The sequence below is a fragment of the Aporhodopirellula rubra genome (assembly GCF_014192335.1).
In the GTDB taxonomy this organism is placed as follows: domain Bacteria; phylum Planctomycetota; class Planctomycetia; order Pirellulales; family Pirellulaceae; genus Rhodopirellula; species Rhodopirellula rubra.
Genome location: NZ_JACHXU010000002.1, coordinates 115,343 through 173,013 on the forward strand (window position 1 = coordinate 115,343; position 57,671 = coordinate 173,013).

Annotated in this window: 43 protein-coding genes (1 of these 43 cut by a window edge); 16 read left to right on the forward strand and 27 right to left on the reverse strand. The window is 56.0% G+C overall.

Annotated features, from left to right (window positions below):
* The 3 genes from FHS27_RS02695 to wbaP form a co-directional block, all read right to left on the reverse strand.
* Nucleotides 1–244, reverse strand: the start of a protein-coding gene (locus FHS27_RS02695; RefSeq protein WP_221224843.1) for a hypothetical protein. 1,016 nt of this gene lie to the left of the window's left edge; only the first 244 of its 1,260 coding nucleotides appear in the window; its start codon is at nt 242–244; its stop codon lies off the left edge, out of view.
* 309 nt (nt 245–553) lie between these two features.
* Complete coding sequence (locus FHS27_RS02700; RefSeq protein ID WP_184301430.1) at nt 554–2,068, reverse strand: lipopolysaccharide biosynthesis protein; 1,515 nt, start codon at nt 2,066–2,068, stop codon at nt 554–556.
* A gap of 4 nt (nt 2,069–2,072) precedes the next feature.
* Nucleotides 2,073–3,593 carry an undecaprenyl-phosphate galactose phosphotransferase WbaP gene (gene wbaP / locus FHS27_RS02705; protein ID WP_221224844.1) on the reverse strand — a complete coding sequence of 507 codons (1,521 nt, stop codon included), beginning with the start codon at nt 3,591–3,593 and terminating at the stop codon, nt 2,073–2,075.
* Between the two features lie 622 nt (nt 3,594–4,215).
* Between wbaP and FHS27_RS02710 the strand changes: the two genes are divergently transcribed.
* Entirely contained in the window at nt 4,216–5,517 is a 1,302-nt protein-coding gene (locus tag FHS27_RS02710; protein WP_184301434.1) for an outer membrane protein assembly factor BamB family protein, read from the forward strand.
* A gap of 123 nt (nt 5,518–5,640) precedes the next feature.
* A complete protein-coding gene (gene msrA / locus FHS27_RS02715; protein WP_044257112.1) occupies nt 5,641–6,153 on the forward strand; it encodes a peptide-methionine (S)-S-oxide reductase MsrA in 513 nt (170 codons plus the stop codon).
* Nucleotides 6,154–6,278: 125 nt separating this feature from the next.
* Here the strand turns inward: msrA and FHS27_RS02720 are convergent, their stop codons facing one another.
* The 8 genes from FHS27_RS02720 to FHS27_RS02755 form a co-directional block, all read right to left on the reverse strand.
* Nucleotides 6,279–7,817, reverse strand: a complete 1,539-nt coding sequence (locus FHS27_RS02720; RefSeq protein WP_184301437.1) for a cytochrome P450 — start codon at nt 7,815–7,817, stop codon at nt 6,279–6,281.
* 289 nt (nt 7,818–8,106) lie between these two features.
* Complete coding sequence (glgX, locus tag FHS27_RS02725; protein ID WP_184301439.1) at nt 8,107–10,188, reverse strand: glycogen debranching protein GlgX; 2,082 nt, start codon at nt 10,186–10,188, stop codon at nt 8,107–8,109.
* Nucleotides 10,189–10,719: 531 nt separating this feature from the next.
* The gene (locus FHS27_RS02730; protein ID WP_184301442.1) at nt 10,720–11,694 is read right to left on the reverse strand and encodes an SPFH domain-containing protein; all 975 of its coding nucleotides are present in this window, start codon (nt 11,692–11,694) and stop codon (nt 10,720–10,722) included.
* Nucleotides 11,695–11,847: 153 nt separating this feature from the next.
* On the reverse strand, nt 11,848–13,494 hold the full coding sequence (locus tag FHS27_RS02735; protein ID WP_246419035.1) for a B12-binding domain-containing radical SAM protein: 1,647 nt from the start codon (nt 13,492–13,494) through the stop codon (nt 11,848–11,850).
* A 110-nt stretch (nt 13,495–13,604) separates the two neighbouring features.
* Nucleotides 13,605–15,056 (reverse strand): sulfatase-like hydrolase/transferase, encoded by a 1,452-nt coding sequence (locus FHS27_RS02740; protein ID WP_184302354.1) that lies wholly within the window; start codon nt 15,054–15,056, stop codon nt 13,605–13,607.
* 5 nt (nt 15,057–15,061) lie between these two features.
* Nucleotides 15,062–16,498 carry a sulfatase gene (locus FHS27_RS02745; protein ID WP_184301444.1) on the reverse strand — a complete coding sequence of 479 codons (1,437 nt, stop codon included), beginning with the start codon at nt 16,496–16,498 and terminating at the stop codon, nt 15,062–15,064.
* 3 nt (nt 16,499–16,501) lie between these two features.
* On the reverse strand, nt 16,502–16,699 hold the full coding sequence (locus FHS27_RS02750; protein ID WP_184302452.1) for a hypothetical protein: 198 nt from the start codon (nt 16,697–16,699) through the stop codon (nt 16,502–16,504).
* A 218-nt stretch (nt 16,700–16,917) separates the two neighbouring features.
* Entirely contained in the window at nt 16,918–18,147 is a 1,230-nt protein-coding gene (locus FHS27_RS02755; RefSeq protein WP_184301447.1) for a DUF1559 domain-containing protein, read from the reverse strand.
* A gap of 330 nt (nt 18,148–18,477) precedes the next feature.
* On the opposite strand from FHS27_RS02755, the gene FHS27_RS02760 reads away from it, so the two are divergent.
* A complete protein-coding gene (locus tag FHS27_RS02760) occupies nt 18,478–19,011 on the forward strand; it encodes a sigma-70 family RNA polymerase sigma factor (protein WP_184301450.1) in 534 nt (177 codons plus the stop codon).
* Nucleotides 19,008–20,657, forward strand: a complete 1,650-nt coding sequence (locus FHS27_RS02765; protein ID WP_246419036.1) for a FecR family protein — start codon at nt 19,008–19,010, stop codon at nt 20,655–20,657. The genes FHS27_RS02760 and FHS27_RS02765 overlap by 4 nt, the downstream gene beginning before the upstream one ends.
* Nucleotides 20,658–20,777: 120 nt before the next feature.
* On the opposite strand, the gene FHS27_RS02770 is transcribed toward FHS27_RS02765, so the two are convergent.
* Entirely contained in the window at nt 20,778–22,325 is a 1,548-nt protein-coding gene (locus tag FHS27_RS02770; protein ID WP_246419037.1) for a proprotein convertase P-domain-containing protein, read from the reverse strand.
* 30 nt (nt 22,326–22,355) lie between these two features.
* Nucleotides 22,356–25,205 (reverse strand): secretin N-terminal domain-containing protein, encoded by a 2,850-nt coding sequence (locus FHS27_RS02775; RefSeq protein ID WP_246419038.1) that lies wholly within the window; start codon nt 25,203–25,205, stop codon nt 22,356–22,358.
* Nucleotides 25,206–25,882: 677 nt separating this feature from the next.
* Between FHS27_RS02775 and FHS27_RS02780 the strand changes: the two genes are divergently transcribed.
* Complete coding sequence (locus tag FHS27_RS02780) at nt 25,883–27,625, forward strand: trypsin-like peptidase domain-containing protein (protein ID WP_184301460.1); 1,743 nt, start codon at nt 25,883–25,885, stop codon at nt 27,623–27,625.
* Nucleotides 27,626–27,805: 180 nt separating this feature from the next.
* Here the strand turns inward: FHS27_RS02780 and FHS27_RS02785 are convergent, their stop codons facing one another.
* The 4 genes from FHS27_RS02785 to FHS27_RS02800 form a co-directional block, all read right to left on the reverse strand.
* Nucleotides 27,806–29,263: a sulfatase-like hydrolase/transferase gene (locus FHS27_RS02785; RefSeq protein WP_184301462.1), complete on the reverse strand. Its 1,458-nt coding sequence runs from the start codon at nt 29,261–29,263 to the stop codon at nt 27,806–27,808.
* Nucleotides 29,260–30,774: a sulfatase gene (locus FHS27_RS02790; RefSeq protein ID WP_184301465.1), complete on the reverse strand. Its 1,515-nt coding sequence runs from the start codon at nt 30,772–30,774 to the stop codon at nt 29,260–29,262. Before FHS27_RS02790 ends, FHS27_RS02785 begins: the two co-directional genes overlap by 4 nt.
* Nucleotides 30,775–31,321: 547 nt before the next feature.
* The gene (locus tag FHS27_RS02795; protein WP_246419039.1) at nt 31,322–32,281 is read right to left on the reverse strand and encodes a phytanoyl-CoA dioxygenase family protein; all 960 of its coding nucleotides are present in this window, start codon (nt 32,279–32,281) and stop codon (nt 31,322–31,324) included.
* Nucleotides 32,282–32,703: 422 nt separating this feature from the next.
* The gene (locus FHS27_RS02800; RefSeq protein WP_009104647.1) at nt 32,704–34,020 is read right to left on the reverse strand and encodes a citrate synthase; all 1,317 of its coding nucleotides are present in this window, start codon (nt 34,018–34,020) and stop codon (nt 32,704–32,706) included.
* Nucleotides 34,021–34,324: 304 nt separating this feature from the next.
* On the opposite strand from FHS27_RS02800, the gene FHS27_RS02805 reads away from it, so the two are divergent.
* The 4 genes from FHS27_RS02805 (at nt 34,325) to sdhB (ending at nt 39,530) form a co-directional block, all read left to right on the forward strand.
* The gene (locus FHS27_RS02805) at nt 34,325–35,152 is read left to right on the forward strand and encodes a response regulator transcription factor (protein ID WP_184301468.1); all 828 of its coding nucleotides are present in this window, start codon (nt 34,325–34,327) and stop codon (nt 35,150–35,152) included.
* 363 nt (nt 35,153–35,515) lie between these two features.
* Nucleotides 35,516–36,454 (forward strand): succinate dehydrogenase cytochrome b558 subunit, encoded by a 939-nt coding sequence (locus tag FHS27_RS02810; protein WP_184301471.1) that lies wholly within the window; start codon nt 35,516–35,518, stop codon nt 36,452–36,454.
* A 109-nt stretch (nt 36,455–36,563) separates the two neighbouring features.
* On the forward strand, nt 36,564–38,561 hold the full coding sequence (gene sdhA, locus FHS27_RS02815) for a succinate dehydrogenase flavoprotein subunit (RefSeq protein ID WP_184301474.1): 1,998 nt from the start codon (nt 36,564–36,566) through the stop codon (nt 38,559–38,561).
* Nucleotides 38,562–38,675: 114 nt separating this feature from the next.
* Entirely contained in the window at nt 38,676–39,530 is an 855-nt protein-coding gene (gene sdhB, locus FHS27_RS02820; protein ID WP_184301477.1) for a succinate dehydrogenase iron-sulfur subunit, read from the forward strand.
* Between the two features lie 363 nt (nt 39,531–39,893).
* Here sdhB and FHS27_RS02825 read toward each other — a convergent pair whose 3' ends face one another.
* Nucleotides 39,894–40,502: a hypothetical protein gene (locus FHS27_RS02825; RefSeq protein ID WP_184301479.1), complete on the reverse strand. Its 609-nt coding sequence runs from the start codon at nt 40,500–40,502 to the stop codon at nt 39,894–39,896.
* A 374-nt stretch (nt 40,503–40,876) separates the two neighbouring features.
* Between FHS27_RS02825 and FHS27_RS02830 the strand changes: the two genes are divergently transcribed.
* Together FHS27_RS02830 and FHS27_RS02835 are read left to right on the forward strand one after the other, a co-directional pair.
* On the forward strand, nt 40,877–41,206 hold the full coding sequence (locus FHS27_RS02830; protein ID WP_184301482.1) for a hypothetical protein: 330 nt from the start codon (nt 40,877–40,879) through the stop codon (nt 41,204–41,206).
* 72 nt (nt 41,207–41,278) lie between these two features.
* Nucleotides 41,279–41,599: a hypothetical protein gene (locus tag FHS27_RS02835; RefSeq protein WP_184301484.1), complete on the forward strand. Its 321-nt coding sequence runs from the start codon at nt 41,279–41,281 to the stop codon at nt 41,597–41,599.
* Here the strand turns inward: FHS27_RS02835 and FHS27_RS02840 are convergent.
* A complete protein-coding gene (locus FHS27_RS02840) occupies nt 41,573–42,025 on the reverse strand; it encodes a PilZ domain-containing protein (RefSeq protein WP_246419040.1) in 453 nt (150 codons plus the stop codon). The two genes, FHS27_RS02835 and FHS27_RS02840, sit on opposite strands and share 27 nt — an antisense overlap.
* Nucleotides 41,986–42,939 (reverse strand): HD-GYP domain-containing protein, encoded by a 954-nt coding sequence (locus FHS27_RS02845; RefSeq protein ID WP_184301488.1) that lies wholly within the window; start codon nt 42,937–42,939, stop codon nt 41,986–41,988. The genes FHS27_RS02840 and FHS27_RS02845 overlap by 40 nt, the downstream gene beginning before the upstream one ends.
* Nucleotides 42,940–43,321: 382 nt before the next feature.
* Here FHS27_RS02845 and FHS27_RS02850 point away from each other — a divergent pair, with 382 nt between their 5' ends.
* Nucleotides 43,322–44,521, forward strand: a complete 1,200-nt coding sequence (locus tag FHS27_RS02850) for a glycosyl transferase (RefSeq protein WP_184301491.1) — start codon at nt 43,322–43,324, stop codon at nt 44,519–44,521.
* A gap of 143 nt (nt 44,522–44,664) precedes the next feature.
* On the opposite strand, the gene pgsW is transcribed toward FHS27_RS02850, so the two are convergent.
* The 5 genes from pgsW to FHS27_RS02875 all read right to left on the reverse strand — a co-directional run bounded on the left by pgsW (nt 44,665) and on the right by FHS27_RS02875 (nt 51,253).
* Nucleotides 44,665–45,951 carry a poly-gamma-glutamate system protein gene (gene pgsW / locus FHS27_RS02855; protein ID WP_184301493.1) on the reverse strand — a complete coding sequence of 429 codons (1,287 nt, stop codon included), beginning with the start codon at nt 45,949–45,951 and terminating at the stop codon, nt 44,665–44,667.
* An 83-nt stretch (nt 45,952–46,034) separates the two neighbouring features.
* Complete coding sequence (gene pgsC / locus FHS27_RS02860) at nt 46,035–46,541, reverse strand: poly-gamma-glutamate biosynthesis protein PgsC (protein ID WP_184301496.1); 507 nt, start codon at nt 46,539–46,541, stop codon at nt 46,035–46,037.
* A 1-nt stretch (nt 46,542) separates the two neighbouring features.
* Complete coding sequence (gene pgsB, locus FHS27_RS02865; protein WP_184301499.1) at nt 46,543–47,940, reverse strand: poly-gamma-glutamate synthase PgsB; 1,398 nt, start codon at nt 47,938–47,940, stop codon at nt 46,543–46,545.
* 726 nt (nt 47,941–48,666) lie between these two features.
* Nucleotides 48,667–49,497 (reverse strand): TIGR00282 family metallophosphoesterase, encoded by an 831-nt coding sequence (locus FHS27_RS02870; RefSeq protein WP_184301502.1) that lies wholly within the window; start codon nt 49,495–49,497, stop codon nt 48,667–48,669.
* Between the two features lie 67 nt (nt 49,498–49,564).
* Nucleotides 49,565–51,253, reverse strand: a complete 1,689-nt coding sequence (locus FHS27_RS02875) for a 30S ribosomal protein S1 (protein WP_184301505.1) — start codon at nt 51,251–51,253, stop codon at nt 49,565–49,567.
* Between the two features lie 278 nt (nt 51,254–51,531).
* Between FHS27_RS02875 and FHS27_RS02880 the strand changes: the two genes are divergently transcribed.
* Nucleotides 51,532–52,059 carry a hypothetical protein gene (locus FHS27_RS02880; protein WP_184301508.1) on the forward strand — a complete coding sequence of 176 codons (528 nt, stop codon included), beginning with the start codon at nt 51,532–51,534 and terminating at the stop codon, nt 52,057–52,059.
* A gap of 89 nt (nt 52,060–52,148) precedes the next feature.
* Complete coding sequence (locus FHS27_RS02885) at nt 52,149–53,192, forward strand: AEC family transporter (protein WP_184302364.1); 1,044 nt, start codon at nt 52,149–52,151, stop codon at nt 53,190–53,192.
* A 129-nt stretch (nt 53,193–53,321) separates the two neighbouring features.
* Here the strand turns inward: FHS27_RS02885 and FHS27_RS02890 are convergent, their stop codons facing one another.
* Nucleotides 53,322–54,608, reverse strand: a complete 1,287-nt coding sequence (locus FHS27_RS02890; RefSeq protein WP_184301511.1) for an Lpg1974 family pore-forming outer membrane protein — start codon at nt 54,606–54,608, stop codon at nt 53,322–53,324.
* Between the two features lie 62 nt (nt 54,609–54,670).
* Complete coding sequence (locus FHS27_RS02895) at nt 54,671–56,398, reverse strand: tryptophan halogenase family protein (protein WP_184301513.1); 1,728 nt, start codon at nt 56,396–56,398, stop codon at nt 54,671–54,673.
* 323 nt (nt 56,399–56,721) lie between these two features.
* Here FHS27_RS02895 and FHS27_RS02900 point away from each other — a divergent pair, with 323 nt between their 5' ends.
* A complete protein-coding gene (locus tag FHS27_RS02900; protein WP_184301516.1) occupies nt 56,722–57,096 on the forward strand; it encodes a response regulator in 375 nt (124 codons plus the stop codon).
* A gap of 27 nt (nt 57,097–57,123) precedes the next feature.
* The gene (locus FHS27_RS02905) at nt 57,124–57,642 is read left to right on the forward strand and encodes a chemotaxis protein CheX (RefSeq protein ID WP_184301518.1); all 519 of its coding nucleotides are present in this window, start codon (nt 57,124–57,126) and stop codon (nt 57,640–57,642) included.
* The last annotated feature ends 29 nt before the right edge of the window (nt 57,643–57,671 follow it).

The window sequence follows — 57,671 nt, forward strand, 5'->3', positions numbered from 1 at the left end:
TCCCAGTCGCCACGCGTTGTCCGACGACCGCACACACGCAGATACACGCATACCAACTCGTCAAAATCGCGAGATTCGAAAACGTGATTTGCTCCCGAATCAGATACCCCGACGCTCCTTCCATCGACGGGCATAACCACAACACCACACCGATCAACAAAAACGGAACGAACACCAAACTCGGCTGCCAAATGACAGTCGCGAATCTGGCAAACCCGTTGGGCCGCTCCGGTTCGTGGGGCATCGTTTGAGATGCCGCGGGTGTAGTCGCTGACGTGGAAATGGGACTTCTTCGTTCCGAGGTTTAAGATGCAAAATGTTTTGCGGTGTCCTCGTGACTGATCCGCTGGCAATCTCAGGCTACAAAACGCGAAGGCGATACCGCCGTTTCGTAGCACTGACTATCGATTCGCTCGCCGCGCCCGATCGGGCGACAGCCATGAGCGGCCGAAACAACACACTCGATTTTCGATGCTGTGGCACCGTCGATCGGGAGAGCTTGATTCGGTCCAGTCTAATTAGGGAGTGTTTTTATCAAGGCGTCATTTTCTCTCTATTTGGCCAGCTTCCCGACGGTATTGCGGAGAATATCCGGTAGAGACGTCAGAACCCGCAGATCGAGAATCGTCCATACTCCGACTGACCGACGGGCGTACAAACAGAACCCGATACACTGCAACGAAATGATCGAGGCGCACGCGATTGCCAGACCGACGATTCCCCACTCCGCGGTCAGCAGAACACCGGACAGCAACAATGCGATCGATGTCAGCACGTTGATCCACAACGCCTTCATGTGCTCTCCCGACATCATCAACGTCAACTCAGCCGCACCGGCGGATACGAAAACGAGTTGGCCTACGCACAAGATCCGCAATACCAGGGCACCGTCGGCGTAGTACTCGCCAAAAATGAAGGACGTGATCTGCGCGGGAAAGAGCAGCAACGGAATGCAGACGGCGAACGCGGCCAATGCCGCCAAGGTCGCGGCGAAACGCAAGATCCGCTGCAAATCGTCCAACCGACCTTGTGCCCGCAACTCAGCGATCGATGCGATCACCGTCAAATTCACTAACTGCATCGGCATCCCGATCAACAACATCAGTCGCCGGGCGGCACCATACAGAGCCAATTCATCGTGATTTACGATCGCACCGCCGATCCAAATGTCGGCCTGCCCGGTGATATAGGAAAGACTCTGCGCCAACATCAGTGGCAAACACGCGACCATCAACACCGACATGGGCAATGCCTCGGTCACCTGATCGTTCGAATCGATTTCCCTCAACCGGGCTTTCCCGACGCGATACAAAACGATGACCGCAATCGGCGTCAGCACGCAAAGCGAGATCGCGCAAAACAGCATCACCTGCTGCAAACTCATCACGACGAACAGACTCAATCCGATCGTCAATCCGATGAACAGCAAATTGCAGAGCGGGCCACCGAATTGCCCGGTCAATAAAATCGAAAACCGCGAGTCATGAAAGCTGCGCAGCAAACTCGCACATAACTGAATCGCCGCAGCACCAAACACGCTCAACGCTACCAACGGCGCGATCACTTCCAAATGTTGCAAACCGAACAGTGGCTCGCCGGCGACATACAGGAATCCGGCGCTCAATAAACTGCCGATCGTGATCGCAAAGATCGCGAGTTTCGTGCCTTGCTTCAGCGCCGCGGCGGCGCCCCGAGCATCTCCCACGCCGATCCGTTCAGAAACAAATCGAACCAATGCGGTATGCATTCCGAACATCGCCACAATGGCGGCGAACGTGATGATGCTGCCCAACACAAAGAACACACCGACGTCAGCGGGCGGCAAGACTCGGACCAAGACAACATTGAGACCGATCGCCGTTGCGATGCCCAACAATCGTCCGCCGACAACCCAAACACTCTCGCGGAAAAGTCGCTTTTGCGTCCCTTTCATTTCTGCGGGTTTCGGCGATTCCACCACCGCTTCGACGGCCTGCGTGCATGATTCGGTTTCCGCCGTAGAGGCCGAAGGGACCGACACGGCTACCGGCAGATCAATCGCCGATGTGTTGAGCTGTTTCACACTCATCCAGCTAAAACGCCCCTTCTCTGAGCAAGACAACGCGAATCGTTGACAGCAAAATACAGAGATCCAACCACGGCGACCAGTTCCGTACGTAGTAACCGTCTAATTGGACGCGTTCTTCATAAGTCGTGTTGTTGCGTCCGGAGACCTGCCAAAGCCCAGTGATTCCCGGACGGACTCGCAGGTACAGGTCATAGCAATCGCCGTAACGGTCGACTTCCGCCTGCACGATCGGGCGTGGCCCGACCAAACTCATTTCGCCGAGCAAGACGTTCCAAACTTGAGGCAACTCATCGAGACTGGTCTTTCGCAGGAAACGACCGACGAGAGTGACACGCGGATCTTTTTTCAACTTGTGATCACGCTCCCACTCCTGACGCAATTCTTCGTGGTTCTGCAGGTACTCTTCCAGAATCGCGTCCGCGTTGGGAACCATGGTGCGGAATTTCCACGCACGGAACGGTTTACCATGCAGGCCCAATCGCTGTTGTGCATAGAAGACCGGCCCCTTCGATGTCAGTTTAACGATGGCGGCCAGAATCACCATTAAAGGGACACACATCAAAACCACCAACAACGTCAGAAGGACATCCGTTCCACGTTTGATGACTTGGGGGACCGGCATCAATAGACGTTCTTTGAGTTGCAACCCGGGATAGCCACCGCAATCGGCCGCACCCGTCCACAAACTCGGAAGGCCCGCCAGATCAGGCACGACCAAAGTGTGAGGGATCATGCCGGCATAGTCGTCGACCAAACGCAAGATTTCTTCACGCGGTCGGTCGGGCATCGCGACCACGCACCATGTGACGCCAAATTCACGCACCAAATCGGGAACTTCGGATGTGCGTCCGAGATAACCCTGCGCGGCGGCTTCGCTGCGAATGGAATCATCGACAATCCCGATTGGTCGCAATCCCCATGTCGGGTTGTCTCGCAACGATTCGTAAATGGAGACTCCTGTTTCGCCGGTTCCAAAGATCACCGTCGGGGCGCCCCACCAATTGGTCCGTGACAACAACGAACGCGTCACCCCGCGAGATACCGGCAGCGCGATTAATAACGCCATCCAAACGAGGCCGACTTGCACCAACATCCACGGGTCGCGAGCGTGCAACAACGTTGCTGCGGCGAATGTCGACATCACGACGCAAACCACCATCGACGTTTGCCGGATTTCGACTGCGGGTGTCATGCCGATTCCAGGGTACAACCCGAGCATGGCGAAACTCGCAAACATCACCGATGCCGAGACGCAGTACATCCATAAAGGATCGAAACCGCTGCCGAGCCCCCAAATTGAAACCGCGAGCACCATGGCGAGCAACAACGTAACCGCATCGGAAACAATCATCACGGCATACGTGGCGATTTGCCTGACGGTATGCCAGGCTGATTCGACGACGGCTTCTTCGGTTGGCGTCCGGACGTGCAATACGTCCACGTCCCCAGCCGTGCTTGGCTCCTGAAGGACGACGCCTCGACGTTCGACGAAACGGGTGACAGATAAAGATTGTGGAAGACGCATTAAAGACTTTTCCGGCTTTTAGAAATGCTTGGAACGTCCTGGAGGGTGTGACAATTTCGCACAGGGCGGAGTTTTTCCCTCTGGCCTGCAGCGTCAGCCCACATTACTCAGTCGATCCGCAAAATCTACGCAAAACCATGGCGTCACCACCTCTTAAAACCACCCAAACATCCCATCCCACTGCTTCAATATGAAGATTCCGTTACCACTATGGTCCGTTCGCGCACGGTGCGTTTGAGGTAATGGTGGACCAGTTGCCTGAACAAAAACCATAAAAAGGCCGAAAAAAGCACCAAGAACTTCCATTTTTGCTCCCTGCCCAACAGAACATTTAGGGGGATTCGCAGTTTCCGAATCCGGTCACCCCGACACCCTCGGGGTACGCAAGAAGTTGTTTTGCTAGCAAACCCAGTTTCAATTTTCGCACCCCGACATCCGCCACTACAAACGTCACAGTCCCGACCACACGGCCAAACACTATCCGCAGCGACTCGCCATCGATGACCGATCGCAATCGAATCCCGTAGAATGTCGGGGAGAAGACAGGAAGAGCAGGAGTGGAATACCTAAGGCTCTGCCAACCTGCCAACCTGCCACCTGCCACCTACTCCCCCCAACCTCCATGCCTTTTCCCACTCGACCCGCCATCTCAACATTTCTCGCGTTCACGTGCGGGCTCACTTTCGCGGAAGATTGGCCTCAGTGGCGTGGGGTGAATCGCGATGGCGTCCTGCGTTCGATTCCCGAACTCGTCTCGCGGTTGCCTTCCGGAAAAATACCGCATCGATGGAGCGTTCCGATCGGGCCTGGATATTCGGGGCCAACGGTTGCCGACAATCGCGTCTACGTTACCGACCGGCAGTCCGACAATGATCGTGACAGCCGCGAACGCGTCTTGTGCTTTGACGCCGCGACGGGCAATAACGTTTGGACACACGAATACGAGGCTCCTTACACGATCCAGTACACCGCGGGTCCCCGCGCGTCCGTTACGATTGATTCGGGCCGTGCGATTTCAGTCGGCGCGATGGGACACCTTCATTGCTTTGACGCCGCCTCCGGCGCACTGCATTGGAAACACGACCTCGAACAGGAATACGATGCCGATCTCCCAATCTGGGGAATCGCCGGTGCACCGCTGGTCTACGACGGACTCGTCATTCAAATCGCATCAGGTTCGTCGGGTGCCTGTGTGATCGCATTCGATTTGGCCACCGGCAAAGAACGCTGGCACGCGTTGAGCGAACCTGCAGGCTACAGTGCTCCGATCATCATCCGCCAAGGCGACCAGGACGTCGTGGTATGCTGGACCGGGGCCAGCATCACGGGATTGGATACCAAAACCGGTAACGTGTTTTGGCGAGTCGCGATGCCGTCTCGCAACATGCCCATCGGAGTACCAACACCGATCACGGACGGCAAACATCTGTTCGTCTCATCCTTTTATGACGGCTCCATGATGATCGAACTCGATCAAACCGAACCTAAGGCGACCAAGCTCTGGCACCGCGTCGGCATTGATGAAAAGAACACCGACGCTTTGCACTGCATGATCGGCACGCCGCTATTCAAAGGCGATCGGATTTACGGCGTCGACAGTTACGGTGAATTGCGTTGTTTGCGAAAGTCCAACGGAGATCGAGTTTGGGAAGATCAAACCGCCGTCCCTCGCAATCGCTGGGGAACGATCCATATGATTCAACACGGCAACAACGAAATTCTCTTCAACGACCAAGGCGAACTCATCTTCGCGACCCTTTCTCCCGAAGGTTTCACCGAACACTCGCGAACCAAACTGCTGGCCCCGACTCGCAAACAATTGCCGCGCCGCGGCGGAGTCACGTGGGCACATCCGGCGATCGCGGACGGATATATCTACGCCCGCAGCGACGACCAGCTCGTCTCGGCATCGCTACTGAAATGAGCCGCGGGAGAATCCTTTCGCGTCAATACGCCCCCCACGCTCGCTTGCGTTTGCCTTCGTTGTATAAACAATGCAGACAGACATCATGAACACACCTGTTAATCGAACCTGTGGAGAACTGAGATGACTAAGCGTGCCGTTTTGGCCGGCGGATGTTTTTGGGGCATGCAAGACCTCATCCGCAAACTCGATGGCGTTGAAAAGACGCGAGTCGGATACTCGGGCGGCGACGTCCCGAATGCGACTTATCGCAACCACGGAACCCACGCTGAGGCGATTGAGATCGAATACGACCCGGCGAAGATTTCGTATCGGCAACTGTTGGAATTCTTTTTCCAAATCCACGATCCGACCACTCCCAACCGCCAGGGAAACGATCGCGGGCCGTCGTACCGTTCCGCGATCTATTACACCGATGACGAACAACGGGAAGTCGCGCTCGATACCATCGCCGATGTCGACGCGTCCGGCCTATGGCCCGGCAAAGTGGTCACCGAAGTCGAGCCCGTTGGCGATTTCTGGGATGCCGAACCGGAACACCAAGACTATCTCGAACGCATCCCAAACGGATACACGTGCCACTTCCCTCGTCCCAATTGGGTCCTCCCCAAACGCGATGTCGCGAACCCGCAGTAATCGAGCACGCAACGCAATCGGCAATGCCGCCGTTCGAACCGGGATGGTTGATCGAAAAACGGGACCGTCTCGAGCGACGTACCGGGTCAAGACTCGAGACGCACCGGGCTAGACTTCCCGCCGTCTCAACGCAGCGACATGCGAACCCGGGTCCCATCGGCGGGCTTTGTCGATACGCCCGCGCGAGCCGGATTCTCGGCTTGCGCGGCGGTGAACCGAAACGTCTTCACGAACGCCCCCACGGTTAACCCGACTTCTAATTCACCGAGATGTTTTCCCGGGCATACTCTCGGTCCATGACCAAATCCGAAATGCAGGATATCTTTGGTCGCGCGCCCCGAATCGCGAAGATGCCGCCAGCGGTCCGGCTCGAACGTTGTCGCCGGATACCCACTCGCCTCCACGCCCCAGTGATCCTCGTGACGATTGGCGTGCCATACGTCGAGCAAGAGATGCGTCCCCCAAGGGATCAATAACTTCCGACCGTCCGCCGCCGTCACCCACGTGTCAGTGGTAGCCCGGCGTGGCAAAAAGTACAAGGAAGGTGTCAACCGCAACGTCTCGTCCAACACCGCACGCAAGTACGTTGCTCCCGCCAAGACCTCTGGCGTGTAGACGTCAATGTCTTTCACCTCTTCGTAGACACGCTCCTGCGATTCGGGATGACGGGCCAAATGAGAGATTGCCCACGTCGCGTAGGACGTCGTCGCCTCGAGGGCTCCCGCCAAGAAAACTTTGAGGTTGCTGACCAACTTCGCGTCCGGTGCCTCCGATTTGAACTGCCTCCACAATGCCTTCTGCTCACCACGCGGCGCCAAAATTAACCCGGTCAATTCCTCGAACGTCGCGTCGTCTTCTTTCGCTCGCACGATCCGGTCACTCACGCTCGGAAACTTGCGCCACGGAATCCCGAATCGATTTTTGACCGTATCGGACACGATATGATCGATCACTCGTTCCAGTGCCGGGACGTACTTTTCTCGTAGTTCGTCGTAGCTGATTTCGGCGCCGAAGAAATTGTTGGTGAGCATTTCCAACATCACGACTTTGACTTCCGGTTCCAATGGAATCTCCACCGAGTCGGCGCCACTGTTGGTCAGATGCTGTCGCAGCACATCGATCCGACTTCGCACCGTTGCACGAAACGTATCTGCAAACTCGCAGAACTGCTCGGGTTGAAACAGCGTCGTCTTCCCAAACGGGCAGGCGGCAATCTTCCGTTGCTTCTTCCACTCCGCACCGTTGGCATACAACAACGTGTCCGTACCCGTTGCCCGCGCAATGCCCACCGATGGCAACGTATCACGATCAAACTGTCCCTCCCGATCTCCCGTCGCGGTCGCAATCGCCCGAATCATTCCTGGATCGCGGGTCACCAAAACAGGTGCAAATCCCGGCACGTCAAGATATCGATTGTGTCGTCCCGGGCCCTCTTCGGCGTCCGCGTTCCAGAAATACGATTCGAGAATCTGAACAGGGTCTTGAAAATTCCAACGATGGGGAAACGGCTGCGTCGGCCGGTCCGACCCCGGATCAAACAGCCGAACACGCGAGGGCGTGCAATCACCTTCAAACGGACAAACTGCAAAGAGTTGTTTCGGCAGCCGCGTGATCCGTCGATACCCGGGAACGTGATCCTGCATGAATCGTGTCAAGTTGCGCATCAGCGATACATCCTTCTGCGAGGCACGTCAAAACCAAAACGCGAACCAGACCGAACGCTTTCACTCGAGTCGCGATCACCGATCCGAGAGCAAGGCCTCGCGGCAATTCTACCACGACATCAACATCACCTGATTTCAACGTCCATCAGGCGTTTGTTGCCAAACGTCAGGACCTAAATTCGCGTGGGAGGCCAAAACGCAGCCATCGGTCGGTTGATAGCCGCGATTGTAACACCATCGCGATACCACAAAAATTCCCAGTCGTGCATCAACGCGATTTAATCACGGCTCAGCCACGTTGTTTCCGCCGCGCGAGCAAGATGACCGACGACCGGGCCTGCGTCAGATAAGACAACTTGTCTCCGATTTCGACTCCATCGCCAATGTCGTCCGGTGAGGGCAGGTCGGTATCAATCATCCGCATCCATGGATTGAATTTGGCGGGAACCTGAGGCAACTCGAATTCAATCGGCTTCCAATACGTGTTGAAAATCAAGTGGTACCAACTGTCGGCGGTCGGAATCGTGAACGAGATACTGTGAGACTGATCACTCCAATCCGGACAGTGCAGTTCGCGTCCGTGCCATTGGACTTGAGAGCGTGAGATCACGTTGGTGAGCGTTAGATTCGGATCCGAACGTTCGGGCAATCGACTGCGATATTCCAACAGGTATTTGACGAACCGATGGATGCCAGCATGTTTCTCAAGAAAACTCCAATCCAGCCAACTGATTTCGTTGTCCTGACAATAAGCGTTGTTATTGCCCAATTGGGTGCGACGCATTTCGTCCCCCATCACCAACATCGGAACGCCGAACGCAAGCACATTGATGGTGAACAGGTTCTTGATTTGTTTGATCCGCAACCGTTCGATTTCAGGATCGTCCGTCGGCCCTTCCACACCACAATTCCAACTGACGTTCTCATTATGACCGTCACGGTTGCCTTCTTTGTTGGCCTCGTTGTATTTCGCTTCGTACGTCACGAGATCGTTCATCGTGTAACCGTCGTGCGACGTCACGAAGTTGATACTCTGTTCCGGCTCTCGGTTGCGATGTTCGTAGATATCGGGGCTGCCGAGGAACCGTTTGGCGAACGTACCAACGGTACCGGCGTCGCCTTTGACGAATGAGCGGACGTCGTCGCGAAACTGCCCGTTCCACTCTTTCCAATGGTCACCAAAGAAATTCCCGACCTGGTAGAGCCCGACCGCATCCCAGGCTTCGGCGATCAGCTTCGTTCCGCTGAGCACGGGATCCGTCTCGATATCCCACAAGATAGGCGGGTTGGCTTGCGGGTGCCCGTTGATATCCCGTGACAGCACCGACGCGAGATCAAATCGGAACCCATCGACGTGCATTTCCTCCACCCAGTACCGCAGGCTGCTGAGGATCAATCGTCGAACGACCGAATGATTGCCATTGAGCGTATTGCCGCAACCGCTGTAGTTTGCATATTGCGATCGTTTGACACCGGTGGAATCCTGGTAACCATCCAAGATGTAATAGGCTTGGTTTTCGAGTCCCTTGAAACTGTACGTCGGGCCGGCTTCATTTCCTTCCGCGGTATGGTTGTACACGACGTCCAAGATCACCTCGATGCCCGCCCGGTGCATCGCTTTGACCATGTCTCGGAACTCGTCCAAAACGGCAAGCGGCGAGTCCACCGACGCGTAGTCGGCATGGGGGACAAAGAACGCCATCGGGTTGTATCCCCAATAATTGCTCAATCCCGCCGGCGCCTCCTGCGGATCAAACTGAAACACCGGCAACAATTCCACCGCGGTGATCCCGAGATCTTTCAGATAGGGAATCTTCTCGATCAAACCGGCGTACGTTCCGCGTTTCTTCTCCTCCACACCCGAACTGGGATCGATGGTAAAACCACGAACATGCATCTCGTAAATCGACGTCTTATTGAACGAATGATACAGCGGCAGGTCGCCTTCCCAATCGTAGGCTGATAAATCCGCAACGACGCTCTTCATCGCATAAGGCGACGAGTCCCCCGGTCGAGCGCACGCCTTTCGGTCGAACGCTTTGGGAACCGCGATCGCTCGTCCGTACGGATCCAACAAAACTTTTTCGCCGTCGAATCTCAACCCATGATCAGGATCAAACGGGCCGTGAGCTCGAAATGCGTAAATCTGGCCCGACACGAGTCCGTCGACATGCACGTGCCAATAGTGAAACGTCCGGTGCTGAACGGGATCGAGACGAATGATCCGTGAGGGGGCGCGGTCATCGACGTCATCAAACAGTAACAACTCCATCCGCGAGCAACTCTTGGAATGAATGCTGAAATTCACTCCATCGGGGGTAATCGACGCGCCGAGTGGATAGGTGATACCGGGTGAAATACTGGAATCCATGACAACGACTCAAACGGAAAGCGACTAGATGCGACAGGGCGATTGCGAAACACTAATTCCACTTCATGGGGTTCGCAATGCGACATCGTAACTGGTAACGAGACCTAGGGACGCTCCGCAGGAGCATCAAAATGAAAGTTACCGCACGTCGTCTGCCAATCAACGTTGGCCTTCCTCACAGCACCAACAGCGAACCGAAACCAACCTGTGTCAGTCGATTCGCCATCGCCTTGCGAATCTATTCTGATTGATTTGCCCCCCGCGTCACCTCGGTCGCTTCAAGGTCATCTCGCCGAACTCGCCTTGCCGGACTTCCACGTTTGCCTCCTTTTCAGATTCAATTCGCCGCTGAAATCGTGTTTTCACGGGGCTGCCCTCACCACGGACGGTCGACGCTCCGGTTTACGTCAACACGGACAAACTTGCATTACAACACGGTATCATCAACGACTCAAAACGCGTCGCAAATGCTAAACGGACGATCGTCCAGGAAACGAGACAGAGATTGCCTCGATGTTTTCGACATGCGGACTACGAACCGGCTTGCACGACCGGTTGTGTGTGCCGGTCACTGCAAAGGACGACGAGCAGGTTCGAGACGAGTGTTGCTCGCTGTTGATCATCCAATTCGACGATGTTATCTCGTTTGAGATGATCGAGTGCCATGTCCACCATTCCGACAGCCCCGTCGACGATCTTCGTACGTGCGGCCACGACGGCGCCCGCCTGTTGACGCTGCAGCATCGCGGATGCGATTTCGGCCGCATATGCCAGATGGCTGATCCGTGCTTCGATCACCATCACCCCAGCGGTGTGAAGTCGTTCTTGGATGTCATCGCGGAGCCTACTGCAAATCACGTCCGTGCTTCCACGAAGTGACTCCTCGTGGTCCTCGCTGTCATAGGGATAACGCGTCGCGAGATTACGCAACGCGGCCTCGCTCTGAACTTCCACAAAGTTCTGATAGTCGTCCACCTCGAACAGTGCCTCGGCCGTATCCACCACTCGCCAAACGACGACCGCTGAAATCTCGATCGGATTGCCGTCGCGATCATTCACCTTTGACGGCCGGCTTGCTGAGCGTGATTTCTGTTGCACGACCGTGCCCGCGGAGTCTTTCTTTTCCGGATTGGATGTCGAGCCCGTTTCGAAGTTGCGAATGCGGAGACTCACCCGCTTCTTCGAATAAAACGGATTCACCCAAAAGAATCCCGATTGCTTGACCGTGCCTTTGTAATCTCCAAACAACAGCAACACCCGCGAGTCGTTCGGTGCGATCGCCATCAACCCGAACAAACCGATCAGTGCAAACGGAATCATCACGACTCCCAGGATCGCAGACACAGCATTCTCGGAAATCGCTCCACTGACCAACAGAATCGCTCCCAAACCCAAGGCTCCCAGGCATCCCGCCAATGCCATCCATCCCGTTCCCGGAACGATCAGCTTCTCGGAATGCTCGCCCGATATTGAAGAGTTACTCGAATGAATAGAAGAGTTCGACATCGAATGTCACCTGGGTGTTAGAGGGCAAGACAATAAACGGCGGACCCGATGGGCCCAACGGCCGTTTGCGACTCTCTCACAGGCTTCATATGACCGGATCGGGGGCGCAAATTGCCTGCGAATCGGAACACGCAGGTTTCCGACACACCAAAATCACGGGCACGTCGTCTGTTTTGTCAAAACCTGCAATGCGAGTGGTTCGACAGCCGGAGTGCTGGTTCGCATGGACTTCCCGATCGTCGACACGAACGTATCAGGATGCTCGATGATATCGGCCGTCATTTTGTGATGGTGATAATGCATCGCACACTTGATCACGTAGTAGAAATAGATCGCCGGGTCGGTCAACCGCTGTCGCACCACGTTGAGGATCCGAGAGCGATAGATCTGTCGTAATTCTCGATCAGGCGTGTGTCGCATTAATCGCCAAAACAACACCGCGAATCCGGCGAAATAAAACGCCGATTGGCGGAGTCGGAGCAGAGGGCGCGCACGAAAGTGATCGGTGTCAAAAACGCGTGTTCGAAAACCGCCTGTGATGAACAAATCATCGAGTCGATCGAAATAGACATCAGGCTGATACGCGTGTCGCATCGTTTCGATGTAGCCGTCGCGAAGTTCTTCGCGTGTCATTTGTTTCGGAATCACGTTGGTTCCAAACGCCTGGTCGTCATTCGTGTCGAGCCGACCTTCTTGCTGCAATCGTGCGTGCAGCGGTGTTTTGGGGATCGCGTGCAACAGACCGATCATCGCATGGGCAATGCGTGACTCCTTGAGAAACGTCTTCTGCGTTTCGAATATCTCAGTGGTGTCATTATCGAAACCGACGATCAGCCCACACCACACTTCGATCCCGAAGTCTTGGATCTGATGAATCTTTTCGAGCATCGTGCCGCCGCGTTCACGCACGTTTTGATACTTCTTTGTCTCTTTCAGCGATTCCTCGTTCGGAGTTTCGATCCCGATAAAAACAGACTGGATGTTGCACCGCGCCATCAACTCCATCAACTCATCGTCTTCGCATAAATCCAACGATGCCTCGGTACTGAAGGCGAGTGGATAGCCATTGTCCTCCTGCCACTTTGCGACCTCTTTCAGCACCGGTTTGATCCCGCGTTTATTTCCGATCAGATTGTCATCGACGATGAAGGCGATTTTCAATCCTTCACGGCGCAAACACTCCAATTCGTCGATAATTTGCGATGGTTGCTTGATGCGTGGCTTCCGCCCGAACGTCACAATGATGTCGCAGAACTCACATTGAAATGGACACCCACGCGAGAACTGCAAACTGCCGAACATGTAATATTTGTTTTTCAACAAATCGTGCCGAGGTGTAGGCACCGTCGACATGTCGGTCCGCGCGGTCTGTTCATACCGATATCGGTGAGTGCCCTGTTGCCACTCGTCTAAGAATTGCGGCCATGTCGTCTCGGCTTCGCCGATAAAGATCACATCGGCGAGGTCCTCGAAGTAGTCCTCTTCGACTGTGACCCAGGGCCCGCCGAGTGCCACAAAGATGTCGCGAGATTTCAACTCTTGCAGAATTTCAGCCATTCGGAACCGCTGCACGCTCATTCCGGTAACGCCGACCAAGTCAAAATCGGCAAGGGCTTCGAAGTCGATCGGCTCCACGTTTTCGTCGATCAACGTCACGTCGTGTTCGGCGGGCGTCAGTGCCGCGAGCAACGGCAAACTGGCCACGGGCATGTTAGCTCGCCGGCCCAACATCGGCTGTGCATGTTCGAGCCCCCAGTACGAGACCTCGAACGCTGGATTAACAATCGCGATCTTAACCATATCCGACAGCCCGATTCGAGGAGACTCAGCACCAACGCGGAACACCGTCCTTCGTTGTACCAGGAATCCTCAACCGCTGCCGATCTTTGTATCTGAACCGCGTTTGCGATTTAGTAGCGGTAGTCCGCTCCGTCTCGGCTCCGTTGGCAACTGGCTTCGATCTCGGCGAGTTTTTGACTCAACACTGACAACCGCTCCGGAGAAGCGGCCGACAGGTCGTTTTCCTCGTACGGGTCTTTACTCAGATCGTAGAGGCGAGTCTTGCCGCCCTTCTTGGCTTCTTGAAGCAACTTCCAATCTCCTGAAATGATAGCTTTGCCATCAATGCCTTGGACGAGACGCCGGTAACCGAAGAAGAGGTCGCGATCCAACATGTCGACTTTGCCTGTCATCAATGGCATGAGATCGACACCATCGATCGGAAGCGACTTTTTGATCGCCGAATCGCCGAGGCAGATGCCCGCAATCGTCGGCAGATAGTCGACCGTCGAACATCTCGCGTCGGTGGACGTTCCCGGCGGAATCACACCTGGCCATTCCGCACACGCGGGCACCAACAATCCACCGTCATACATCGTGTGTTTGTGTCCGTGAAAGCCGCCGGTGGACGCGACGCCTTTCTTCGCCAACCCGTCGGCAGGACCGTTGTCACTGCAGAAGAAGACAATCGTTCGTTTCTCAATTCCCAGTTCACGAAGCTTTGCCCGCAGACGACCGATCTGTTCGTCCATCGCGGTGATGCATCCGTACAAATTCTGCCTCGCTTTGCCAGATTTGGGATAGAGTTTCTTGTACTCTTCCCCCGCAACAACCGGTTCGTGAGGCGTGTGGAACCAAACCGTTGCCAAGAAAGGCTGATCCTTATTCGCCTCGACGAACGGAATCACGCGATCCATGATCACACGACTGTCGTCGCCGTCCAAATTCTCTTTCGCCTCGACGCCGTTTTGAACATAGGGGAACCCGCCTTTCCACGGTTCACCTTCTTCGCCGCCCCAACTGTCCCATCCCTGTGGTGTGACAGTCGGGTTCCAAGTCGGTACCGCACTCGTCGTCGCGAAGTATTCGTCAAAGCCGTGATGCGACGGCGGTGAATAAAAACCTCGCGTGCTGACTTCGTCCGCCTTCACCCACCCGACATGCCATTTCCCGAAGAACGCGGTCCGGTAGTCCTTCTTCTTGAGCATCTCTGGGATGGTCGTTTCGCCCACTCGCATCCCGCCAGTATGTGCGGCGAGAATTCCATACCGAAACGGATAACGCCCTGTCAAACAACTGCCACGGGTGGGCGAGCAGAGCGGCGCGGCGGCGTAAAATCGTTCGAACCGCACACCGGAAGCCGCCATGCCATCAAGGTTTGGCGTTTGCAAAACTTCATTGCCGTTGAAACCCACATCGCCCCATCCCTGATCATCGCTCATTAGCATGATCACATTGGGCGTCGAAGGCAGTGCCGAATCCGCCGTGCTTTCGGGGTTTTCATCCGCCGCGCAGACGGAGAGGGATGTCGCGAGTGCAAACAGAACGACGCTGAGCGTCGAAACAATCAGGCTGTGATTCATGGTATTCATTCGATAATTTCGCCTTCGGTCAACACGTCGATCCAGTGGGCGTGTTGTTCCTTGACCGGTTGCAATTCGGGTTGGTTGGCAAGGTTGTGCCACTCGTGGGGATCTTTCTCATGGTCGTACAATTCTTCGGAACCGTCTCGATAGCGAATGTAGCGCCACCGATCGGATCGAACTGTGTGATTGCCCGCTTTCGTCGAGGTTAACGCAGGCCGTGTCCATTCATCTTTCGGGTCGACCAACAAACGAACAAAGCTCTCGCCTTCGAGTTGTGCGGGCGGATCGAGGCCGCACAGTTCGGCGAGGGTGGGGTAGATGTCAATCAAACCGACGGTGCGATCACAAACACTTCCATCGCGAGAGACGCCGGGCGCATGCAGGGCCATCAAACTGCGAGTCGATTCCTCCCATGGCATCCATTTTCGCCAGTGATGTTTTTCACCGAGATGCCAACCATGGTCGGAAAACAACACCACAATCGTGTTGTCCGCATATTCGCTATTCTTCAGATGCGAGAGCACTTGTCCGATGCAATCATCGGTCAGAGCAACGCAGGCGTGATAGGCATGCACCAACTCACGTCGATAGGTCGGGCTGTATTGGTCGACGGCGTCATCGGCGATCAAATCGCTGCGGTCGAGCACCCATCGTTTCCCAATCTCCGGGACATCATCCAAATCATTTTCGAGCACCTCCGGCATCGCTAGCTTCTCTCGATCAAACAGATCGAAGTAACGCTTCGGCGCGGTCATCGGTGTATGCGGTTTGTAGAACCCCAGAGCGAGAAAAAACGGCTGCTGATGTTCCTCTTCGAGTTTGGTCTTCGCCCACGTGGCAATTTGCTCGTCCGGCATTTCACCACGCTCGATGTCGAGTGCCGCCCAGGCCAACGAGTCTTGGACGCGATCACCAAACCGCTTCGTGAATTGGCGTCCCTCCGGCGGTTCCGGGCCCCACCGTAACGTCTTGGGTCCGACTTCGTCCCAGTATGCTTTCTTGCCGTGATCGTTGTGGTAGATCTTGCCCATGCACATGGTTCGATAGCCATGCTCACGAAACCATACCGGCATTTGCGTCGCGGACTGATAGACCGGACCGGCGTGTTTCAAGCTGTTTGCAAATATTCCGGTCGTCGACGCATACATGCCCGTCAACACTGACGTACGCGATGCGTTGCACAACGCGACCTGGCAATGGGCGTTTCGAAACAGAACGCTCTGCTCAGCAAACTGATCAATGTTGGGAGTCCGAGCATCACGATTTCCGCCCAGGCACCCAACCCAATCATTCAAGTCGTCAACGACCAAGAACAGCACGTTGGGCCGCGTTGAGTCAGCACCATCGGCGGACACTGCATCGCCGATCGATAGCCCAAGCATTCCGATGAACAAGAACGAGAACTGCCATCGAGCCCCCTCCAACCGAAGCAACAGCATCTGCTATTCCTTTTCTTCCGCGTTAGCTCGTTCTTGCGACTCTTTCAACATTTGCTCGTAAGACTCGATGTCACTAGGAGTCACATCTTGCGATAGGGAGTTTCCGGAGTTGCCACATCCTGTTTGCGTACACACCGCCAAAGTCAGGCAAAGCGATAACAACCACAGACAAGAGTAAGAACAGACGACCAGACGTTTCATTGTGGGTAATTCCTAATAGATAGTGACAAGAAGGCAACTTGCCATCACGCATACGATCGACGCGTGATGAAACAAACTGACATCAATCTGAAAAGTGAGGTGGGGGACACCGACGGCATTTAATTCAGAGCGATGATTGATCACCAACGCTCATGATTGAAACATCGGCGTCTGTCCCCAAACCGAAGACGTTCCTAACACGGAGCCTAATGGCTCGATTAGAAATCTTCGCTGATGACTTCTTTCGAAGCTCGCGTTCCGAGAGCGCCCCACAAACCGTATGGGCTTGCAGCACCAGGCGTGTTTCCAGACCAGATCATTTGGGCATGCGAGTTACCGGCATCGATTGAGTCGGTAATGAAACGAACAGCGCCATCGCCCATCAAAACGTGGGTACCACCTTGGTGACGACTCGACGTTGAACCGAGCGTGCTGGAGGTAACGCTGATCCCACAGGTTTCCGAGTTCGGCGAAAGCACCGTGTAGAAGCCGCCAAAGTTTGGCAGGTATTCCGCCCATCGGTAGCCACGTCCAGCGATGGTGTCATAAAGGTTAGAGCTCGCGAGCCAAAACTGTGGTCGCGCCGGATCGATCAACGGTGTGCTGTCATCGCTGCAGAAAGAAGGGTTGAGCACGATCTTGCTTTGGTCGGAACTCCCACCAATATCATATCCGATGGTCCTGATATCGTTATCACCCAAATCAGTGGCAATCTCTCCAGCACAAATCGTGTTCGCTAGTCCATCGAGGATGTCACGGAATCGGCTGCGCTCGTGAATTTTGAAAAAGCCTCGGTTCTTCGCCCGCGCCTCCAACGCATAGGTGGGATCTTCCTGATAGGGAACGACCTCATTATTACGCACGGGAAGCGGGCCATTGCGTCCGTCTAAAAAACAATCGCCCAGGTTTGCGACGTAGTTCGTTCGCCCCAACGCGGGCAACCCGACGCCCGGGTCGCTCGGGCATCGCAACGCGGGAATGTTAGTGAACCAAGGAATGTAGTTAATCTCTTCGGGGGTTGGCCCCATCGCAGGCCACGGATTGCCGATAACACCTCGGGTCGCAGAGGTATCTCCATCTGTCCGCACGACACTCGGATTAGAAATTTGCTCCCAGAGAGCCTGCTGTTCCATGAACGGTAAGATTCCAACTAGAAAACTTAGTCGTCGATTCGACGAGTCATTTCGGTCAGACCAAACATTCCTTCCTGTCTGGGGGTGGGTTCCCGCTCCGTGAATAGGCAGGGAGTCGTAGGTCGAATGGTAGTTGTGAACCGCCAAACCGATTTGCTTGAAATTGTTGCTGCAACTCATCCGCCGAGCCGCTTCGCGAGCTGCTTGAACTGCGGGTAACAACAAACCTACCAAGACACCGATAATCGCAATCACAACAAGCAGTTCCACCAGCGTGAAGCCGGAAGTTGTCTGTCGACGTCGAAAAAGTCGCATCGAAAATTCCTTCAAAAATTGGAGCTAAACGGAAGCATCGAAAACCATGCTTCGATCTGTGGCTGACATGCATGAACGAGACACCGTTGCCTCTTCTCGCAATGCGCCCTCTATAAAGGAAAAGGGCCTCCCTCAATTTGTTTTGGACAAACTTTTGCAAACATTCGTAGAATTAACTTTTCTTCATCCTGAGACGGCACATTTCCTGTCCAAAAAACCACGCTTGTGCCCTCTTGCAATAGCCTGCGAATGATTGCCGCAGCGTACACAAGTCCCGCAGTGAACAAATGTCGCAAAACCCACACGCCACCAACGGGCGTTCCTATTAGCATGTCGCTCGACACTGAACATTCTGAATTCGCACGGCTAATCGCGCAGCACCAACGAGCGGTGCAGGGTTACATCCTTGCCAACGTTCCTCGCTGGGGTGATGCCGACGAAATTTGGCAAGAGACGAGCGTGCGGCTGTGGCTGGAATTTGACAAGTTTCAGCGGGGCTCCAACTTCGCAGCCTGGGCGATCCGGGTCGCTCACTTCGAAATCCTGACATGGCGCAAAAAAGTCAGCCGCAACCGATTGGTCTTCGGCGACGACTTCCTCGAATGTCTCGAAAGCGAACAGGGACAATTCACTTCCCAACAGTCACAAGATCGTTTGAAAGCACTCGATCAGTGCCTCCAAAACAGTACCGAACATCAACGTGAACTCCTTTCACGATTCTATGAACCCAATCGGCAAGTCGAACAGATCGCGGAAGCCATGAAATGCAGTGTCGATGCCGTTTATAAATCGGCCCAACGTATTCGCAAAGTGTTGCGACACTGCATCGAAAACCGGCTGCAAAACGCGGAGTTGTATTCATGAGTATGACCCCCGATCAATCGAAACGATTCACGCTGATTCATGACCTCGTCACCCGGCAACTCGAGGGAATTGCGAGTGTTGACGATCAGAAAAAACTGCAAGACGCGATCACTTCGGACTCGGAAATGCGTCGCGAATACATCCGCTATATGCAGGAAACCACACACATCGCGTCGCGTCTCGTCCCGCCTCACCCCGACGACGAATTTTCAAAATCCGGCGTACTGGGCAGTGCCGTACACACCGACATGACGCATGGCGACAGTGAAAACACCGACGACGCGCCCCCCCATACCTTCGACCGCCAATCGCGATCAAACATCGCCCGCGAGCACCGCAACGAACACAGGCAACTCACTGCCGCTTCACGGGCACACGATGCTCAAACACCCGGAGGCGAATCACCGGGCCGCTACACCGTCACGTTCCCCAGCGTGGCGTCGAGCTTTGCGATTGCGACTTCACTGTTGTTGGCGGTTACCTTGGCGTTCTGGAATAACGATCGCAACGGCGATCAAGAACACGTCGCGATGAACACGCCCGGCGACGCCGACATTCCGGCGATGACCGGCGCGGCACACGGGACCGAAGTCGCCACGCTCGTCGAATGCACCAACGTCGTATGGGATAGTCAATCCAATGCCGTCGACGAACTGAGCAGGGTTGGCGTCGGTCAGAACATCTCGTTCAACCAAGGTCGCATTAAACTGGTTTTTGATTCGGGCGTCGAAACGCTGGTGCTTGCTCCCTGCTTGCTAAACATTCAAGACCGAAACCGAGTGTATTGCACGTACGGACGCATCACCGCCAAAGCCTCCTCTGGGGGCAAAGGGTTCGCGATCGAAACGCCAGTCGCTCGCGTAACCGATTTGGGGACCGAGTTCGGAATCGCGATCCATGAATCCGGCGAGACCGAGGTTGCCGTCTTTGAAGGCGAAGTCGACATCGAACTCGGATCACCAAACACCCGAAACGAACAAGGCCCGGCCGCCAAACGGGAACACCTCGTGCAAGGGCAAGCGACGTTGGTCGATCACCAAGGGCGTTCCAGTCGCGTGTTTTCGATCGACAACCAACGCATGCCGGGCGTTCGCGACCTCGCACCGCTGCACTACAATCGTCCCGTGATTTCCGCCGTTCGCGACAACATCAGCGAACGCCAACCGGACAGCCGCATGTTCTACCGGATCGTCCACGCCGGACTTCGCGAAGACAGCCGCGCGTTCGTCGACCGGACGCACCAGTGGAACGGGATCGACGAAGAGGGAATTCCGCGTGAGCTGATCGGGGCTGACTATGTGCTGCCATTTAACGACGACAAATTTGTCGGTGACCTCGGTGTTCACGTTACCATCGCTCGCCCTGCATCGGTCTACATCTTCTTCAGCAACAACACCAAAATCCCCGCGTGGTTGTCGAACACGTTTGTCGACACCGGGATGGACATCGGGCTCGACGAGGGTGCCAACCGCTACAAACCAAAAAAGAAGATTGCCGTTGGCCCCTCCAACAGCATCGACAACACGTTCTCAATCTGGAAACGTGACGTTCGCGAACCGCAAGACCTAAGACTCGGCTCGTTCGAAAGACCACAAGATTTCAAACGCGGATACAACATGTACGGTATCGCCGCGGTTGCCAAGTGAATCTCAAATAGAACGTTCTACAGCACGCAGGCCTGGCTTTCTCCCGACGATGTGAATTTCGATGATGTGAATTTGACCGACAGATCCCGAGCCAACTCTCATCCCCATTTTCGAGATGCCTCAATCTTCGATCGGCCGTGCCTGCAGGCTCCAACTGTGCAACATTCCGAACCGGTCACTGCGTGTGCCACGGATCACCAACTGCCAGATTCCTTGAATCGACTTTCCGTTATAGGCAGACAACCCCGGTTGGCGTTTCAGCAAACCTTCGGGAATGAAACTCCCTTCAAACGGTGGCCTGCCTTTAACGATCGGCTCGGACGCCTGATCATCGAAGATCGTATCGTTGAAATTATCGTCGCCGCCTCCGATTTCCGTGAATAGTTCGATCCGCTCGCCCTCAGGCCCAGTCAGATAAGCGTCCAGGTGTCCGGTGTAAGAGTGCGTGATCGAGATCTGTACGTTCAAATCCGCAATCAAGAACCCTTCTTCCACTTCGATCTCGGAGATAACCGTGCGTCCCGGCGGCAACGGCTGTCCCTCGTCACAGCGAAACGTTCCGCCGATCGCGGCGCGCAACCCAGCCAATTCGGTCGTCGTAATCAGCCCATCGTCGTTCGCGTCCCAAGACACGAACTCGGCGATCGATTCCGGCGTCGGCTCCGACGCAAATTCCGCTAGCGAAACCTGATTGTCTCGGTCGAGGTCACGCTCGTAAAACCATCCAGGGATGCCTTCGCCGAGGCCGCCGGCCTCCTCCTGGACTTGTTCCAAATGGTTGTGAAGTTCTTCTCGCGAAATCTCGCCGTTACGATCGAGATCCATTTCGGCAACTCGCATTCCTAATTTGACAGACTCTTCTCGTTCCAGCTTTCCGTTTCGATTCTGATCGAATCGCCCGAAGACACTCGCCGACAACCAATGGGCGCTCCCGCCACGCCGACGCCGATCGCGAGAATCGTCGCGGCGCGGATCCACTTTCGATGGTTCGATCCCGTTGCCTGCCCGGCGGGCTTTTTGAATCAGTTCACTGGAATCGCTCGACAACATTCGGCGTCGCGCGTAACGCTGGGCGAGCTCCAAACGAGTCAACCGGTCATCGTTGTTGAGGTCATCGTCGAACGGATCACGGTATTGCCAATCGCCACGACGGGCTTCGGCACGATCAATCGAACCATTTCGATCACGGTCGTAACGCCGCAACACGCGTTCGGCCTCGTCGAGATCGTCTTCGGTATACGGGTACTTCACATCGCCGATCCCGAATTCAGGCAATAACGGTTCGTCGCGTGTTGTGCCGAACGGGCGCAACTGACCAACCCGTTCCGGACGCACCTCTTCACGGGTCACGCCGTTTTGCTTGGCGAAGTAGATTCGTGCAGCTTCCTGCAGTTTGTCGATCGGGTTGGGCCGCGACAGCGACATGCGTCGAGACTCCGCGATGCGTTCCAAATACGGACGCGACAGAGGAGTGATCTCCTTCGGGTCGATCTCGCCATTCCCGTTAGTATCGAGACGCTCCAGCGATTCACGCAGCCCGGCCTGGGCAAAGGCGTTTTGACCAACGCAACAAAACATGATTGCGGCAACGACGGCCACGCCCACACGCGTTAAGCGTCGCTCGCCAATCGCCCCCGCACGGGCGGCGATCGCATTTACGACTGACATAACGCGGCAACGAATGAAACAACTCATGACTTAACGCCCCGTTCTCGAACGTGACCGGTCCGAGGAAGAACGACTGCGAGTGGTTTCGATCATCAACCCTTGCAATGCTTCTTCGACGACTAAAACATTGCTCGGAACGACGACTTCGATGGACTGCTCACCCCGCGTGTCGATCAATTCAATCAAATGCTGAACTTCCTTGAGAAGGCTGTCCGGTGCCGTGATTACAAGAGAATTACTTGGTTCGTGGACCGCCACGGTCATCTTGGGGGCGAGGTCTTTCGGTTGCGATGCGGCCTTTGCCATCGCGGCGAGCTTCGCGGTTGCGTCCGCTTTACTGGCGCGAGGATCCGCAACCGGTTTCCCTGCGGCTTGACCGTTACCCTCTTTCTTGTCATTGGAAACGACGCGAGTTCCGAACGATTGCCGAATCACCTCTGCAGCTTCGGCCGCTTTGATGTTGAACAGTTCAATCACGTGCGGGCGTCCGTTGGTCAGAACGTCCGTAATCCCCTCCGGTTTATCGATGATCTGCAGGTAGTATTCCATGCGTTCGATATCCTCGGTCGAACCTTGGGTGATCAAGCGGTTCAAACGAGTGTCGGCGACGACCGTCATGGATCCACTCGTGAGAGTCAATGTTCCTTCGGACGTTGACAGGTAACTGCCCGACAGGAAAGACGACTGAGCGGAGAGGTAACCGTTGACGAGTGTCCCCGTGTCGGCCTCTTTTGCGGACTCGCCACCGTCGATCAATTTGGCGAGCATACGCAGAGCGTCATCGGCTTTCGTGTACTGCATGTAAAAGACGATCGGCTTCGACGTCGCCGTATCCGCAGGCCCGGAGATAACACGAACTAACTCCTCAAACCGGTCGAGCGCCTTCGTATCGTACGATTGCAAAAGCAACCCACTGGGCGTGACCTGGCACCGGATCGGGGCGTCTTCGCTGACAAAACGACGATCCACTTTACCGACCAATTCCGTTTGTCGAGCGTCGCTATTGATGCCAACGTTTTTGGACGGCGTCTTGCTCGCAGTCGCACTGCTAGCGGAGGTGGTGGTGAACGATTGATCGTCACGATGTTTGGTTGGCTGATTCTCCGGTTCCGGCATTTCGGTTGACGGCTCCGATTGGCGAACGGCGTCCTGAGCCGGTACCCGCTCGGCCGGTGCCGAATTCCACACATCTGAGGTGACGCGAGAGATCGGATTGTCGCCACGCCAAAACTGGATCGCGGTTTGCAAGATGCGTTCGGATCGCTCGCCAGGCATCGGCAGGACTCGAACATCTTTGCCGAGATTCGTCGCTTCGCTCGCTTCCAAGTCGGCGATGATCTTCTTGATTTGTTCGAGTTGTGGCCGCTTCGCCCGGACGAACAATCGCCGGTTGCCGGCATCGGCGTCGATCCGCGGAATATCGGGGTTTGCGTCGTCGTCATCGTCGAGCATGGACGTGGGCAGATCTAACATCTGCTCGAGCAGACTGATCGCATAGTACGCGTCAATCGTCTTCAGTTGGATAACTTCGAAATCGGCATCGGTGGCTTGCAATTGCTCGACCGTCATTTCGATTTCACGCTGCGTTTGATCGTCCGCCAACGCCACGATGCTGCCAGCAGTCTCGTCAACGCTCAACCGAACGGGTTTGCCCGCCAACAAGGTTTGCAGTACGTCGTAGACCATCTGCACGTTGCCGCCTTCGACGAGGTGCGATTTCAAAATGGAATCACGCTGGACGGCTTCGGCTTCCGGATCAGGTTGGTCGATCGCGGCCACGAGCCCCTCGATCACTTTGATCTTGTCTTCCACTCCGGTGACAAAAAGGTGTTTGCCCAAGACGTCGGCAGACAGACTCACATCGATACCGATCATCTCTCCCGTTGCGAGTCCCAGGTGCGGGCGTGCAACCTCCAACACGTCTTCGGCATCAACATGTTTCAAACGGAAACTTTTTACCATCGTTCCGTTCTTAAGCGACGCAGGTTCGAACGAATCGAGGATCACACGAACGGTGCGTAGTTTTGCGACCGTGTCGGTCACCATCAGTTGATTCGTCACGCCGAGCACTGAAGGGGGCGTCATCAATTGCAGTGACGACAGTTCCTGCACCGCGTCTTCGGCCTCGAGTTCATCCAAGCGGAACAAACACTTGACGACTTCATGACCGTCGCGAGTCTCGAGTTGTTCCGGCGAGATCATTTCGGCGATCGCGTCGAGCTGCGACATACTCCGAGGATCGGTGAGGTTGATGACGGCCATCAAGTTTCCCGATCGCACCATCGCGAAACCTTCGGGAATGAGGAACAGGTTGACGCGGTTGATCGCTTCTTCGGGAGTAAACGTCCCGCTGTCGTTGTACGTGAAGCTGCCCGTGGGTAACTCGCCGAACTGCAAGGCCAAACCGGCCTCCTCAGCGACCCACTCGATCACGTCCCGCCACGGTGCCGCATTGAACGAGAACCGAATCCCGGAATCATCCAAACGGGCCGGCTCGGGTGACTCGGCAACTTCCTCAACCGAATCGGTCGATGGTGCCGGCTCGGACGCGGGTGAGTCCGTCGCGGTTGGTTCATTCGCGGCAACGGGCGTTTCGGGCACGGGTGCTGCGGGGGCAGTGGGTTGAGAAACGACTGCCGCGGGTTGGGAGATTACTGCCGCGGGCACCACATCGACGGTGGCAGGCTCCTGCACGACAGTGGCCTGCTCAGTTTCCGGTGACTGAGCCAGTTCCGGCGACTGAGCCAGCACGGATCCGGACGCAAGGACCGTGGCCATACTCACAGCCGCAAAACGGATCACGTCGTGCATGTCGGTGGCGAAACGTCCATGCAGACGGTGAGACAACCCAAGAAAGCCGGTGTTTTGGGATCTGGACATGGAATTCATGCAGTTTTCGTCACCGCATTCAAGCATCCTATGACGCGACAAAATCGCGAGAGCGTGAACAACAAAATGACGCTGGGGAACGTGTCAAAGCCAGAGACTTCATCACGTGGAGGCGGGAAAATTGCGGGAATGTGAACTCCCACGGCAGGAACCCATAGAGTAATCGACAAACGCCCCATGAGGCAAACGTATTTCTACCGTCAACGGGGAATGCGACACTGAGAAATGGCGTTCATCGAGATTCCTGGCCGCAGTATTCACACGGAGTTCTCCGTAAAATCACGACTCACTTCCTCAGCAAAACGTTAAAAACCGGCGTCGCACGAGGAAATTCCACTCACACTCCTCTCACCAACCCGTCCTCAAAACTTGCCGCCCCAGTCACCACGTCGGCGAAGTCGCGCCCCCGCGTAATACCGTCGCACGCTCGGGAATCGTCGCGGGCGGGCGGTAGAACCCCGCACACAAGCGATCGCGAAAGCGGATCACGCGAGTCGGCGCAATTCGTTGGGTGAGGCAAAACGCACGAGTTCGAACGATTGAGAGCAAAGCTTGCATCCCCATTTCAGCCCTCTTAGACTGGGGCCACGCCAGGGGCAGGCGAGCACCCCCTAAAGAACCGCACGGATCCAGTCAACTCCGCAGCCTCGCCACCAGGGGAATCATCGATGCTCGTATTCGCTCGCCTTTTATTCGCTGTTCTGATTGCCGTCGCGCCAGGGATCGCCTCCGGCCAAGAATTCGATGTCATTCGAACTTGGTCTGACCTCACTGGAAAATATTCTGTCGACGCGAGCCTATCGACGCACGACGAGAAGACTGCCTCGCTTCGTAAAGCAGACGGGAAAACGATCCAAATCCCTCGGCATCGGCTGAGCAAGACGGATGCTGAATTCCTCGTCGCGATTGACGCCATTCGAGAGACCGATGCTCAGGCGTCATTGATCGAACCTCACATGAGCCAGGTCGCGACCAAAACAGGCGCGACGATTGAAATCATCAACGCATTGCGAACCGAATTCCCCAACGCCGTCGGAGGCAATTTCCTCGGCGGTGTGTTGCACGCGATCTCGGGAAACAGTCGTTCGAGCCTCATCCAATCGCAACGTTGCTTTGACGATGCGATCGAGATTCTCGAGCTCATTGAGCGACATTTCCCTGGCCTGCATCGAAACACGCTCGCGGCAACGTACAGCAATCGCGCCGTGCTCGCGGTGCGTCAGGGCAGCGTCGTCGGCGCGACGAATTTCCTCGGCAAAGGTGCCGAAGCTACCTCGGGCGAGATCCCCTTCTCGCTCTATCACAACGCGTCATTGATTTTGAATTCGAAATTAGAACTCGGTTCCAATCGATCACGCCTCGCATCGGTCCTCGCCAAAGGCCGCCCCGAAGGATCCGAACAAGTGGCCAATTACCTGATGTACACGCTCGACCATGACCCGTTTCACTCGATCGTTTCACCGGGCGAGGCGCAACCCGAATCAGCCGTTCCCGCCGATGCAGGACCTCCTGGAAAATTCCTTACCGGCTACGGGAGCGGATTTTTGATCGCGGACGACCTGGTGCTCACCAATCGACACGTGACCGAAGACGCCGATTCGTTTTGCATCAAAAACGACGCAGGCGTATCGATTATCGCGAGGGCCGACAAAATCAGCACCGTTGAAGACATCGACTTGGCAATCCTCAAACTCGAACAACACGCCAAATCCAAACCGCTGCACATTCGCCCCAACGTTCCGAGCATCGGTGAAAGTTTCGTGGTGCTCGGTTACCCGATTCCCCAAGTCTTCGAGGCGAGCATCACGGCGAGTCGCGGAATCGTCAGCAAGTTGGTCACCGGGAACCTTCAACTACTCCATGACGCATCCACAGATCCAGGCAACAGCGGCGGACCATGTATTGACACCCGTGGGAATGTGATTGGTGTCCACTTTGCCGGCAGCGCGGTATCGAAAAACAATCGCAATTATGCCGTCTCGCCCGAGGGAATCCGCATGTTCCTTACGGGAGTTCCCGGATTCACGGCAACCGAATCGGCGAGCGTCTCGGGAGACTTTTCCAGCGTCGTCGCTCACTGCAGCGACTCGGTCTACATGATCGAGTGCTACAGCAATGAACGTCCGACCGCAACAAGCTCCCCGAGCGAGTCGACAACATCGAACGCGATGTACAAGTACGCCCTTATTCCCGACATGACCTGTTTCGTCTGTTCGGGAAAAGGAAACGTCGATTGCGCACGCTGCACGAACGGTTTTGTTTCGGTCAAGAAGACGACGCAAGTCGGTGTTAACAAACTCACCGGCACTCCCCTCTTCGCCCCAAAGACGTTCAAAGAAAAGTGCCCCCGATGCAATCGCGGTGGACTGATCACGTGCCCGGCCTGCAAAGGAAGCGGACGCTCGAACTAAGGGAGCATGCTCGCTCGCAAAAGTTCTCGCAGGTGAGCCAACCACGTTTCGATTTTTGTTGCCGTCGTCACCTTCTCCCGGCGGTGGGCCACGTTCTCGCGAACGCAGCGACTTTCAAAACCCTGCACCAATTGCAGAAAAACTCTCGTGGAAAGCCCCGCGATTTTGCTTCGCCGACGTCTACGGATACTTGCGTTCTTGCTGTCGCGTTTGAATGTGCATTTGGTGCTTGAGAACTTGGTTTCGACTCCACTTCTCACCTTCAGTCCATTTCGGTGGTGCCAGTTGGCCTTCCCACTCGGCCAAACATTTTTTCAATGTGACGACCTTCTCCGGATGGTCGGGCGCGACATCGTTTCGCTCTCCAGGATCGGCGGCGAGGTTGAACAGCAAGTCAGGATTGCCTTCCACGCGGATCAATTTCCAATCACCCATGCGAACCGCCGCGGCAACGCCCCGACGCCAAAACAACGCGTCATGCGGTAAGCCCGATTCGGGGTCGGCGATGAAAGGCAACAAATTCACTCCGTCGAGCGGCAAGCCCTGATATTCAATCCCTGCTGCGGCGAGCGATGTCGGCAAGATATCGAGCGTGCTCACGGGCAATTCGTACGCGGCACCACGAGGCAGGTTTTGGTGCCACGTCAAACTAAACGGCACACGGACTCCGCCTTCCCATTTGGATCCCTTCATCCCGCGAAACGGGCCGTTGTCCGAACCGTTACTCGTTGCGCCGCCGTTATCATTGGTGAACACGATCAGCGTGTGTTTTGCGAGACCGTTGTCCGCGATTGTTTGCTGCACCTTCCCGATGCCCTCGTCGAGCGCCTTCATCATGGCCGCGTAGGTACGCCGCCTCTGATCAGAAATCGAATTGTAAAATTCCTCATCCGCTTCCTTCCCGTGCATCGGACCATGCGGGGCGTTGTAAGCGAGATAAATGAAGAACGGCTCGTCCTGATGACGTTCGATAAAACCGACCGCCGCATTGGTGAGGTCATCGGTGAGGTAGGTCACCTGTTCTTCGGGCAACAACTCGTCATCACTGATTTGAATACGATTGGCCCTTCGAGCTTCGCCGGTATAAGGCCAGTAACTTCGATGCCCAGCTTCGATGGCGAACACCTCATCGAACCCTCGTTGGGACGGATCGAATTTCTCGCCACCGCCCATGTGCCATTTACCGACACACATGGTCGCATAGCCACCATCTTGGAACGCATTACCGATGGTCTGCTCGTCGACACTCAACCCCATATCATCTTGGGTGTACCCTTCCGTGGGAATCGCAAAGTTGTTGAACTCATGACCGAACCGTTGCTGATAACGTCCCGTCAACAACCCGGCACGCGACGGGCAGCACACCGACGCCGTTACATAGGCATTGGTGAAGTTCACACCATCATTCACGAGTCGATCGATGTTCGGCGTGAGGATCTGTTCGCCTCCGGAAATGCCCAAATCGGCATACCCCATGTCGTCGGTCAAAATCACGATCACATTCGGGCGTCTCGCGATTTCACCCTCCGCGCCCGCATCCTGCGAGTTCGCGTTTTGCGCACTGCTGTTCAGGGCGGCCGCGACGTGAGAGACCGCAACGCAAATCAAGGTCGATAGCAATATTCGGCTGTGTCTCATCGGGATGCCTTCTCGGTTTTTCGATTTTTCGTTTTCTGCTTGCCGCCGGTGTCAGCAGCCATGTAATCGGGATTCAACTGCGTCGGCACGGGAGCCACCGTTTCCTGTCGCCACCGCTTTATCATCGTATGCAGTTGCGCCGTTTTCTCCGGATAACGATCGGCTAAATTGCGACGTTCGCCGATATCGGCTTCGAGGTCATACAATTCGAGCCGCCCATCCTCGAAATATTCGTGCAATTTCCACTTGCCTAACCGCATCGCTGATCCAGGTCGAGTGCGAAACAGCGGATCGTGCGAGTCGTCGCGTTCCCTCGCGTAAGACTGTAAGTACACGGGAAAGTGCCAATACAACGCTCGCTCGGCCAGGTCACCCGTTTGCGTTAACAGCGGCATCAAACTCACACCGTCGAGCTGTTGAGCCGAAGGGGACTTCACACCGGCGACGTCGAGGAATGTGGGAAAGAAATCTACTCCGATCACGGGCACATCGCTCGTGCTACCGGGCGTGATTTTGCCGGGCCAACGGACGACCAATGGTTCGCGAATGCCGCCTTCAAAGTACGAACCTTTTCCCGATCGATAAGGCGTTTGATCAGATAAAGCTCGAACGCCACCGTTGTCGGAGCAAAACAGCACGAATGTCTCGTCGGTCAAATTCAGCGAATCCAATTCATCGAGAATCTTCCCAATGCCTTGGTCCATCTTCTCCACCATGGATGCATATGCGGCATGCACGTTCTCTTTGTCTTGATACTTCTCAACCAAACCCGGAACCGGCTCTATGCCCGTATGTACCGAATAGTAGGCCATGTGCATAAAGAACGGCTTCGTTTGATTCGCTCGCATGAACCGGATCGCTTGATCGGCAAAGATATCGACGCGGTGCGTCTTGGCCGGATACTGATCGCTAAACCGTTTCATCGGCCCGCTCTTAAAGGGCGAAAAATAGCCTCCACCGGATGGGCTGCCTGACGTATCGCCTCCAATATTGACGTGAAATCCTTGCTGGGTCGGATCCGGTCCGAGATGCCATTTCCCAAGGTGGATCGTTTGATAGCCCGCGTCCTGCAACACCGCCGGCAGGGTCACGTCATCGTTCGCGAGGTGAATGGTGTTGTGGGTTGGGATGAGTTTCCGATCACGTGACTTTCCACGTTCAGACGAACCGACGGTGTAAACACCATGCCGCGGCCCATACTGACCACTCATCACACACGCGCGACTCGGAGCACAGTTTGCCGCCGGCGCGTACGCATTGGTGAACAACATTCCTTCGGCCCGCAAACGATCAATGTTCGGAGTGTGATAGCGATCGCTATTGAACCCCACATCCATCACCCCCAAATCATCGGCGTTGATATAGATGATGTTCGGCGTGGCCGCGTCTCCACTCTCCCGAACAGGCGACTCGGCAACCGCGGAATCCGCCGCCTGCGATTTGGCGACGGGTATCTGCAGCAGCGACGGGAGCCAAACGAACAGGAAGCACCATTTGCCAATCGCATTCATACGGTTCGTACGTCTTTCGTAGTGAGGTCCATCTGGTATTCGGTCTCGCACCATATCTCGCCAACGCATGAAAACAGCGAAACTCACCCCTCAAGGACAAATCCCCATCATGCGGCCCGAATGACCGGGGTTCAGATTCTATTACGCATTCGCAGAGCGATGTTCTACATTCCCACGCCGTTTCGCAGACAATCGTGGAAAAGAGGCGTCTTCTCGTGCGTTCCCGATCAGAATGGGCGAACCTGCAAAACTCGAATGAGAGCCAGCCGCGGGAGCAATAAATGCTTTCTCGCCAGACCGCCTTCGAAATCAAAACGCTCCGCTCGTGCCGAGAGAAACTCGTCAACGAGCGGCCCAAAATGGAGATAGTTGACGAGACTCAGCGGCACCGAGAAACATCTAATCACCCAAGGCATCGAACTGAAAAGCCGCCGCAGGGACAACCAGCGAATGCACCGGAGTGCAAATCGGGGCAAACGCGGATCGCTGGTAATCGAGACAGTTACCCGAGTCGGTATTCGGCGATTGCCACTTCAGATGAAAAGCGTTAGCGGATTTTTTCTTTTGCCAATCGAGAAAGAAAACCCAATTTGCTCGTGTTCTGGGCTTCTTCGCCTTTGAGACGACGCTCCCGGACTTCTTTGAGATAGCGGTCAATCTCTCCGGCGCGGATCGGTTCACCGTTTGACTGATCAAAACAGTGGAACACGGGTTCGAACAGGTATCGCGCGTTGAGCATCATCAACATTTTCGCGAGACCTCCCTTGGCGACCGACGATCGTGGCACCACGGTTTCGCTGTTGATGTAACGAATCGAAGCGGCAACCCGACGCGTTGATGAGTCTTGAGTCCGGTGAATGATATCTCCACGCAACAACAACAAATCCCCCGGCCGGAGTTGTGGCGTTTCTTCAATCTCCGCCAAATCGAAATCCAGCGTTCCCACTTTGCCGCCGCGGTTGTCATCTTTGACGACCCATTTCTTTCCGGACTGCAAGACACGGGTTGCGCCACGTCCCAACAACCGGTCGTGAATCTCAGGAGCCCGCTCTTTCAATCGATCCAACGGCACAACGGTGAGGTTTGATTTTTCAAGGACCGGTTTGACGACCGGCATGTAGAAATTCAAATAGTTTTTGACGTCATGCCACATCCAATAGTTCTCGTGGTCCTGGTGCCACGGGAACGCCTGCTGGGCACCTTTGCGTGGGCTGCTCAGGGTTGTCTTTTCGGAGACGGTGGAAAAGTAAACGCCGTCATTGAGACAATTGACTCGAACGCTGGATTCTGCGGCGACCCGTTCATTGACGTGCCGGAACTTCTCTTCCAAACGGTCCATCGCGGCGGACGAGAGACGCCGGACGCTGTAGTTCGAATTCACCTCCAATGCGGCGGCCTCGAAATCCTGCCCCAACATTTCAATCTCATCCTGATCCAAAAAACCACGGATCAGCAGAAAACCTCGAGAATCCATTTCCGAGTATGAAACCGAACTATCGTCACTCATCGCGGCACTTTTCTTATCAACCAGGGGTTCGAGGATTGCTGTCCCCCAGAATAAATGCGAATCAGTGTGCTGTCACGAGATTTCTGCCACGATTCCCACGGTCAGCAAGCGAGTTAACGAATGAAAGCGTTTGGCCTGATTCTTACGAGCGATCCACTGTTTCAAGCCTCATCCAAACCCGCGGCGCGCATCCCCAGGCAGCCATCATCAATGAGTAAATCCGGCCGGCGATAGCACCAGGGGGCGGGCATCCGGCAAGGGACATCCGACAACGGGCATATCGCGCATCGGGCCCAACGCAAAGAGAGCACAAGCAACGGCGATTGCCCCCACGCCTCGCCTGGGAGCAGCGTTCGCCACACGACAGGCGTTTGTCACGCCGGACGTGTTCGCGTTGAGGAACCCAACCCGCCTGAGAGTTTCTAGCGAGATTCCAGTGGGATGACGTCGCGTTCGGTACAACCGGTGTAGATCTGACGAGGCCGGTTGATCCGGAACGCTGGGCTGCTGTGCATTTCACGCCAGTGAGCGATCCAGCCAGGCAGACGACCGATCGCGAAGAGTACCGTAAACATCTGCACCGGAATTCCGAGTGCACGATAGATCACGCCGGAATAGAAGTCGACGTTCGGATACAGCTTGCGTTCGATGAAGTATTCGTCGCGAAGGGCGACTTCTTCGAGTTGCTGGGCGACTTCGAACAACGGGTCATCGAGGTTCAATTTCGCGAGCAGTTTATCGCAGCACGCACGGATGATGGTCGCACGCGGGTCGAAGTTCTTGTAGACGCGGTGGCCGAATCCCATCAAACGGAATTGGTTGTCTTTGTCTTTCGCCATGTCGACGTACTTTTTGACGTTGCCGCCATCGAGTGCGATCTGCTCGAGCATGTTCACACAGGCTTCGTTGGCACCGCCGTGCAGCGGCCCCCACAACGCACTGATCCCCGCGGAGATCGATGCGAACAGGTTCGCGTTACTGCTGCCAACCATTCGCACCGTCGACGTACTGCAGTTCTGCTCGTGATCGGCGTGGACGATCAACAACAGATTCAGAGCTTCAGCGAAATCGGGGTCCATGTAGTACTCCGACGCCGGAGTCGCAAACATCATGTGCAAGAAGTTCTCGGTGTAGTTGAGACTGTTCTTGGGATACATGAACGGCTGGCCGATCGATTTTTTATAGCTGTAGGCAGCAATCGTGGGCAGCTTCGCGAGCAAACGATAGATCGAAATTTCGACTTGGCGCCGATCATTCAGGTCGAGCGAATCTTGATAGAACGTCGACAGCGCACCGACCACGCTGCTGAGGATAGCCATCGGGTGGGCGTCGCGAGGGAAACCGTTGTAGAACGATTTCATGTCCTCGTGAATCATCGTGTGTTCACGAATTCCGGCGCGGAAGGTTTCAATTTCGCGTGAGCTCGGCAGCTCACCGTAGATCAACAAAAAGGCGGTTTCAATGAAATCGCAATTCGCGGCGAGCTGTTCGATCGGGTAACCGCGGTAACGCAAGACACCTTTTTCACCATCGAGAAAAGTGATCGCACTGCGGGTGCTACCGGTGTTAACAAAACCTTCGTCGAGAGTGATGGCGCCTGTTTCGGCACGCAAACGGCTGACGTCGAGGGCACGTTCGCCCTCGGTTCCTTCGACGAGAGGCAATTCACAGCTTTGGTCGCCCAGCTGGACGCGAACCGTGTCAATTTGCTCGATATCCAAACTTGCTGAGGGCTTCATAGGAGATGCGATTCGTGTGAGTCAGGGTTGGCAAACAGATCGTTCGTATAGTCGGGTCGTGGGGGCATCCCTCGTGAACGTTGACGTAGTGTAGCCCTGTGTCAGGTCATCGACAATCAGCGACATGGCTTTCAAAATCGGATCGATGGATTTTCAAAACGGAAAGATGGTTTTTGAATAAATGATGGGTTCTGAAATCGGTTCCGGACCGACGGGTTATGAAAAAACACGTCGCACGTGATACGATTCGCTGCGACAGAACCGCTTCGGTTTGGCAGAAAACGAAAAACGGGATTTTTTTCCAGTGCGTGCACACATCATGGTGGTCGAGGACGAGCAACACCTCGGCGTCGGCATCAAATACAACCTGGAAGCGGAGGGATACCGCGTTTCACTGGTCGAGGACGGCCCCGCGGCGCTGAAACTGATCGACCACTCCCCCCAAAGTATTGATCTGGTGATCTTGGACCTGATGCTGCCGGGAATGAGCGGCTACACGGTTTGCCAACGGATCCGAGACGCGGGACTGGGTTTGCCCGTGCTGATGCTGTCGGCCCGGACGCTGCCGGAGGACCGCACACGAGGATTCGACGTCGGTGCCAATCAGTACATGAGCAAACCGTTCGAACTCGACGAGATGCTCAGCCGAGTCAAGAACCTCCTGTTAACGTCGCAGCACGCATCCGCAACCGGGCCACCCGCGAAAGCCGGGAATCTATCCGGTGCGAGCCACGCGCCGGTGCCGATGCAGGCACAAAAAGTCGACGCGATCGAGTTCGGCCAAGTCGCAGTGGACTTCCGGACGTATCAAGTCCGCGTGGCGGGCAAGCCGGTTCGGATGACACCGAAGGAACTTCGCCTGCTGCGTTACTTCGTCGAGAACCCCGAACGAGTGATCAGCCGTTCGGAACTATTGGTGCACGTTTGGGAAGTTTCGGGCAATGTGCAAACGCGAGCGGTCGACCAGTTCATCGCTCGACTGCGAAAGATGATCGAGCCATCACCCGCCGAGCCCGTTCATCTGCTGACGCTTCGTGACGCGGGCTACCGTTTTGTTCTGCACCCAGAAACGGAAGAGACCAATGATGCCCCCAAGGATGCCTCCGATACGGATGCTGGCCGTCCGGAATAACGAGATAGCTCGGACGGGAACGCCGAGGGCGATGCCCGTCGCAGCAACAATGTGCCTGACAGGGTGACGTTGATCCCGGGCACCGAAATGCAACGGACGTGCGAACGGATCAAAGATTCCACCCACACCGGTCCGCCTGCCAATCGCCTCGATTCGCTAACCCGAATAAACCACCCAGACAACGCACACAGCTCCTCGCCCAGCTCAATCGTCGCCGTGCGGCAGATCGTCACGCGTGTCTTATCTACGTTGACGCAAGGCATTTTCGCCGTTCAGAATCCCTAGGCTGACATCAGCAAAACGCTTACACTCTACATCGCCGACGTTTTACGCAATTCTCTTCCACGCACCCATCAGACGTCCGTGTCCGAACTCACTCGCTCGCAATCGATTTTTGTCCGCCACGAATTCGCGATTCGGCGGTTGCACTCGCTCTTGGGCATTGTGCCGTTGGGCCTCTACATGTGCATCCACCTGACGACGAATGCCAGCCTGCTCAACGGGACGGAAACGTTTCAACGGGCGGTCTATTACATTCACTCGCTCGGTGCGGCACTGCCACTGGTCGAATGGGGCGGCATCTTTTTGCCGTTGCTGTTCCACGCCATCCTCGGTGTTTGGATTATCAAGACCGGCAAATCGAACTTGGGCAGTTACCGATTCACGGGTAACAAAAGATACACCTGGCAACGCTGGACGGGCTTGCTCGCGTTCGTGTTCCTAATGTTCCACGTTCTTCACCTGCACGGCTGGTTTCACTTCGGGCCATGGCTCGCGGTCATGAAACCACTCGGGTTCGCGAACTTCTATCCGTACAACGCGGCCTCCTCCTTGGCCATGGCGATGGACGACTGGGCGTGGGGATTGTTCTGGCCTGCGTTCTACTTGATCGGCGTTTGGGCCACCGTGTTCCACTTGGCCAACGGGCTGTGGACCGCCGGAATCACGTGGGGGCTGTGGATTTCCCCCGCCGCACAAGAACGGGCTACAAAAGTTTGTGTGGCGTTCGGCGTCCTTTTGACGGTTATTGGAACAGCAGCCTGGTGGGCAGCCGTCGCTCCCGGCCCGGCAGAAATCGCACAAGCACGCGAGACCGAAAACGAAATGTACGAGGCGGCCCTGAAGACAGGCCTCGTCTACGACATGCCGGAGAAACGGTACGAAGCCGAAGAAGGCACCGAAGCGGAGACCGATGGCGCCGAAGCGATCATCATCGAAGAAACCATCATCGTTGAACCGGCCACCGAAGATTCCGAAGAAGAAGCTGAAACCGAAACAGAGCCGAGCGAACCTGCTTCCTGAGCGAAGCCCGGCGACCTAATCCGACCGGCCGATTGGGTCGGTCAAAACGACTCCTCAACACTCATCATTTGACCCTACTGGTTCCACACGGACACGAAGGTTTTCCAACATGGCAGCGTCCACTCAACCCGCCCGCGTCGTCGTCATCGGTGGCGGTCTCGCCGGACTCGCATCGGCGATGAAGCTCGCCGAACTCGGCTCAAAAGTCGACCTGATCAGCCTCACCCCTGTCAAACGCTCTCACAGCGTTTGTGCCCAAGGCGGAATCAACAGCTGCAACGACCAAACCCGCCAACTCGGCGATGACGAGTGGAAACACCTCGACGACACGGTCTACGGCGGTGACTTCCTGAACCACCAACCGCCCGTCAAAGAGATGGCGTTCTGGGCACCGAAGGTAATCGAACTGATGGACCGCCTCGGCGTTCCGTTCAACCGCACCGGCGAAGGGTTCATCGACCGCCGTCGATTCGGCGGAACACTTTACAAACGAACCGCGTTCGCCGGCGCCACCACCGGCCAACAATTGCTCTACGCCCTCGACGAACAGGTCCGTCGACAAGAAGCCGCTGGTGCGATCAACAAATTTGAGTTCTGGGATTTCCTGGGACTGATCCAGGACGAAACGGGTCGCTGCCGCGGTGCCGTCGCCCAGAACATGAACACGATGGAAATCCGCTCGTTCCCCGCTGATGCCGTTGTCGTCGCCACCGGTGGCTGCGGACTGATCTACGGCCGCAGCACAATGAGCGTGTTCTGCACGGGCAGTGCGGCGAGCCGCTGTTTCCAAGTCGGCGCGAAATACGCCAACGCGGAATTCATCCAAGTCCACCCGACGGCCATTCCCGGCGCCGACAAACTGCGTCTGATGAGCGAATCGGCTCGCGGCGAAGGCGGCCGCGTTTGGGTCCCACGCACTCCGCAAGACCCACGGTCACCGCGCGATATCCCCGAAGCCGACCGGTACTACTTCCTCGAAGAACGCTACCCCGAGTACGGTAACCTCGTGCCACGCGATATCGCGACACGTGAAATCTTCGACATCTGCGTCAACGAAGGACTCAGCGTTGAAGACGACCGAATGTGCGTCTACCTCGACCTGACCCACATTGAACGCTCGGAACTCGATCGCAAACTCGGCGGGATTCTCGAAATTTACGAGAAGTTCCAAGGCGTCGACCCTCGCGACGAACCGATGAAGATCTTCCCCGCGGTCCACTACAGCATGGGCGGCCTGTGGGCCGACTACGTCAAGAGTGCCGACGGAGGCCTCGAAGCCGGTGCCCCACGAAACCACATGACCAGCATCGAAGGCTTGTATGCGATCGGCGAATGCGACTACCACTACCACGGCGCAAACCGCCTCGGTGCGAACTCGCTGCTTTCGTGCATCTTCACGGGTCTGTTCACGGGCACCTCAATCGTCAACTACGCCGCCTCGCAAAAATCGGGTGCCAACGACGTTCCGCAATCGCTGCTCGATGCCGCAGTGAAAGCACAGCAAGATCGCCACGATCACTTGCTCAACGGCAATAAAGACAGCGACGAGAACCCTTACCTGATTCACCAAGAACTCGGTGACATCATGACTCGCGTCGCAACGGTCGTTCGCAAAAACGATCAACTCCAAGAAGCGATCGGCAAAGTCGACGAACTCCACGAACGTGCGATGCGAGTGAACCTCGCTGACACGGGTGCCTGGACGAATCAAAACGTGATCTTCGCCAAAGCACTGCAAGACATGTTCCCGATCGCCAAAGCATTGCTCCGCGGTGCACTCCAACGCGACGAGTGCCGTGGTGCTCACTTCAAACCTGACTTTATCAAACCACCGCTGACATCCGACGACCCCGTCGAACGACGCCGTCAAGCCGAAGCATGGTGCGATGCGTTCCAAGAGAACAACGAGAAGTACCTCAAGAGCACCATCGCGACTTGGAACAGTTCCACCAACCAACCAGAGCTGACCTACGAAGACGTCGACACCTCGCTGATCCCACCACGCCCACGACTCTACGGGCTCGTCGGTGCCGAGGCGATCGAAGAGGTCTGGAACGAACGAGCGGCCGCCCTCGCGGGAAACGCTCAGCCAGCGGGTTCTCACTGACCTAAGATCACGTGACGGACGGGTCGATTGACCCGCACGTCACGTTTGCCCCAACGACTTTTTACTTTCGCACGAACCTATCTTTTTCCGCCGTTTTACGAGTCCTGAATACCGATGATCGCCCTGGAACCTTCGATTAAGAATCGTCCCGAGTTCATCAACGTCCGCGTTCGTCGCCAAGACGGCCCCGGCCAAAAACCATATTGGGAACTCCACAAAATCAAGTACGAGCGGGAGATGAACGTCATCAGCGTGTTGCAACGCATCGCCGCTCAAGCAACCACGGTTGACGGTAAAAAAGTCACTCCCGTCGCCTGGGATTGCGGTTGCCTGGAAGAAGTCTGCGGTGCATGCACGATGGTCATCAACGGCCGCGTTCGCCAAAGCTGCAGTGCGTTGGTCGATCGACTGTTCGAAGAAAACGCAGACGAAATCGTCCTCGAACCGATGACCAAATTCCCTGTGCTCCGCGACCTCATGGTCGACCGATCTCGATTATTCAAAGCACTCGAACGCGTCGAAGGTTGGGTTCCCGTCGACAGCTACTACAACCTCGGCCCCGGCGAGCGAATCTCGCGGGAAGACCAAGAACGCAACTACCCGTTGAGCCAATGCATGAGCTGTGGGTGTTGCCTCGAAGCGTGCCCACAATTCACTAAAATTGAACTCACCCGCCAGGAAGGCGAAACCGAAGAAGCCTTCGAAGCACGCAAGAAAGCCGAATACGACGAAGCATTTGTCGGACCTCATGCGATCTCGCAAGCGATGCTCTTCAACAACCACCCAACGGGCAAGGCTCTCGCCGCCGAACGCCTCGAGGCTTTGATCGGTCCCGGCGGTATTTCGGCATGCGGCAACGCACAAAACTGCGTCGCGGTTTGCCCGAAAGAGATTCCGCTGACCACGTCGATCGCTCGAGCTGGACGCGCCACGACCCTGCATGCGATCAAAAAATGGTTTGACCGATAGTCAAACGAAAACACTCAGCGTGATGCATCGCGGACATGCGTCTGCGAAACGGCCTCCGCAAATGAGTCTCCGCGAGCGAGCCCAGCACTTGGTGCTCGCTCGCAAATTTCTCCTGAACGAACCACTCTTGGTTCGCACGCATCGTGCACGCAGGCTCTCGCTACCCGCGTTTGCTGACGCTTTTGACAATGCCCCTGCTCGTAAATTAACGGCAGCTACGGACAGGCGACTGCGTTTGCCGGACGAGAGCATTTCTGTAAATGACGTCGGTTTTCAAAGGCAGATACGTTCAACAGAACGTGTTCCACCGTCTGGTGACAGTGCCTTCAGCAAGAACGCAAATGCTCTCGCAAGAGAACGTCATCAACCGACGAAAACAACCGCCACCATGCTGCCGATCACAAACAACACCAAGAGAACGAGCAGAACAATCACGATCGGCGACGTGCGATACTTCACATCCGGCGTCTCTTCGATCACCCGCTGATAGCTCGGTTCAAAAATAGCCTGCCCCTTCTGCGACAACAGAAGGTACAAGATGTAGCCGTTGATGATCGTCCCAAACGGAATCGACAGCATCCCGAACCCACTCACAATACAGGCGACAATCCTGGCCGTCGGCCGAAATCCACGTAGCCCTCGGGCCAACCAGATCCACAGCGTGCCAAGGCCCAAGCAAACTGCCCCCACAATCCCCATCAGGATCGCGTCGCCATCGACAGACGAGTAAACGCCCGCGACTGATGCGATTCCGGTGGGTATCAAAAGTGCCGCGCCGAGGTAATACAACACTCCAATCGATTTCACCGATGCCTCGTGAGCGATATGGTACTCGCGATATCGCCGAACATCGTCAGGCGAACTGACCGTTTCTTCAACGTGGGTCGTTGGCGCAAACGGGTTAATCGACTCGGCTCCACCGCCACCGGGTGAACTGTAACCGTACGGATTTTCAGAATTTCCCAGACTCATCACGCCCCTCTCAACGTCCGCTAAACCTCAGCTACCAATCGACTGCACCCGCATGAGGCGACAGACGAGGACGATTTGCCCTCGCTCCACCTTAACGAATCGGGTGGCTAGGCAATAGCTCCCCAATCGATAGCAGAACGAGCAACCGATTTTTGGTATCCTGGTGCATCGCCACTTGGGGTGGACTGCCATTCGCATCCCCGCCACTAGCAGCCGAAGGACGGGCACATCATCATTTGAATTGCTCTGGCGAGCTGAACCCCAACGAGTGTGGTTCAACAAATTACGGAATGCGAACCGAAGGCAGAAAGCCGATGACACCACCGAGAATTTTTGACACTTGCCCCACAACGCCGGCTGATAGAATCGGGCAGATGGACGTCACCACCCTCTGCCGTAACTACCTCCGAATTTTCGACGCGATCCCTTCAGACATTCCGTGGGGGGTCGTCGCCCTCGAACGGCACGTGATCGTTGCCGACGCGAGAGATGAATCGACCAGCATGATCATGGAAGCGGTCGCGTCGCGTTTTGGCGAGGTCGTTGCCACTGAATCGCTCGAGTCGCTGCGATGCGACGGCGGGCCGCTCCTGGGGTGCCTGTTGACGGTCTCAGGGGACGCCGACGACGTGGCAGGACGACTCCGCGCGGCCTACTGGCAAGCCACCGAACCCTGCGGGAACGACGAAAACCAACCCTTTTGACCAAACGTGTCCACTGGGGCGCCAATACTGCTTGACGTCCTATCAGTCATTCACAAAAAGGGGGCCCTTTTCATGAACCGATCATTCATCACCTACCACCGCAACAACAAACAGCTCCACACCAGCAAACTCAACGGCTTCCCGTTCGTTTCTTTCGGTGCACCGGTCGGACAAATCAATGGCGCAACCTGCTTCGAGAGCGTGACCATCACAACCGGCGGAAAACGCGAACGTGTCGTAACCGCGAAAGACTTCGGCGGACCAGTCTCGATCTGCGTCGAGAGCCGAGGACAGGCACCGCAGTGGTTTGGGCTCGCATCCCAAATGCCATCACCGGTATCCGAGGAAAGTCGCCCTCAACAGGACTCATACCTTCAGGAAATTTCCGCCTGAGATAAACGCGCTGCGATCGGGATCGTGACGATGCAGCAATTCAAACCCGGTATCAAAACACGCCTTGGTTTCACGCTGACATCGAACCACACGCAGGTCCAACCAAAACGTCGGCAGCACCAACCGCACCATCTCTTCCGGGTACAACTGAAACGGCGTCACCACGCCACACGCATCCTTTGAAAAATCCTTGGTGTAGACACCAAAGAAACGTTTCCGTCGCTCAATTGCTGGCAACGGCCGATCGATCGACATCAACCCTCGCATCCGCACGATCCGCCGCTGCTTTCCGCGACGCTCGGGGGTGAGACCGGAAACGATACCTGTCTCAGAGAAGAACTCGCTCCACTGCGCAGGCAACTCAATTTCCCAATCGACCGAGCGGATTAGGCCGGCATAGTGGTTTGGATAATCGAAATCCAACATTTCACCATCTCCGGGTCGAGGGCTTCACCACTTTGACGATCCAACAATTCAATTGCTTGAACACGTGTCATCGGCTTACGGTAGGGACGTTGACTGGTCACGGCTTCATAAATGTCGACGACGGCACATAGCTTTGCCCACGGATGGATTTCATCGTCGGTGCAACCGACCGGATACCCACCACCGTCGAGACGCTCATGGTGCTGATACACCATCATTAACTGTGCGGCCGTCAAATCCGTTCGACGAGATACCTGCCGAAACCCCGTCAACGGGTGCTTCTGAATGATTCGAAACTCGTCTTCATCCAACCGGCCTGGCTTCGTCAAAATCGCGTCAGGAATTTCCAGCTTGCCAAGGTCGTGCAGCAATCCACCTGCGATGATCAACTCAACGTCCTCAAGCGAATAACCGAGGCCCGTGGCGAGGATACCAGCATAGTAGGCGACATTCGCACTATGGGTGAACGTCGCGTAATCATGATTCAACACGCGAAACAAATCGCCGGCGGCAAAATCTTCACGGGTCACTAAGTTTGCTGCGATGCCGCTCAGTTCCGCAGCCGCATCGACCGTGTCGTCGGTATTCTTACCACGGAAACTGGTTTCCAGAACGTCCAAGACGACTTCATTCAATGCCGCCGAACGCTGTTCATTATTGACGGCCCCGTCGCCCGCCGCGGCAACCTCGCGAAGGTATTCTTGATACTCTGCGCGCGACTCACGCTCGATGTACAACTGGCTGACACCACGCGACTTCAGGCGATTGAGATCCTCCGATGCCATCGGGTAGTTCGCACCACGAAACAACTGCGCCCGATCCGTATTGTCGATACGACAATATAAATCGGCACCAATTGCAGCCGAAGTCGAAAGCGTCGAAACGCTAATCGCAATGAGGTCAGTGACGAACATAAGGAAGATGCACGCTAGAAACGACCCCGAATAGAAACGAATGCCTAAACATAGGATACAAATCACCACCACAGTACGCCCCGCAGTGAGATTCCAGTTTTTTTATCTACGGCTACTCGACACCCCTCTATTGGGAGATCGCTGCCACGTAAATCTACAACACGCAAAGTGACACGCGTCAAAAAAAACGCTTTGATTTTGCCGGAACGCGCGTTTGTCGCACCGGAAAAATCCGCGTCATCGGATTCTCGCTTGGGGCTTCCCGTGAGCCATTGGGCGGACAACCCCGCGGCCGCATGCCGCTTCAACCCAATGATGCATCAACTTCCGTTACCATTTGCACACCGAAGCTTCATTCAACTGCAAAAGGATTTCCCCATCCATGCCTGATTTTTATCAACACGATGTAATCACGACGATTCACGACCTACGCAGCGCCAGTCTCGATAGCCTCGAAAACATGCTGCGAGAGTCCACCCAAAAACAAAAAATCGGTTTGGTATTACCGGTCACCGCCTCCGACATGCGAGCGGCCCCGTTTTCGAAAATTGTCGAAGAACTCGAGGTTGCCGACTACATCGGATCCATTGTCGTTAGCCTCGGCGTTGCGCCCGACCAAGCCGACTATGACGAAACGTGTCGAAAGATCGCACCGCTCGGCGATCGAGCCAAGGTGTTGTGGACCGACGGTCCGGCGGTTCAATCTCTTTACGAAGAATTGATTGACGCCGACATTCCACTATCAACGCCCGGTAAAGGACGCAGCGTTTGGACCGCGTTCGGTTATCTTCTCGATGACCCCAACGTCGAAACATTCGTGCTTCATGATTGCGACATTGTCGACTACAACCGACAAATGCTGGCTCGGTTGTGTTTACCAATGGTGCACCCGAGCTTGGACTACGAATTTTGCAAGGCTTACTACGCCCGGGTGACTGACCGCATGCACGGGCGCGTCGTCCGGCTACTCGTCGCGCCGCTGCTTCGTGCGTTCATCCAGTGCTTCCCCGAAAACCAATTCGTTCGCTTCCTCGGAAACTTTCGCTATCCGCTGTCGGGCGAGTTTTCACTCACTCGCAACCTGGCTCGAACCAATCGCGTCGCGAGCGATTGGGGACTAGAAGTCGGAACTCTCGCCGAGGTCTATCGGAACACATCTCTCAAACGAGTTTGCCAAGTCGACCTTGCGTGCCTTTACGAGCACAAGCATCAAGAGATGTCGATCACCGATTCGAAGCGTGGCCTGATGAAGATGGCACTCGACATCCTCACCACGATCTACCGAACGCTGGCGAGCCAGGGGATCGTGCTGAGCCACTCGACATTCGTCACACTACGCGCGTCGTTCCTCCGAATCGCCCAAGACTGCATCCGTCAGTACGCTGCGGACGCGCGAGTCAACTCGCTCGAATACAACCGCCACGACGAAGAAGCCGCCATCGAAGCATTCGCTCGATGCGTAACGCAGGCGGGCGAAATTTTTGCGAATGACCCGAGCGGCAACCCCGCGATCCCAAACTGGACTCGCATCCGCGCGGCGTTCCCAGACTTCCCGAAACGGCTACGCGAGTCGGTGTGCTAGTCGCTCACCAGGGCTGACATCAAAAATCGGCACCACGTCATCATGAGAGCATCTCGATGATGACGTGTAGGCTTACAATAGCCGGATTGCAATAGCGTGGACCACCGTCTAGCGACGGCGACTACCGCAAAGGTGCATCTGCGTTAGACCATCAACTGCGGTTGCGATTTGGCGTCATCGCCGAACCAGCCCCGTTTCTTGCCGGCGTCGACCAATCGTGCGGGCGGACGGACAACCAATAACGTCGCCAACAGGATGAACACGATTCCGGCCACCGCGAGCGGTCGACGCATGTCCGCGATCACGTACACACCACCTTCACCGGGGTGAATGATCTCGGTCGATGCAACGGGCAACCCGTACTGCTTTGCCAGCTTCACCGCATTGATCATGTTGATCACGGGAACGCCTGAGGCCAAAAACCGTGCTGCCACGCAGTCTGTCGCCGTGGCCGCGGAGGCTTCGCCGGTCGGATCGACATCAGTCGCAACTCCGGTCGTGCGTGTCGCAGCAGCAACGCTGTTCAGACCGAGCAAATTACGCGGATGAAATGACGACATCGGCCGAATAACCCCTTCGCCCAACACGTCGTTCCCCACCGTACCGCCGACGGATGCGTCACCGCCACCAACGTTGATGTACGCGGCATACGTTTCATCTTCGACGGCCTGTGAATAAATCATCATCCGTCGCTCGATCGCATCATCGTCGCTGGCGCTGTCCATCAGGGGCAAACCACTGCGAGTGATCGATGCCTCGAGAATCTCACGAGTATCGTCACTCATCCCGGCGGCGCGGTCTTGGAAACCGCCTCGTGAAACCATCTCGCTGCGATGATTGATGATACCTTGCTCGAACAACAGTTTTTCCATGTCCGGCCACATGAGGTCCGGCGAGTTCGCACCGAACTGACTCGACGCTGCACTACTGATGATCACGGGACGCAGGTCCATCGCTTCGGCAGCCGAATAGACGGCAATATTCAGAGCAGGAAACGATCCTGTGCAGCCGATCGCGATCCGGTCTCCGGGGCGCACGCCGGCTTCGATCAGCAATCGCATTGCGACGGCGGCAAAGTTCGGATTGACGCTTGTCAGTTTTGCTTCGAGGTGCCCTGGCAAACTGGTGACCAACGACATCGACGGGCCCACCATCCCAGTATCGGCGGGGTCGTGAATATCGAGCATGCGGTGGCCACGGACAACGCGTTCACAATGGATCGCGTCAAACGCATCCGCGGCTTGCTCGGACGCCAGCAGCATCCGATCCTCGACGTCGGGAATCCGCATCGCCGTTCCAGCCAGGTTTTCCAACGAGGCCCAACGACTCGGCATGTTCCGAATCGCGATCACAACCGCGATGGACAATACAGCGAGAAACAACAGGGAGGCCGAGGAGATTTTCTGAGGCCGGTAGTACAGCTTTTTCATGTTCCGAGTTTTGTTCTTTTCAATCAACCGTCAAAGGATTCCGTCCATCCGCACTCAGGTCAGATGAGTACGTCAAATCAACCTCACGCCAAATGCGTGACACCAATTGCGACGAGCGTCAGGTGAACCAACGCGGTCGCGATCACCAACGGCGAAAGCGTTTGAACAACGCCGCTTCGTGCGATCCAAAGCGCCACGAGGCCGGGGATCACAAACCCGATCACGGTCATGTTTTGCATCCACCCCATCGAACTCGAAGGGTCCATTGCGACACCACCGGTCAGCGCCAAACTCATACCGGGCCAAACCATTTCGAGCACCGCACGCAGCGTCGCTGCGACAGCGAACCCGAACACCATGGTCAACACCACGCGGCGACGACCAAACAAGATCGCATAACGATCGACTTCATGTACCAACCACGCCGTCAGCAAAGCCGCGATAATCGTGGCAATGACCGTCAAAGGTTGGTCAAACGAAAGTGCGAGATATCCGGGAACAATCATCCCGCCGACGCTCAAACCGAAAGCCTCGGTAAACAGCAAACTGACGACCAACCCGATGCCGATCGACAACGCAAGCCATTCCATCTCAGACCATCTCCATCACACGAACAGGAGCCGATTCGGGACGTTGAAATCGCTCCCATCCATCTTTCTTTTCAAAGTAATCTGCCAACGCCATCCCGGGTCCGGCGATATTACCGACGCCCATTAGCAGCATGCCTGACATTTGTTCTTGAGTGACATTGGCCGCGGGAACAACCGATTCCGCCGCCATTTCGGCGCGATGCGATTCACCTTCCCCGTGCCAACGTGCCACGACTTCTTCGTGAGGAACGGATCCTGCGCCAGCGTAACTGGCCGGATTTGCCTTCTGTTCCGCGGCGAACGATTCCAGCAACATCGTGACGACTTCGTCACCCGATGCGTTACCCAAACAAAGGATTCGGTTCTGGTCGATGCCGCCTTTGAGCAGTCGACGCAGGAACACGTCCGTCCCCGAACCGATGATCACGACTCGGTCATACTTACGCCAATGCACACAGGCATCGGCCATCGTGACCGAGCGGTCGATCCGGTCCACGCGGCAGTTCATCACCAACACGCGGCGATTCACGCCAGGGAAATAATCGTAGGCGGCATCCCAAATACGGGTCGTCGACTCAGGGTCGTTGGCCGCGAATGCGTTGACGAAGTGCCACGAATCGCCTTGAACGGTTTGCTGGTGAACTCGCATCGCACCTGGATCGGGCTGGGCTTCCCACATGCCACGAAGAGCCACATCACGGGCCACACCCATTTGCTCGCAAACGGCGAGCGACAGGGCCACGTTTTCGGCGTGTTCCAGGTATGAAAACTGAGCCAACTCTTCCGGCGTGATTTGTGCTGAATCTTCGGACGTGATGCTCTTCAATTGCGAACCACGGTCGGCACAGGCAGCCCCCATCACTTGCAGGCTGTCATTACGATCCTCTGCGGTCAGCAGAGTCCCACCGACGGGAACCGTTGCCGACAACGCACGTGCGACGTCGAGGCGTGTCGGCCCCATCACGTCGAGATGGTCGGCACGGGCGTTGGTGATCACACCATGAGTCGATCGCACGAGCTTCAGTTCGCAAACCGATTGCAACAGTGGTTGAAGTGCCATGCATTCGATCACGAGAGCCTCGGCACCTTCGGCGACGGCGGTCTTCACGATCCGTTTTTGCTCGATCACGTTGGCCCGGTCGGGACGAAAGATTGGCAACTCGCGACCGTCATCAAAGATCATACGTGCCAACGTTCCCGTGGTTTTGGCGCATGTGCGGATGCCGCCTGCACGCAGGCCCGCCGCGATCAATCGCGTGACCGATGACTTGCCGCGAGTGCCGTTAACATGGATTCGAAAAGGGATCTTCTCGAGTTGCCGGCGGTACCACCAAGCTTCCAGCAATGCAACCAAACCGACGATGGCGGCAACCGCCACCAATGCAACCAAGCCGTTCACAGACGGTTCTCTTTCAACGTGAGGAGAAACTAAGGCTGCTCGATCTCATGCCAACGGTGGCATAGGGGGAAAATCGAACAACGATTCGTGACAGATCCAATGATTCGCTGCAATCCAACAGCGGATCCATGACTAGGTGTGGGAAATACGCCGACCTTCGACCATGTGGTTTCGCTCGATAAGCCGTCCGCCGGAGCACAACGTGCGCGACGATCGCCTGACCTGCGGTGAACCTGGATAGGTTGGGGGCGTGTCTGTTAGCTGGGAAAAGATCGACGAACCGAGGCAGCTAGGCTCGATCTGTGTTCGTCGACAACGCGAGAATTATTCTCTCTGATCGGTCCGAGTAAAGACCGATCCTTGAATATTTTCTACCAAACGGCCAAAGGACCATGGCAACCCTTTATATCGACACAAAGGAAGCAAACCCTTCATTAAAAACTTCCAGTCGTCCAAATGATTTCACTATTATTTTTCAACAACCCTTCGTTCGCGATCGAAAAACTACCGAAAATGGACTTCATCAATCGGATTGCTATTTTCCACATCGGCGAGCGTTCTTCACGACCAACACCGCACCTCACGCAAGCCGCCATCTCACCCCAGCCTACCTAGAGCCCTGCAGGCTCCTCGGACGACCGTTACCGCGATCACCCACCCCGTCTTCGTCATGCCTCAACGGCGCCTAGCAACCGCTCACAATGCCGCTCGCATGGACCGTAAAGCTCAACTCACTCGAGTCGAACGGGGCTTCTTTGCAACCGGCTTTTTAGGTGTCTCACCGGTGAATGACTCTTCAAATCGTTCAATCGAAGCAGCCAATCCGGACTCGAGAGTCTCCACAATCGCTCCACACAACCGCACATCTCGCGTGGCGACGTGAAAGTGACACGGCTCGAACGTAAGCGTCGTCTTGGTCACCCGCCCAACGTCGCGTCCGATCACGCTGTCGTACGGACCACACATGCCGACATCACACTGCATCGCCGTCCCGCCTGCCATGACGTGCGCATCCGCGGTAGGGACGTGGGTATGAGTGCCGAGAACCGCCGTGACGCGTCCGTCGAGATAACGGGCGATCGTTTGCTTGTCACCGGTCGCTTCAGCGTGCATGTCGACGACAATCGCATCGGTTTGATCAGCCATCTCCTCGAGCGCCCGATCGACGGCGGTGAACGGGCAATCGACCGGCCGCATGAACACGCGGCCAAGAATTGAAATCACCCCGAGCCGACCGGCAGGCGTCGAAACGACTGCCCAAGTTCGCCCGGCGGCGTCGGACGGGTAGTTGGCTGGCTTGACGATCCGATCGCTTTCCTTGAGGACCGGGATGATCTCCGAACGTCGGTAAATGTGGTCACCGAGCGTGATCGCATCGACTCCGGCTTCGATCAACCGCCGATATTGCCGAGGCATCAGCCCCGCACCATCGGCGGCGTTTTCCGCGTTGACGACGACCGCGTCGAGAGAATGCTTTTCTTTTAGCTCGCGGGTTCGAGCCAGGACAGCAGAGTACCCCGGCTTACCAACGACATCGCCAAGAAACAAAAATCGCACCGGTGCCCATCCCCAACAATGCGTTCGAAAGCCTTAACCACAATACAACCCCGCCGTCGTCATCGAACTACCAACGCAGTCCGAAACGCTCCCCGCCGGTGTCACGATTGTTACCGCCTTTAAGAGGTCCAGCGTGTTGCGGCTGCACCGCGAGTTCGCGTGGCGGCTCGTCGACTTCCTCCTCTTTCGCTTCGCTCGGCTTCTCGGCAACGGCATTGACCGCCTTAATCGAGAGGCCAATTTTCTGCGAATCACGGTCAAAGCTGAGCACTTTCACGTCGACGGTATCACCAACGCTCACGACGCTGCTGACCTTAGAAACCCGATGATTAGCCAACTCGCTGATGTGAACGAGGCCTTCGACGCCCGCGGTCAAACGGACGAAACAGCCAAAATCGGCAGTCTTGGTGACGGTACCCGAGTGAACCGATCCGACCGCGAACTGGCTTTCGGCGGTGTCCCATGGGTTTTCGAGCAGGTCACGATAGGACAACCCGATCTTGCCGGTTTGCTTATCGATCTTGTCAACTTTGACTTTGACCTTCTGGCCTTCCTTGATCACTTCACTTGGATGCTTGACGCGTTCCCAGCTCAATTTGCTGACGTGGATCAATCCATCCAAACCACCGAGGTCAACGAACGCACCAAAGTCGCGGACGCTGCGGACGGTGCCCTCGAGAATGTCGCCCGCTTCGATTTGCTCGAGCTGTTCAGCCCGGCGAACTTCCCGTTCACGTTCGAGAATCGACCGGCGGCTGACGACGAGGTTGCCACGACGAGCATTGGCTTCCGTGACGAGGCAGATCATTTTTTGATCGACGAATTCCGAAAGGTCTTCGACGCGATACTCAGTGACTTGGCTGATCGGCATAAAACCGCGGATTGAACCGATTTGGCATTCCAACCCACCGGTATTGTGGCCGGTGACCAGCACTTCGACGACAGATCCTTCGTCGATATCGTCCCAGTCGCTAACTTCGATCGCCGATCCCGGCAATGTGCAGGAATACAGGCCTTCTTCACGATTGAAACCGCGAACGAGAACCTCAACGTCGGATCCCGGTGTCGGCTCTTCTTCGGTGAACTGCTCGAACGGGATCGTGCCTTCGTCGGGACCGCCCAAGGAAACGAACACCGTGTCGTCTTTGATCTTCAAAACCTTCGCGTGAACTCGCGAGCCTTCATCGAGCGGTTCGCGACGATCGGGTAAACCGGCCGTTCCGCCATAGAACGCATCCAAATCGGCGTCGGCCAGCGACGCGTCGAGTTCAGCCTGCAAATCGTCCGTCAAACCGTGGCGAATGTTCGGCACGCTGACTTTGCCGGGTTTCGGCACTTCGATTTTTTGGGTCTGCGTGACGTCTTGGTCGGATTCACCAGCGAGTCGTGGCCGCGGAGCTTTCTTCTTGCCCGAACCTGATTTCTCGCCGGGTTTGCCTCCCGCCTTGGGCTGTTTTTTCTCTAAATCCTCGGTGGAAACCGCCGCGGGCGATTGCGGCTTGGCCACGCCGAGACCACGTGCGGCGAGCGGTCCGCTACCGATTCGCGGCAGCGGAGCCTTCGATTTCTTCGGCCCGGGTGCACTTTTGGCTTCCGCAGGAGCAGACTCCGAAGCGGATGATTCCGCCGCCGGTGCCGGAGCGGATGACGCATCAGGCGATGGCGTTGCCTCCGGTGCGGGCGAAGCCGCAGGTGCTTCGGCGGAAGTGGATTCGGACGATGGAGGAGTGGAATCCGGATTCTCGGTCACTGACATGTTTCGGCGTCGGTGGGCAGGGGCATAGGAATACAAGCGAGCACGATTGGGTCACAACTCTCGTCACAGCGATGCACTCCCGTAGGTGCGATACGATGTCGTCCATCTGGACGTAGCGACACGAGCGCTCTTCATCAACAACCCGCAGTCTAGCAATCCGATCGCCCAGCCGGTAGCCTTCCCGAGAATCCCGTTTCGACCATCTCGCTCAGATACGTCGAATCCCGCCCCGCCCATCCGGATCCCAACCCGCTCAGTCCCCTCCTCGCCATCGTCCCATGCCGAAATTCGACGATTTTTTCGCCACAACCGCGGACCAATTTCCTCCCGAACTCCGCGCCGCCATCGAATCGGCGCCGTTGCCCGGGCTCACCGACGGCCCCCAACACGCTGATCTGGAAAACCTCCTCGGTCGCCCCGACGCGTGCCGCATGACAACGCCATCGGGCGACTCGCCGCTTCCTCCCTTGGTGCTGTCGGGGCTCTGGTTGCTCGCCGGTGATCTCGATCGGAGCCACTCGATCAGCCAAAACGAACCCTCGAGCCAGGGCAGTTTTTGGCACGGCATCATGCACCGCCGCGAAGGCGACTACTCCAACGCCGCGTATTGGTTCCGCCGAGTCCGATCGAGCCCCGTCTTCGAATCGCTCGCCGAAATCTATCCCGAACAATACAGCGACCCGTACGAATTCAACGACGCCGTCGCCGCCGCAGTCCGGCAACGCGACGAAGACCGCGTTTCTGAATTGCAACACGTCCAGTGGACCGAGTGGCAATTGTTGCTGCAGGAATGCATGCCCGCATGACCGATTGGCTGATCACACGCTGCGGATCAGAGGGCTGCGTCGCCGGGGATTGGATGCCGACCCTGGAGTGGGCGATATGCTCGCATGGAATGTTGGCTTCCACCGACCTGGCCGACGCGTCGTTCTGGATGCGGTTCGGTCAAATCGTCAGCAGCGTGCTCGGCGTCTTTCTGATCATTGGAGTCGGCGCGGTTTGCCGTTCGCGAAAATGGCTGTCCGCCGAAGCAGACTTTTCACTCGCCAAGATCACCGCCAACGTGTTGATGCCGGCGCTGTTCCTCGATCGGATTCTCAACGACGAAACACTCAACTCGATATCCACCGCCTGGCTGCCACCACTGGTCGGATTCGGGTTCACCACGCTGGGAATGCTGGCGGCGTGGTCGGCCGCAAAAATGATCGGTCCTTGGATCGGTTTGAAGTCCGACAAACAGCAACGCGCCTTTTCGCTTTGCGCCGGCATTTGCAATTACGGCTACATCCCGTTGCCCTTGGCACAGATCTTTTACCCGAGCGCCGAAGTCGACCTGATCCTTCACAACGTGGGCGTCGACATGGCGATGTGGAGCGTCGGGATCGCGATCATCTCAGGCGGATCGAAGAAGACCGGTGACAAGAACGCCGCCTCGACGTCCAAAATGTCTCGGTGGATCAAGATGGCGATCCCCGCGCTCACTAGTGCGCCGATTCTGGCGGCGGCAACTGCCGTTTCAATTCGCGTGCTCGGATGGGACACCTATGTCCCGAACGCGTTGATGAAGACAATCGGCATCCTCGCAGCGGCCTCCATCCCGATGGGACTCCTGCTCAGCGGCGCGATCATCATCGACTTTTTGAAAGCGGCTCAGTGGACCGGAGCCACACCGCTGATTTTCTTCTCGTTCGGTTTTCGACAACTGCTGATGCCTGCACTCATGCTCGCCTTCGCGAGCCTCGTACTGACGCAAACCGACATGAAACAAGTCATGCTGTTGCAGGCCGCGATGCCGTCGGCTGTTTTCCCGGTCGTCCTGACACGCCTCTACCACGGCGACACGACCACAGCACTGCGGGTCGTGCTATCAACCTCGCTCGCCGGTCTGTTTTTGATCCCGCTGTGGATGTCGCTCGGTGCGTGGTGGCTGGGCGTGTGATGAATCGAGAGAACAAGCGACGACCTACGGCCGCTCGTGCCGTCCCGATCATGTTACGCCCCTGATCCGGTCGACGCCGCCGGCGGCTCGTCAAACTCGCAGCTTTAAAACTTGCGCCACGCCCCAGTTCTAGAACCCGGCTTCGACCGCAACGCTCAACCCAAAGAAACTGAGGTCATCATCGAGCGGACCGTCCGTCGACAGGCCGTTATCGGAACCGGCAAAGACGGCGATCGGATTAGCACCACCGACGCCACCGAAGTGTTGTGCTTCCATCGCGACTCGCATCGCCAACCAATCCGCCGGGACATACTGAATCCCAAATTTCAACTCGGCACTGGTGGCCATCGAGTTCGAAAGATCACTCCAATCCTGCACGCCGATCGCGTTCATCGTCTGAAGAAGATCGTTGGCGGAGTCCACGACCGAGTACTCTTGATTGCCGAACAGCAACGCCCCCCGTGCGTCAGCGAACAACGACAATCGATTCAACGGCAACTGATGATTGAACCGCATCGCGACGGTAGGTCCGATACCGCGAAATTCGGTCTGAGCAGCAACCGTATCAGGCGTGCCGAGCAACGCTTCATTGGTCCGTGCGAGGTACCCTTGTTTGATCCGGGCATAACGAAGACCAGCGAAAATTTCGATCGGAAGACTCAGTGATCGCTGCACTTCCATGTCAATCACATCGGCGCGAACGGTACTGCGAAAGTCACCTTCCTCAACGAGATCGACCCCCGTCACGATGTCACCGTCTTCGGCGAGATAGCCAACCGTTCCCCAAGTTCCTACCGGGATGATCCCATTGCCATCACCGGCGTGAAAACTCGTCGAGTGATCGAACTGCCAATAACGCATCCGATACCCGAGTTTGCCCGCGGCCGGCATCACACCAAACTCAACCCGAGGACTGTGTTTGAGCTTCCAAGGGAACATCACCTGCGAATAACCGTCATCGGTTTCAACGATCAACGCGGACGTGTTGCTCTGGACGGCCTGAACGATCACGCTTTCGTACGTGGCAAAATAACGAGGCGACTTCCGGCCTTTGAAATGCAATGGGCTGTGGAGCTGCGAACGCAGTTGTCCGATCTCCATATGCTGAGCAGAAAGCTGTGACTGCAAATCGGCGAGCTGCAACGTGACCGGATCAACCGAGTCATAATTTTCAAAACCGACCGTGCGGAGAGTGTCGGCCGATCCCGGAACGAGAGTCGACGGCACTTCCTCGTCTTTCCGCCCACCAACGTATCCACTCGATGTCGCGACGCTCTCCTCACTCACTCCCTCGATATCCTGCATGCCCAGCAGGCTTGCGAACTCCTCAGGAGTGATGTCTTGACCGGTAACCTGCCCTGCCGTCATCCATGGAATGAACGCCGTCAACAGGATCGCAACCCAAGAAGCGTTCACGCGTAGGAATGTGAAATGACGGACGCCGCCACGACCCGTTGGTAGTTCTCTAAAGTGGTTCATCATGACAGCACGTTTACTCGGTGGAGGGTAGGCGAAGGTGGGAGGCGATGGGTTCCGACACGAGCGTCCGATGCTGGTGCGGAACCGTGGATGGCATGAATCAGATCGCCATGGGTGGGCAACCTGGTACAAATTTCTTGATGGCGAGAACGAATCGCGGTGAGCAACGCCGCCGCAGAATCCGCATGCATTTGGGGTGCAAACGAGACCGAGTCTTGGCCGCTCGGCGGACAAACGCCGGGCTCAATCCCCGCAGGACTCAGGATGAAGTGATGGTTTGCCTCGGCAAACGTTGGATCACGTGCGGGAAGCAGCACCCGTCCCGTCGTGACGTACTCCTCCATCAGCGTCGACAACGACTCGGGCATAACCACGCTCGCCGCGTCTGTCCAAAACGGAGTGTCGCGCCGACGCGAGACGACGTAGTGCATTAGTACAAAATCTCGAACCTGATGATAAACATCCGTCATTCGAGCGTTGAACGTTTTTTGATCGAAGTGGTCGGCATGAAACGCGAGCGGCGTCGCAGGCGGCAAGCATTCAACGAGCTCGTCTAACGCACGTTGAACCAAAAAGATGCCCGTCGATTCGAGCGGCTCGACAAACCCGGCGGACAATCCCAGAGCGACGCAATTGCCGATCCACTGGTTGCGACGCATGCCGACCCGCATCGGAACAGTCTTCGTTTGAATGGTCTCGGGGTCAACTCCGACTAACTCGCACAACTCACGTCGAGCCGCGTCGTCGGTAATGTGTTTGGACGAAAAGACATAGCCGCACCCGGTGGTTTCGGCCAAAGGGATCTGCCATGACCAACCGGCGTTCATTCCCTTACTGATCGTGTACGGTGACAAGCGGACATGACGTTGCCCCGAGTCGTTATCTTTGACACCTCGATCGGTGGTACCGTGGCGACTCGGCACGCGTAGCGTAATGGCTCGGTCGCAGATCAATTGATCCGACCAGTCTTCCCACGGTGATTGCAGTTCGCGTTCAATCAAAACGCTCGCAAATCCGCTGCAATCTAAATACAGATCCGCAGCCAACGCGGGTTCACCGTCGAGATGAAGACACGCAATGTTGCCGCGTTCATCGACGGAGGCACCATCGACGTCGCCGACATAATGGCGAACACCTTCGTCGATCGCGACTTCCTTGAGAAAGCCAGCAAGTTTTCCTGCGTCGAGATGGAAAGCGTAGTTCTGCGCGACGCTGGGACAGTCCAGCTCACGTGGCGCGCATCCCTGCTCGCACAACTCACGCTGGAAACTGTAATCCGTGTATTGAGAATCGCTCGGCAGCCAGCCTTCGCGAACGCCACGTTGCCATGTATGGATTAAGTCCGATCCGTTAATCGGGCATCCGCATATCCCGAACGGATGCCAATAACGATGAGACGACTCGACCCAATCGTCGAACCGAATCGCGAGTTTATAAGTGGCACCGGTACGACGAATGAATTCATCCTCGTCGATGCCCATGTTTTCGATCCAGTCGACCATCGCCGGGATCGTTGCTTCACCGACGCCGATCGGTGGCAATCGATCTGACTCAACCACCGAAACCCGACAACCGACGCGTCTTTTGAGGGTGGCTGCGCTCATCCATCCCGCCGTTCCACCGCCAACAATAACGATGTGACAATCGCGATCCACGCCGGCATTTGCGGCCTTCAGGCCGCCAAGTGGTCGCAGTGTCGTCGGATTGAATTCAGTGGGCGCAGTCATAGACAGGGGAGTAGCAAATTCCACTGACGGTCGGAAGACTATTTTCGCAAAAACAAATATTGCCTTCTGCAACTGCACAAGCCCCAAAATGGAAAACCGCACAAATTGCAACCTCTCTCATTTCGATTCTTCCGCACGTGCAACGTATCGCGACACGCCCAAATTAACCGAATGCTTGTCGACTATTTTTTGCCTCCATACCTCACTGAAGAGAGCTAGTTTTCCATTAGGAAGGACGCACTGAGCAACGTGGCCTCAACGGCACGCGTCACTTCCTACCTTTGCCCCCCTTTTCTCAATTTGCACAGACAGAGATCTCTTAGATGAAAGTTTTGTTGGTGGATGATTCCGGTGTCATGCGAAAAATTATCGCACGCGGACTCAACAGCCTTTGGGTCGACGAAGTGGTCGAAGCGGCCGACGGCGTCGAAGCGTTATCCAAATTTGGAGACGGCGTCGGATTCGACATGATCCTGACGGATTGGAACATGCCGAATATGAACGGACTCGAATTCGTCAAAGCGGTCCGAAACGATGGCCACAAACTTCCCATCATGATGATCACGACCGAGACTGAAAAATCGCAAGTCCTGCTGGCCATCCAAGCCGGCGTGAACGACTACCTCGTCAAGCCGTTTGATCAAGAAACGCTTCAAAAGAAACTCGAACGCGTGATCCCAAACCCGACGCTCGCGTAACAACTCGTCAAACCAGACCGCCCCGTCATGCCTCTGCTTTCCCTCGACATCGAAACCGTGATCGCCAACGCGATCGATTCATCCATCCGAGAAACATTCTCACTGATGATCGGTCAAGAGCTCACTCACGTTCAAACGAACCGTGTCGTCAACAAAATGCCGACCGTCGGGAAATATAATCAAAACCGACCGGTCGACTACGACGAGGAAATCACCGTGGTCGTTGGACTCAGTGGCCAATTACAAGGCAGCGTGAGCGTCTGCATGGATCTTGAATCGGCACTGCTGTGGACCGAAAATTTGATCGACCACCAATCCGCCACTCTCGATCAAACCGTAATCGATGCGATCAGTGAACTCGGCAACATCGTCACCGGCGGCGCGAAGAGAAGACTGGAAGACCGCGATCTCGCGCTAGGTCTTCCGTATGTAATGTTGGCCGGCAAATCCCGACTCGCTTTCCCGAGTTCCTGCGAACCGCTGCAGGTCGAGTACGCCTTCGGTGGTCACGAAATGAACGTATTCATTTCGTTGACCACCGCTTAACAACTCCCTGCGAGGGGCGATTGCTTTTA

Bases quoted from the DNA above. Each gene is read 5' to 3' on its own strand.
- FHS27_RS02710 (WP_184301434.1), top strand. From the start codon at position 4,216: ATGCCTTTTCCCACTCGACCCGCCATCTCAACATTTCTCGCGTTCACG.
- FHS27_RS02835 (WP_184301484.1), top strand. From the start codon at position 41,279: ATGAACCGATCATTCATCACCTACCACCGCAACAACAAACAGCTCCAC.
- sdhB (WP_184301477.1), top strand. From the start codon at position 38,676: ATGATCGCCCTGGAACCTTCGATTAAGAATCGTCCCGAGTTCATCAAC.
- FHS27_RS02785 (WP_184301462.1), bottom strand. From the start codon at position 29,263: ATGAGACACAGCCGAATATTGCTATCGACCTTGATTTGCGTTGCGGTC.
- FHS27_RS02840 (WP_246419040.1), bottom strand. From the start codon at position 42,025: ATGTTGGATTTCGATTATCCAAACCACTATGCCGGCCTAATCCGCTCG.
- FHS27_RS02880 (WP_184301508.1), top strand. From the start codon at position 51,532: ATGCCGAAATTCGACGATTTTTTCGCCACAACCGCGGACCAATTTCCT.
- pgsW (WP_184301493.1), bottom strand. From the start codon at position 45,951: ATGAAAAAGCTGTACTACCGGCCTCAGAAAATCTCCTCGGCCTCCCTG.
- FHS27_RS02900 (WP_184301516.1), top strand. From the start codon at position 56,722: ATGAAAGTTTTGTTGGTGGATGATTCCGGTGTCATGCGAAAAATTATC.
- FHS27_RS02780 (WP_184301460.1), top strand. From the start codon at position 25,883: ATGCTCGTATTCGCTCGCCTTTTATTCGCTGTTCTGATTGCCGTCGCG.
- FHS27_RS02730 (WP_184301442.1), bottom strand. From the start codon at position 11,694: ATGTCGAACTCTTCTATTCATTCGAGTAACTCTTCAATATCGGGCGAG.
- FHS27_RS02745 (WP_184301444.1), bottom strand. From the start codon at position 16,498: ATGCTGTTGCTTCGGTTGGAGGGGGCTCGATGGCAGTTCTCGTTCTTG.
- FHS27_RS02700 (WP_184301430.1), bottom strand. From the start codon at position 2,068: ATGAGTGTGAAACAGCTCAACACATCGGCGATTGATCTGCCGGTAGCC.
- sdhA (WP_184301474.1), top strand. From the start codon at position 36,564: ATGGCAGCGTCCACTCAACCCGCCCGCGTCGTCGTCATCGGTGGCGGT.
- FHS27_RS02770 (WP_246419037.1), bottom strand. From the start codon at position 22,325: ATGTCAGTCGTAAATGCGATCGCCGCCCGTGCGGGGGCGATTGGCGAG.
- FHS27_RS02765 (WP_246419036.1), top strand. From the start codon at position 19,008: ATGAGTATGACCCCCGATCAATCGAAACGATTCACGCTGATTCATGAC.
- FHS27_RS02760 (WP_184301450.1), top strand. From the start codon at position 18,478: ATGTCGCTCGACACTGAACATTCTGAATTCGCACGGCTAATCGCGCAG.
- FHS27_RS02800 (WP_009104647.1), bottom strand. From the start codon at position 34,020: ATGAAGCCCTCAGCAAGTTTGGATATCGAGCAAATTGACACGGTTCGC.
- FHS27_RS02830 (WP_184301482.1), top strand. From the start codon at position 40,877: ATGGACGTCACCACCCTCTGCCGTAACTACCTCCGAATTTTCGACGCG.
- glgX (WP_184301439.1), bottom strand. From the start codon at position 10,188: ATGGATTCCAGTATTTCACCCGGTATCACCTATCCACTCGGCGCGTCG.
- pgsC (WP_184301496.1), bottom strand. From the start codon at position 46,541: ATGGAATGGCTTGCGTTGTCGATCGGCATCGGGTTGGTCGTCAGTTTG.
- FHS27_RS02775 (WP_246419038.1), bottom strand. From the start codon at position 25,205: ATGTCCAGATCCCAAAACACCGGCTTTCTTGGGTTGTCTCACCGTCTG.
- FHS27_RS02790 (WP_184301465.1), bottom strand. From the start codon at position 30,774: ATGAATGCGATTGGCAAATGGTGCTTCCTGTTCGTTTGGCTCCCGTCG.
- FHS27_RS02755 (WP_184301447.1), bottom strand. From the start codon at position 18,147: ATGCGACTTTTTCGACGTCGACAGACAACTTCCGGCTTCACGCTGGTG.
- FHS27_RS02740 (WP_184302354.1), bottom strand. From the start codon at position 15,056: ATGAATCACAGCCTGATTGTTTCGACGCTCAGCGTCGTTCTGTTTGCA.
- msrA (WP_044257112.1), top strand. From the start codon at position 5,641: ATGACTAAGCGTGCCGTTTTGGCCGGCGGATGTTTTTGGGGCATGCAA.
- FHS27_RS02850 (WP_184301491.1), top strand. From the start codon at position 43,322: ATGCCTGATTTTTATCAACACGATGTAATCACGACGATTCACGACCTA.
- wbaP (WP_221224844.1), bottom strand. From the start codon at position 3,593: ATGCGTCTTCCACAATCTTTATCTGTCACCCGTTTCGTCGAACGTCGA.
- FHS27_RS02735 (WP_246419035.1), bottom strand. From the start codon at position 13,494: ATGGTTAAGATCGCGATTGTTAATCCAGCGTTCGAGGTCTCGTACTGG.
- FHS27_RS02845 (WP_184301488.1), bottom strand. From the start codon at position 42,939: ATGTTCGTCACTGACCTCATTGCGATTAGCGTTTCGACGCTTTCGACT.
- FHS27_RS02885 (WP_184302364.1), top strand. From the start codon at position 52,149: ATGTTGGCTTCCACCGACCTGGCCGACGCGTCGTTCTGGATGCGGTTC.
- FHS27_RS02895 (WP_184301513.1), bottom strand. From the start codon at position 56,398: ATGACTGCGCCCACTGAATTCAATCCGACGACACTGCGACCACTTGGC.
- FHS27_RS02905 (WP_184301518.1), top strand. From the start codon at position 57,124: ATGCCTCTGCTTTCCCTCGACATCGAAACCGTGATCGCCAACGCGATC.
- FHS27_RS02825 (WP_184301479.1), bottom strand. From the start codon at position 40,502: ATGAGTCTGGGAAATTCTGAAAATCCGTACGGTTACAGTTCACCCGGT.
- FHS27_RS02795 (WP_246419039.1), bottom strand. From the start codon at position 32,281: ATGAGTGACGATAGTTCGGTTTCATACTCGGAAATGGATTCTCGAGGT.
- FHS27_RS02750 (WP_184302452.1), bottom strand. From the start codon at position 16,699: ATGAAACGTCTGGTCGTCTGTTCTTACTCTTGTCTGTGGTTGTTATCG.
- FHS27_RS02875 (WP_184301505.1), bottom strand. From the start codon at position 51,253: ATGTCAGTGACCGAGAATCCGGATTCCACTCCTCCATCGTCCGAATCC.
- FHS27_RS02720 (WP_184301437.1), bottom strand. From the start codon at position 7,817: ATGCGCAACTTGACACGATTCATGCAGGATCACGTTCCCGGGTATCGA.